The organism is Lacihabitans soyangensis (assembly GCF_024343775.1).
Lineage (GTDB): Bacteria > Bacteroidota > Bacteroidia > Cytophagales > Spirosomataceae > Leadbetterella > Leadbetterella soyangensis.
In genome coordinates, this window is the sequence record NZ_RJUF01000015.1 from 1 (window position 1) to 57,671 (window position 57,671).

The window sequence follows — 57,671 nt, forward strand, 5'->3', positions numbered from 1 at the left end:
ACCGTCCAGGTGCCCTCGCCTGCTACAGTTACGGTAGTTGCTGGTACGGTCGGGTTTGCAGGGTCTAACAAGGTCACCGTAGTGGGGTCTACCGTATCGCCACCTGTATCGTTGGTCGTTACAGGTGCTGACACAAACCCTGGCACTGGCGTGAAGGTCACCGCTCCTGTCGTCGGGTTCACCGTCCAGGTGCCCTCGCCTGCTACAGTTACGGTAGTTGCTGGTACGGTCGGGTTTGCAGGGTCTAACAAGGTCACCGTAGTGGGGTCTACCGTATCGCCACCTGTATCGTTGGTCGTTACATTCACCGTCACTGGCGTGCCTGCATAGTCGGCCGTGTCATTTTCTGCTATCGCTACGTAATCTACTTTTACTTTTGTTGTATCAGATAATCCTGTGCTAATTTCGGTAAGTTTATAATCGATAGGAGTTGGATCAAGTTTAAATGTTGATAATGGAGTGAAGCTAATTATTCCTGTACTAGGATTTAGACTCCAAGTACCCTCACCAGGTACGTTTAAAATTACGTCTATTCCAAGATTGAATGGATTCAAATCTATTATTACTTCACTTGCTAGGGGAACATTTCCATTTTGCAAAGTGTCATTCGAAATAATATTTTTTGAAACCGTAGCCCCTACTGAATTACCTATACTAGAATCTGGAATTGCCACTGGTGGATAAACTGGCAAAACACTTGCTGAAGAGTTATTATTCGCTAAGACTTGATCAAATTCTTTTCCAGAAATTTTAGAAAGGTTCAAATGATCACCTGAAGCGTTAACACTGGCAGTAATAGTAAGTGTTTCATTGCCCAGATTAGCCAATGACCCAATGCTCCATATACCTGTTACATTGTCGTACGAGCCAACAGATGCAGATGATGACACATATATATAACCACTTGGTAAGGTGTCTCCCACAATAACCTGAGACGCGTCAATGGTTCCTAAGTTCCTTGCAAGTAAGGTAAATTGAACATTTGAACCAACGGCGGCTATAGTAGGGTTAACCGTTTTTTCAATTGACAAATTTGGACACCCTTTTTTTACAAAAAAGTTTATTTCGTTAGAAACGTAGCCCCAGCCCCAAGTATTAATAGTTCTTACATTACCAAAATCATTACATTGATTATTATCAGCATCATTTCCGCTAACGCTTGGTGCAGGAATAATTTGAGCGGGGTTTCCACTTCCATTCCATGCGTGAGCAGGTGAAATAGTACCCAAAATAGAGTTATTAATACCACTACCACTAATATTGTTTGCATTATCAGCAGGGTTTAAAGTAGGATTACAAGTTGTACCAATATTTGTTAAACCTGAATCATTCCAATATAACCTTGTCGAAGTTGAGACCAAAGGAGCTACCGTTTCCACTATAATACCATTGGCATTTATTTCCGCATCATAAAGTGGAAGGTTAAACCTACCATTCATATAAATTAATTTCAAATTCAGATCTTGTCCATCTAGTAAAGCATTTCCTAAACCGTCATTTCCATCCCAAGGAACCGAATTTGCACCTTGTGGTAAATCCAAAAACTCTAACAATCTATCTGCAGTACCCACCTGAAATCCAGAGGTACCGTTTAAATCAAAAAATATTTTAACATCACCAGGTTGGTCAATAGTAAAATTTAAAAAATAAGGCCCACAACCTGATACAGCAGGGGTATTAAAATATGGTTGTAAAGGAATAGTCGCATATGGGTAAATTGTAGCATCTGGTTGATTCAAGAATATTTTATAACCATTAGATAAACTAGGGGCAGTGGCATCATTTCTTGAATTCCTATCAACAAACCAGTTACCAGCATTTACAACGCCATAGCTGTTCATAGCAACATTAAATGCAATTGGCCTAAAGCCAGTCCTGAGATCTATCTTTATCACTGACCTATCAGTAGTATAAGCATAAAAAGCCGCCTCTGAAGAAGCTGGACCTTCTGGAATCCATGTGGCCGGGGTAATACATACCAAGCCCCATTTATCACTGTGCACTCTTCCAGGGAATTTTGTATTTGCTGCTGTTGCTACCGTCAAGTCAAAATAGGCGGATTTTGCCCATGTTGCATTAGTTGGTGTAACCTGGCTTACCCCACCATCATTTGATCGATAAATCTCAATCCAATATTCACCGTTTTGGGCGGGAGTAAATGTTAATGGTGCATATCCACTTGGTGTCAACCCTCCAATATTTGGCCCAGCTACGGCCTTTGCATAAGTATCAATGTATCCATTACCTGAGGCAGACCATAAAGTAGGCCCCAAAACCACTGTTCCGTCTGGTCTGTGAATTCTATAATACATGTTGGTGGTATTGGTAAATCCATTGTAATCAGTCCAATTAAATCCAAAATAAAGTCTTTCATTGTTGAAATCCTTTATATTGAAGTACAACCTATTGTCCTCGGGAGCATTGAAATATGGGCCAGAGTTTATACTTGGCATATATGCAAGTGCTGTAATTGCAGTTGAAACGGGTGAAATTTCTTTGGTTCCTTCCGCAAAAACCTTTAGGGGTAATGCATAAAATAACACAATGAAAATTATGGCGAAATTTAAAAACAGCTTTTTCGAAATGAGATGTTTTTTTAAACTTGGGTTCTGCGTAAATACGTTAAGTGATTTACTTTGTAATTTTCGTATCATAATAAAGGAAAGCTTTTCTCCGAACTTTCCAAAACAGATACAAACACTATACCTGATAATCGTATTTTACATTAATCTTAGCAAGCGGATACATGCACTCAAATCTTTGTGAAAATTCACAATAAATCTTGGAATTTTTTAATTAATTCGAGAATTCAATATCTATACCATAAAACCATTTAATAAAAAACAAGCATCTTAATGGCCATTCTTTGGACTATGATTGTACTGTTATTAATACAGTTAATGGTGACACCTTTGAATAAGTTTAAGGATAATTAATTGGTTTTTAAATCAACTTAAAACAACTTTATGCCATTAAAAATGCAAACAAATGAAAAGAACTCTACTTATTATTACACTATTTTTATTTGGCTTAATTCAAAAAGGTTACGCTCAAAAGTATCACAGAATCAAAGCAAATATCAATCAAGAAAAGATTGATATACTCTACAAAAACGGTTTCGAAGCTGACCATTTCCATCTTGAAAATGGCGTTTTTACGGCCGAAGTTTCTGATGCAGATGTAGCCTTATTTAAAAAGCAAAACATCAAATTTCAATACTTGATCAAAGACCTTGAAAAGAATTTAGCCAAGGTTAATAAAGCCATTGACAAACAAAATGCAGGTAAAAACCTCCGTACGGCCGCTACTCCTGCCAATTTTACTCTAGGTTCTTATGGTGGCTTTTTCACCATGACGCAGCTCCATAATATTCTTGATCAAATGCGTGTGCTTTATCCTAATTTGGTAACAGCCAAAACCTCGATAGGTACTACGGTGGAAGGTAGACCCATATATATGTTAAAAATAAGCGACAATCCTGACATTGACGAACCAGAATCTGAGCTATTTTTAAATGCAGTTCACCACGCCCGCGAGCCCATGAGTTTGAGCCAATTAATCTATTTCATGTGGCATGTTTTAGAAAGTTATGGTACTGACCCAGAAATCACCACCTTACTGAACAGCACCGAAATGTACATTGTACCTATGGTGAACCCCGATGGATATCAGCAAAACTTAAACACGAATCCCAACGGGGGTGGAATGTGGCGTAAAAACCGTAAAAACAATGGTAATGGTACTTTTGGAGTAGATATTAACCGTAACTATGGCTTTCAGTGGGGTTACGACAATACTGGTTCTTCACCAACCACTAGCTCTGATACCTACAGAGGCCCGAGTGCCTTTTCTGAGCCAGAAACACAAGCAGTGAGAAATTTCTGTAATGCTCATGACTTCGTGGCATCGATGGATTTTCATTCTTTTGGCAACTATTGCATTTACCCATACGGCTATGCAACTACCAATAGCAACCCTGAGTTGCCACTTTTCCAACAAATGGGTGCCTATTTGACTGCTGAAAATGGCTTCGTATACGGCAATGCCGTTCAGACGGTAAATTACACGGCAAATGGTGCTGGCGACGACTGGAAATATGGAGAACAAACTACCAAGAACAAAATTTACAGCTTCACACCAGAAGTGGGAGCTTCTACAGACGGTTTTTACCCTGCACAAAGCAGAATTATTCCATTGTGCGAGTCAACCTTACAGATGAATCGTAAGATATTGAAGCTTTCGTCAAAATTTGCAGAATTAACAACCACAGCACCCACTAGTGTAACTTCACTCACAGGAAATATCCCATTCAGTGTTAAAAATTCAAGTCTACGAAATCCCAGTTACACGGTTAGTGTGAGTAGTACAAGCCCGTATGTATTGTCGTTACCAGGAACGCAATCCTTCAATAATATGACACTATTTCAGACCACATCAGGTCTTGCGGCCTTTACCTTATCACCAACCACACCTGTGGGTACTCCAATAAATTTTACCTTAACTTTAGACAACGGTCATTCTCCCGTTACGAAAACAGTAACCATCATTTATGATTGTTCAACACCTAGTAACCTCCAAAGCACAGCGGTAACCACAAGCTCGGCCACGGCCAGTTGGACTGCTGTTGCAGGAGCAACGGGTTATTATTTTTCATACAAAACCGCAGCCAGTAGTTCATGGTCGGCTGATTCCCTTGTATCCGTAACCAGCGTTGGACTATCGGGTCTGACACAAGGGACGGTTTACAACTGGCGAGTACGAACAGACGTTTGTAATACTTATGGTACTGCCACATTTACAACACAATTGCCATGTACAAATCCGGCGAGCGTATCAGTAAGTAATATAACCTCGAGTGGGGCAGCTATCAGTTGGACAGCTGTGGCAGGAGCCACTAACTATCAAGTACAATATAAACTGGCAACTAGCAGCACTTGGCTAACAGCCACCAATGCCAACACCACTACCAGCTATTCTTTGACTGGCTTGGCCGCGAATACGCTATACGACGTACAAGTACGAACCAACTGTACCTCAGGAAGTTCAATCTATACTTCAACTCAGTTTACAACTGCCGTACAAACTACCACGTACTGTGCTAGCATAGGAAACAACGTGAGTTTCTTCTGGGTGGATTATTTTAAACTCGGCACCATCACAAGAACATCTGGTGCTGATGCAGGATACTTCAACGGAACTGCCTCCGTGACGAACCTCACCCGAGGCACCGCAAATACGGTATCATTTTCACCAGGCTATACTAGCACCGTGTATAGGGTGTACTGGAGAGTATGGATTGACTACAACAAGGACGGTGACTTTGTGGATGCTGGAGAACAAATTGTAAGCCAATCTACCACCGGAGCGGGTATTTATAATGCCAACTTCACGGTGCCAGCAGCCGCCCTTACAGGCCAAACCCGCATCAGAGTTTCTATGAAATACAATGCATACAGTACTTCTTGTGAGACATTTACCTATGGCGAAGTAGAAGATTACACCGTAAATATTGTAACCGCCACGAGCAACAAACAAGAGTTGGCTGGAGCTAAGGTTTCATCTGAAATAAATAATGAAGAGGCCACTTTAACGGATTTACAGGCTAGGATTTACCCTAATCCAACGAGTTCAGAATTGTTCATAGATTTCAAAAATCAGTCATCCAAAAACATGCAAATATCAATAATGGATGCTAAAGGAGTTGAAAGATACAAGACCTTACTCACCGAAGACCATAATGCATACGGCATAGATGTGTCCAATTATGTACCAGCCGTGTATTTCTTGAAGTTAGAAAATGGCAAAAAAAGCAAAACACTGAAGTTCGTTAAAGAATAAACAGGAGAAACTCAAAAGTTTAAAAGCTTACAGATAAGATCACAATCTTTCTGTAAGCTTTTTTTAATGTCTCTATGGATGTTATGATAAATTTTAAACCAAACTATTTACTGAGCGTAGCATTCTTATCCACCTCGTCGAGTAATTGATTATAAATCTTGTATCGTTTTTCTTGAATTTTAGCAACAGCAATGAGTTCAGCTTTTTTATAACCACCCTGATAATACCGCTGAAACCATGGTAAAGTGGCTATGGCCGCATCCAGTGGGTTGTTGATAAAGGCAGAACGTAAGCCCAAGGCCAACAAACCAGTGGAAAGCAAGAATGAATTCAAGCCATTTTTGACATCACCAACATACAACTGACCCAGACCGGGCATAATCATGCTCAGAACTTTGGCCTTTTTAGGACTGATTTTACTAATTTTTTTGTTTTTTTCAAAAAGCTCATTGACCAAAGACGTATCTGCCACAATTTTCTTAAACATTTGCTCTGAAAGGTCATACTCTTGCTTTGCAAACCGCAAAATGGCCTCATTAAAGTCTTTGTCTGCTTGTTGTTTCGGGTCTGTGGTCTCATCCATACCCAAAAGTTCAACTTCGGCGTAGTCGTATTGCTGTAATATCAAAAAACACGAGATTTTCTTAAGAATGTAGGCATCCTTCAATACAGAATCCTGCGTGCTAAAGTAGGCCAAATCGAAATAGCTGGCCGATTCTTGATATTTCTTTAAACTAAAAAGACAGTCGGCTATTTTGGGGTAAACCTCCGGCCCATAAACCGATAGGGTGTCGAAAAACAATACCCGCTTATAAGCCTCCACGGCATTTTGATAGCTTTTTTGCTCGTAAAGGGTATTGGCAAACCTGAAAGTAGATTCTAAACCCTGGCCAAAACTCCCAAACGCATTAGTAATAAGTATTAAAAAGAGCACTCGCTTCATGCTGTAATGCGTTTATTTTTTTACGATTAAAGTCTTTGGTGGATTTTACGCCACCGTAAATATTGCCTAAATAAAAACCCAGGCCAATACCGCCATAAATCCAACCCCTGTGATTGTTAACACCGAATTTGTTGAAACTCCTGTAGGACTGAAAAGCCATACCTGCGGTGAAGAAGAGCGAAACGATACCATCTTTCCAATTCTTTGAATAAGCCTTTCCTGAGCCAGGAACCACAGCCGACATCAAAGCAGCCAAACCCGGACTTTTCTTATGAGTTTCTTTTTCTAGAATAGACTTGTAGCCCACACCCAGTTCATTATCTGTGCTTTTAATAAGTGCCAAAGTTGTTCTGGCCTCTTTAAAGTTATTATTGAATATATCGGAGGTTACATTCAGTAGCACTTTGTCGTCAGCCGAAAAGTTCTCGTTTTGATTCCAGAAATCCCTCGCAGCGGACCAAGATTGGTTTTGCATTTGAAGTTTGGCATATTCCAGAGCCGACGAAAACGGCACCTTCGAAGGATTATTATACAGAACGGGTAGTTTTGCTATACCCAAGGAAGTCTGATTTGACAATCGGTAGGCTCTTAAAAGGTTGGTTTTGAGGGTGTCGTTGTCTGGTGCAAAATAAACCAATCGCTCAAACTCCTTGCCTGCCAATTCAAACTGACCAGATTTCAACAAATAGTCGCCGTACTTTCTTGAATTTTCATAATTAAAAATATCCTGACCAAACGTAGCGAAACTAATAAAAAGCAGTACTAATATTCTCATGAATGTTATTTGATGGTTGAAACCACGGGTACGGTGGGTATTACTCTTGGGTCGTCTTTGAGAAGCATGTTGGTTTTGTCAAACTCATAATTTTGCGGTGAGAGGCCATTGCAACGGGTAAGTCTATCCATGGTCATAATGCCGCCTTTCACCATTCCAAACTTCTTAACGGCCAAGATGCCATACTCCGAACAGGATGGTGTAAACGTGCAAACGGTTAAGTCTTGCGATGAAAAAAAGGTTTTATAGAACAAAAACAAGCCCGAAAAAACCACTTGAACCTCGTTCTTGTTGTTCTTAGCTTCTACATATTCTTTCTTTATGTTGCCGTTGGGCAATACGTTTCTATACAGACTTACCTGGGCGTTTGCTTCATTTCTTAGCAGCAGCAGACTTAGTAAGAGGAATTTTATAACGATATATTTCATCTTCTGTGTTTTGGTCGATGGTAACATTTTTATAGGTAGTCAGCTGAATATTTTTCTCGCCTTTTTCACTAATACTCACCATAGTCACTTCGGTCGGAAACTCCACACCTTTGACATTAACGTATTTTTTGAAGTATTGTTGACTCACCACCACTCCTTTGGCATTGTAAAAGACCATGGCGTCGAGCCGTTTATTCACGGTTTGCATCCTTATGTTGCCAAATACCTTCTTGTATTGTTCTTCAGAAGCCACCCAAGTGGTTATAACCCCAGTAGGTGTTTTTTCCACCTTACCTATCTTGTAGATAGCCTTTTCATTGTTTTTTGGTCTTAAACCGTAGTCTGATAATTGTCCTGTAAGTGCAAGATGGAAAGCTGTAAACTCGGGAATCAAGAAAGTCCTGGTAGTGCCAGTAACGATATTTTTGTCGTTGATAGAAAACATGGTGGTGTCTTGCACAACCATGGTTTCCTTTTTAGGAAAAATAAGCTTGTAAACGATTTTCTTATAGATTTTATCGTAATATATTTTACCCATGGTGAGCCTGTAGCTCCCATTGGAGAGTTTGTCTTTTATAGAAACGTCGGCCCTGAACCGATAAAATTGTTGACCAAATGAGATACTTGGCAAAAGAAAAGTCAAAAACAAAAAGGTCCTAAAATTCAATCGTTTAGAAATTATGATATACAAAAATAGCCCAAGGTTTCTAAGTTTGGGCTATTTCTATAAAAAATATGCAGGTTTTTTATTTTAAGAAAATCAATAGGGTGAGGTTGCTGCTGCCGCAATTAAACTACCCACTATTGCTATTACGTAAACCCCCAGGCCTATGGCCGTAGCCGTTATGCAACCCTTCACGGTCTTATTTAGGGCAGCTTTATTGTTATCGGTAATCAGATAAACAATTAGAATTCCCCATATACCCAAACAGAAACCCCACCAAAATGCGGGAAAACCTGCAGGTTTCATGGGATCGTCATCTCCTATGTTTGATTTTGTTTCTGAATTGATGCCCAGATCTTTGAGTAGCTGTGGCTGCTCTTTGATAACACTGTCTACTGTAAAGTTAGGATTGGCCATTATAATTGACTCCAGTTGGTTTAACTTTTTAAACTCTGAAGTGAAGTCTTCGTTTTGTAAGGGCTCTTTGGCAAACGAACATACATATATACACACGCAGAAGAAGATAGTAAGGATTCTTGTCATGAATTATAATTTTATGGATGAGAAATACTTTCTAAGGTTTACTGCAAAAGTCATGCAAAAAAGATTTTCAGAGCGTTTTTTCTTCGAAATATAAATTACTGCACTGGAAAACCTCATTTTTGGGCATAAAAAAACCCACCGTTGGGTGGGTCCTTTTATAAATGCTTTTCTTGAATCTTAGAAAATGCTGATTGACACAACCAAAACATAGTAAATTACCCAAACACCAGCACCTACCAAACAACCTAGGAGGGCTTTCTTAGTTTGAGCACTATCTTTATCTGTCAATACATAAACCAATATCAAACCTATCCAGCTCAATACACATCCCCACCAGAAAGCAGGAATTCCGGCAGGAAGATCAGAAGAGGCTACAGCAGATGCTGTATCAGCTTCGATGTTGATATCGGTCAATAATTCAGAGTTTTGAGACTTCAAATTATCTAACGTAGTACCTTCATTATTTTGAACGAATTTCTCGATTTTATTCAATTGCTCAAACTCTGAATCGATAGTTTTTGCGTCAAAATTGATTGGCTCGGCTGCTGTGGCCACAGTAAAGCTCATTGCCAAAATGGTGATTAGGGAAAGGATTCTTTTCATGATTTAAAAAATTTAGATGTTTAACGTTTTACAATATTAAAGATTAAAAAAATATGAACTTTTAAATGCTCAATTTTTTTTTCACAAATGAATAAGAAATGAAGCTTAAATGGAATTATACCTTCAAAAATCAACTCAATTTTTTATTTAGAGGTATTTTCGATTATAAAATAGCCCAAAACTTTTAAAATTTAAAAGTAACTCCGGCACTCGAAAAAGGTGCTCCCAACTCCACCATCACACCCAGATTATTTTTCAGCTGATATCTCGCTCCCAAATAACCACCGTAGAATGGGCCTGCGTTTACACCATTGTATCCTGAGAAACCATTATCGTAACTTACCCCTCTAAAACCCACTGTAACACCCACGTAAGGATCAAGTTTATCAACAACCACATCAAATTCTTTGAGGATTTTATTGAAATGATAGGAGGCCCTACCCCCTACTGCAATAACATTTACACCCCAATTTGAACCAAAATAACCGTAGTTTCGTCGGGTAATACCGCCCACCAAACCCACACTGACATCATCAACCAAGCCCACTTCTACCGAACCCAATACACCTAGGCCACCGTAGCCAAGGCCTAAACCAAGGTTGGCCGTTTTAGTGCCTTTTTCAAATGACTGTGCTTGGCTTGAAAAACAAACTGAAGAAAGTAAGAAAAGTAAAATTCCTGTGATTTTGTACATATAAAATAATTGGTTTGATTTATTACGATGCAATTGTAACGATTGAAAACCGCATTTTCAATGCTTTTGGGCAGTTTTTTGAGAAACTTGAATCGTTAAAAAGCACTTACAAAATATTTCTAACGCAATTTGATGGCTCTTGAGTATAGAAAAGGCTATGAATTTAACAAGAACTACCATGAAAGACTTTTTCGAGAACAAAAAGAAAAAGGCCTTGTAATTGAATTACTCAGTAGGACTTAGAGGTGGAACAAAGATTGCCGGGCAAGTAGATAAAATAGTTGGAATTATCAATGCCTGAAACCTTGTCGGAATAAGTGGACTTTGTTGAACCTCAAAAAGAGGGGGGCCTGAAACGCCATTATGATTAAGGTTAATGGCATATCGAGAACGATACATAACGTTTGAACCCAGTCTAATCAGATTTTTAGCCGTGATTCTTCCTGTTGAACTAATCTGTTGATAAATGGGTGTATCAATGGTATTTTTTATTGTTATATCTGGCCAACAAAAACCATCAAACAAGAATTTGTACGTTTGACTTAAACAACCAGTGGCATCTTTTATAGTGTAAACAGGGCCTACCTCTGGAGTGCTGACAGGTACAGAGGCTCCTGAAAAAGGAGTGGCACTTGAAATTGTTGGGCCTGAAATCGTAAAATTCGTAATGCCTGACCACGTTGGCGAAGGTAAAATCTGCAAATCTGGAGTCTGAATTGGCAACTCATTTGGACTTATAAGTTTTGTAATTGGCGATGAAGTGCTTACATCCTTAAGGATTGTGAACTGATCTCCGACGTTACCTAACTCATTAATAAATTTAGCGTCGAGACGATTATTCTCAATTTCCAAAAGCATAGTACCTCCATTTGTGTAATCCTTAAAGGGCATTGCATGGTGTCCAGACAGACTACTAATTGTAGAACTAGATTGAACAGTAGAGGACGAACCAACAATGGCATAGACTATTCCATTAACTGAGGCAGTGTTTGATGATGTAGTAACATAAGGACATGAGTCAGAACTACCATCAAATTTCCCCGAAGAAGAATTTATATTATGCGTTGAGGCATTAAAGTTAGCATGTGGAAGAAATGTCGGTGAACCAAACAAATTCTTTAACTGCTTTGAACGCTCATATACGTGGCTATGACCGTTAAGAACTAAGTCAACCTTATGTGCTTCAAAAACAGGAACGAGATTGTTAGCTAAATCTAGCAATTCCTTTCGGGTATCTGAATCATAAGAACCTTTGGTATAAGGTGGATGGTGAAAAATAACAACTGTCCATTTGATTGAAGGATTGGCGTCATTGGCTGTTAAATCTGCCATAAGCCATGATTTTTGAGCACTCGCTAGCGTTTCGCTAAGTTTAACATTACCCTCTGAGCCGTAACTATCCAAACTAACAAAATGGATGTTTCCATAATTAAATGAATAATAACCCTTGGCATTAGACGGTACACCTCCCGACTGCCCTTTTTCTAGATTTTGAAAAATTTCGAAAAAAGAATAATTCCTAGAATTGGCGTCAACAATATCTGTTGAAGGACCTATGCCAGGATATATATTGGTGTAACTGTAAGGGATACTATTCCGAATAGAATTTTTCAGCCCACTCCCTCTAGACTCATAATAGTCGTGATTTCCAGGACAAGAAAAAATAGTGGCCTGTTTCATCATTTTTGAACCTTGAAAAGGATTGAAGAAATAATTTTGATATTCTGAATTCGTACCGTTCAGATAGGCATTATCTCCAAGTAGCATCCAAAAATCTAATTGAGGATTACCATTAGCCGTCATCCAATTATTGAAACCCGTCAATACAGAACTCTGAACCTCATTATAATTTGTGGCAGTTGGTGCATATGGCATTCCGGGATTTGGATAATCAACATCGCCGTTTTGACTGTAACCCGCATCTCCTGTTACCCATATTCTTGTTTTTTTAGATTTAACCTGAGCTGCGGTGATAGGGCCGGTAACAAAATAATTATTGGGTCCCACCTCCAAGCTTGTGAATGCCGGATTGTTAACCCCAATTTCATAGAAATATTTTGTGTTAGGAATAAGGCCAGTTATATTTATGATATGATCATTGGTGGATACTCCAGTCCAAACTGTTGCGGTTGAAGGCAAATCTGTTGATTTCCAAATTTTAACAACCCCAACAGCAGCCAGATTTGTTGTCCATCTTATTTGTTTGGTAATTTCTGAAGGTCTACTATTGGCTGTTGTACCATCATTGGCTAACTGCAAATAAGGCCCACGGGTGATGGCTGGGGTAAGTGGGCCTACCACACCAGTTAACTCTATGTCAAAAAAAGAATCAGAAGAAGAGGTAGTATAGGCAGGCAAAGTTGTGGTTGAATTTGCTCCTTGATGTATTTCTACCGTAATAGTGATCGTATTAATAGTTGGATGTAAAGGAAAACTACCGTTCGGTATATTATGACTTATTGAACTTGAAGGCCACCAGAAATTAGTTTCGTTGATGTTCGGATTTATTACGGGAGTGGAATTAGTTATCACTCCGCTTGGCAGATTTACCCTGTAGACCTCCGCTCCATTAAAATAAACCACGGCTCCGTCGTCTGCTTTTAGTTTCAAATTAAATGAACTGTAGTCTGCCAAATTATGCCCTCCATTGGCGATGTCAACAACAATAGACTTTCTGTAATAGGTAACCAGTGGTTTTTGAGTGGCATCACTTCCATAGGGAATTTGAGCTGTAGATGAAAAAGGAACTGTAGCCGCATAAGAACTACTTCCAGCTTTATAACCTAGCGGCAAAATATTTGATGGGCTATTATCCCAACCAGCCGGAACAAAGGTATTGTATAGTGGTGACGTCCAATTTACGATTCCTGCAGAAGTACCGGTGTTATAATCGTCAGGACCGGTATAAACTACATTGCTGAAATACTTCCAACCTATGGAACCAAAATTCAGGGGCATTTGAGCCATCAATAATTTCGTAGAAACCAATAAGAGTACTGCCAGAAATTTTAATGATTTCATAGTTTGATAATTAAGATTGTTTCTTCAAATAGAAATTTAAATATTTAAGAGCTAAAAAAAAATGACCCTTGACAGGTCTTCTCACAAAATATCAATATCTGACAACATTTTGGACCATTGAAAATTTCAGTTTTGGTTTAAAATTCCCATAATAGAATCATACTTTAAGCGATTGTTTTCAACAGTCGCCTTAGTTACATTTTGCAAGCATTTTTGAGCAGCTTTCTTGTCTCCCATTAGTGCCAAGCAATACGTCTTGTTGAGATAAGTCAACTGGTACATATTGTCAAAAGACAGCACATAATCATAAAGTTCCAAAGCTTTTTCGTACCGTTTATCCAACATATACATGGTGGCCAAGTCCAAAATATTGGTATGCTTTCTTGGAGCTATAGATCGCAGTTTTTCATAAGTTTCTATGCCAGCTGCATTTTGGCCACTTTCAAACTGTATCAACCCTAGCTGTGAAAGCAAAATTGGGTGATCGGGCATGATAGTCAGTTGATTCTTAAAGTGTTTTACCAGGCTCTTGTAATGCTCTTGTCTTAGGTTGGCCATTGAAGGCTCAGCCATCAGAGTGCTTCGAATCAAACCGTTTTTCAAGAGCATATCGTATTTACCTATGGTTGTGTTTTCTAGGAGCTCATCGTATTGATTAATAAGAAATACGTTGTCAGTTTGAAGTTTAATATTGTTCCATGTTTTGTAATTGTCAAAAGTTTTGAACACTAACTGATAGCCTAACAAAGAAAATAACAACACCATACCAATCCCAAATATTTTTTGGGCTTTCGAAATTATAAAAGTCTTACTTTCCGAATTTTGAGATATAAAAATAAGTAATGTAAAAAGTATTAACTGAGAAATAAGGCCTTCGAAATTAGTAAAGTGAAAACCCACATAAGCCACAATCACTGCCAAAATCATCCCTTTTTGAAGATGGCCTATATTTGATTTTTTCCGAAACAACACCAACAATGTTGCGAATATGAGAGCTAAATAGCTTAATAAACCCAACAGACCTGTGTCAACCAATTTGTCTAGTAAGAAATTATGAGAGCGGTCGTACCAATCATCGGAATTATGAAATGCGTTTTGATAATGTTCCGTAAAAAAGTAAACAAAGTGTTCTTTCCCCCAGCCCAAAAATGGTTTTTCGTGCCAAAAAAGTGCAATGGTTTTCCATATATAAACGCGTATAAAAGTACTGTTGTCATTTATAGAGAAATTTGTAATCCTGGCAAAACCACTTTTTAAACCTATGAGTTTAATGAATACCAATACACCCACAACCACTACCACAGTATAAGTCAAGCCTAAAGCTTTCCTACTGTGTTTAAAAACATTCCAAAAATATAACGCAGAGACAAATAGGCTCGCAAACAAGGCCACAAAGGCTCCCCTCGAGCCTGTACTTATGATACCAAGTCCGAAAAGCAACAAACCCAAGCCACAAATAGATGAAATAACAACTTTGTTCTTACCATCGCCTATAATTATGGAAATGAAATAACTCCAAAGCAAAATAAAATGAAAAATCAAGTAAAATGCCAGAGTTAGCGGATTAGCAAATGTTCCCTGTGCCCGTGTGAAATCTTTACCGGCATATTGAAAAAAGGCCACTATAGAAACTATACAAGCCACAATAACCGACACAAAACCAATACTTTGCCAAGTACTGTTTTCAATTTTCTTCTGAGAAAACATTAAATAAAAAACGACGAAGAACATAAAAGCCACGACTCCATCCATTCGCTCAAAGGTGGAGTAAAAACTCAGCGTTGGGCTAACCGAAACAAGACCAGAAACAGCGACTAAGAGCAAATTAAGCAACAGTGCTACCCCAATAAAGTTGATTTTGAAATCTAAAAATTGGGATTTAAGAACATCGAATCCCTTGACAACCCCAAAGACCACTATCATAAACCAAAAGGCTAGGACTTTGGGAGTATGGTAGCCAAAATCATACTTTTTGAAAAAAAACAGTGGTATCAAGCTTAGCAAAACAAAAAAAACAAGAGAGCTTTTTTTCATAAATCAATATTTATTTGTGTCCTTGAGGGTGGGAAGCATAAATCTTATAACAATATCGTCTTTGTAAAAATGGAAACCAACAAAAAAATTGGTTTCCATTTTTTATTAAAAACAGCCGCCAGTATTCGCCAAAAACAATGTTCCAGTATCAGCTAAGAAACCAGGTTGTAGTTCAATTACTCGAGCAGTGTAGCTGGATTTGGCCGTGCCGGTAATCTTATTCGTGGCTGTAACTTTTCCTGAAATATTTGCCGAGGCTATTTTAGTGAACACCCCCGTACTCACGTCATCAGTAGGGCTCCCCAGCGTATGTGTAAGTAAACATGGGCCTATTGTTAATGCATAACTCATCTCTCCAGTAGATGTGCAGGGGCCATTGGAACACCTAAAACTATAGACTTTATCTACCGACGGCGTTACGGTTCGAGGATTTGTGGTACTTAGGTTTTCCCATACCACAGTTTGAGTGCCGCATCCTGTGGCCGTCAGTACAACTGGCGAACCCGTCGATGGTGAAAATGTTGGCGAAGCTGTAAGGCTTGTCGGTTGATTAATTATTATTGGGTATATAGTAATAGAACTAGAAACTGGTGATGATACACCATTGCCCATACACGAAACAGTGTACGTGGAAGGTATCGTGGGCGAAACATTTATTGAACCATTAGTTGATGCAAACGCAATGGTACTTCCACCTAAAAACCAAACCGTTTGACTTCCAGCTGGACAACCACTTCCCGTAAGCGTTGGTCCACTTGGTGCATTACCTATACATGAGGAAGTAGAGGACGTAGATAAAATAGGAGCCGAAACTACTGTTGCTGTGGGCATCAATATTGTGATAGGTCCTCCAATGTCTGTCTGGTTATTTATGATGTTCAATACATCTGCATTTGCAAAAGTTAAAACTATTGGATTTGCCGAGCCATCTACTTTAAATGTCCGGCCATTTATAGCACTAGATTTTGCTACAGGTACTACAAAAAAGTATTTAGAACTCCCTGCAGATATGGACTCGTAAAAATAAGAACTGGCTCCATAAAATTGAAAATTCAAATTACTGCTAGTTCCACTGGTATGATTACTGGTTATAAGTGTAGCAGTATTAAGATCATTTACACTATTTTTATACAATAGATACTCCCCGTCAGAGGCAGTTGCAGTCCCTGAAGTCTGAACCTTAATGTTTCTGATTGTTGATGGAAATATTGGAGATTCTACTTTGAAGGTGTAAACTGATTGGAGAGCAGACCCATAGGAGGTTGTATTCGCTGGTGTTGTCAAAGAACTAATTATTACATTATTGGCTGTAATAGTTTGAAAATCTGCCACATCACCCAATACCTGAGTAAGGATAGGAATTTCAGCAAAAGCTATAGAGGTAGGATTGCTGGCCGCATTTATTTTAATGGTATGGCCATTAACAGCTGCATTTTTAACTTCCACGGTAAGTGTAATATATACATCTCCACTGATTGTGGGTAAACCTGTAAAACTCACAAGTTCTCCATTTCCTGATAAATTAGAAGTTGATTTTATACCGTTCGTAAAAAAAAAGTAATCTCTAAAATCATTGTAAATAGTCGGAGTGAAAGACCAAAAATAACTGGAACTAGTACTATTAGAAACTCGCATATGTATTTGTCCAAAATCCCCATTTACATAAGTTCCTGAGGTGGTAAAGGTTAAGGCACTCAATTTAACGGGCCCATTTGCTGAGCTTATTTTGGCTTGATATATAATATTATGAGGGGCTACCATTCCCGAAAGGCCTTGTGGAAGATTACCTGCCGGTACCGGCAATGCTGTGTAAGTTACGTTAGAACTTGATATGACCATAGTGCCGGCCAAATTGGATTGTGAATTAGTAACTACGGTACTCGGCATGGAGTAAGTAACTGCAACAGGATTAAGAGCTCCATTGATTTTTATGGTATTTCCTATAATGGCTGTATTTTTTACATTGGCTATAATATACAGATAGGTAGGACTACCCGACAATACTGTAGATAAGCCGGTAAAATTTACAACTTCTGTGGCCCCTGTTGAGGTAGCTGATGTACCTAATAATGCTGTGGAATAGGTGCTTGCATCACCGGAATATAATGAAAAATTGGTTATATCTCCTGATGCATACGTTCCTGAAGTGGTTACAGAAAGAGCAGTAATTACGGCAGTGGTTGATGAAGGGTCAATTTTCATTTTATAAATTACAGCCGCACCGCTTCTATATATATTTATTGGTGGTACAGATTCTGTGGTATGGGTCACGGTTGGTGAACCAACTGTATGTACATCCGAAAGGTCAGTTTGGCTATTTGTAACTGTTGGTACCAAAGGGATAGTATTTGTATAATTTAACATCGTCAACGACAAGGGACCAGATAATCCATTTATTTTAAAGGTTTTCCCGACCGAAGTACCCGGTTTTACTTTCAACTTTATAAAATAATATTTACTTGTGCCGTTAGGAATGTTTGACAGAATAATGAAACTGCTTGATAGTGTAATTTGACCACTTGTTAGGCCAACATTCAAAAAATTAACTTTTACTGCGGTAGCCAAAGAATTGGTGGTGTTTTCATATAACTCGACGGATTCAATATCCGATGGTAGTAATGTTCCTGAAAATGGGATGGTCATTGTTGAAATTCTTTGTGATCCACCATTTGAGGTCACTTTTAGTACGTGCACCAAGTTATTTAGTCCGGCATATAATATGCCGGATGGAGCGGCCTCGGTGCTCAAAGTAATAGCCCTAGTGCCGACAGTTTGAACACCTGTTAAATTAGATTGCAAATTCGTAGAAATTGCACCAGCCGTGGAAAACGTAACAATTGCTGGATCCACCGCTCCGTTTACAAAAATAGTTCTTCCTGCTACTGCCCCAGGTTTGAGATTAGCAATCAAAGTTATTTCCATGGAATTAACAGTTGGTGCAATAGTATAGCAACTTGATGGAGACGGTAATGTAAAAGTAATAGTCTCTCCAGCTGAAGGGGTTGCAGGAGTAACTGAAGAAATGAAGCAGGTACTAAACCCAGTTCCGGTAATTGAAAGAGAAAATGATTGTACATCAGATGATGTATATGTACCAGATGTGGTAAAACTAATATTTTGGAAGTTTAAGTTTCCTGTATTATGCAACAATTTAAACTTGTAAACCGCTACTTGCTCTCCTGGAAAAATTGTAGAAGCAGGCATAGGTAGTGACTCCAATGTAACAGTTTGACTAAAAGAAATGGAGAAAATCAAACAAAGGCAGCTAACTAAAAGGGATATTTTTTTCATAATGTTTAATAAATTTATTCTGCTATTTTTTTTAGTATAAAATTTTAAGTTATTCGACTTTATCAAAGAATGTTAATAATTGAAAAAAAATAAATCTTATGTTTTCCAGAATAATAATCTCTATCTAAATCTTCCAACCAACACCTTAAAATACCATTGATGATCATTGATTAAATTATTAGTTTGGGTTTAAGAGGCATCAACAGGTATTTCCAATTCAGCTATTTTTAAATTAAATAGAAATTCAAAAGGTAAATTTTGAATTTAAAACTCCGAAATAAATTTGTTCCGCCGTGGCACCATTGAAATAGGGAGTTGATAAATGGATTCTTTAAATATTAAAATAGATATTAAAACTCCATGCTCCCAAAAATACATTTACCATCAGCCGGTCCAAAAAGTTAATTCCTGCCTCTTATCGTTTCAAAAAACATCTTCCCTCTTCTTCTTGAGGGAATAATTACTTCCCCATTTATCAAATAGATTTGGTTGTTTTTAATACATTCTATGCAATCGAGGTTTATGATGGTGGATTTAGTAACTCTATAGAAGTTTGGGAAAGGCTGAAGTTGTTCTTGGATTCTTTTGAGCGTGGTGGCCACGGTTTCCTTTCGTCTGCCGTTTTGAAAAACCACAGTGGTGTAGTTTACATCGCCTTTGAGGCTGATTACATCACGAGGATTGACCGTTTTTCTTCCTCCTATTGGTATTTGTGTTTCCATAATAATTTATATACATTTTGACAATGCAAAACACTCATAATTATTTACTCCAAACCATACGCAATCAACTGGAATTTAAATCTTATTAAACGGTCGGTAAAACCGTTTAATAACGGTATAATTTACCCTAAAGACCCAATTTTACGAAAGAAAACAAAACTAAGTAGCTAATAATCAATTATTTACAAAAGAGTACTTTTTTCAAACTATTTGGTTTTATCAAAATTGTGAATAGCTTTACAACCGTTAAATAAAATTTATTACACAAAACCTATAAAAAATGAAGAAGACCATTTTGATTACAAGTGTTTTTTGGTTGTCAATTCTAGGATTCATGTATTTCTATCTTACCAAAAATTGCAAATTGGAAGATAAGACCTCATGCAACAAGTTTTGCTACGATTACAGTAAAGAAAGATTCAATGAACTCACCTTGGGTGCGGCAGACACTTTAGCCAATGAATTTAAAAATTCCATTTCAGTAGGAGGAGTTCTAGATTCAAACGCAACCCGTTCAGTATGGTTTAGTTTAGAAAGAATGAAAAAACTTATTTATCAAGTTGAAAGATCTGCCTGCTCCTTGAACTGCACAGAAACACAAGCACAAAATTTGGGATTAAGATTTTATTTTGGCAAATACCCTACTGGCCCTGTTAATAGTGGTTCCTATTTTACTTTTTTGAACACCGTACCTCAGCAAATGGGTAAAACTACACTATTTATTATCCCTACTTACTTTGATGGTACTACAAGTGCGAATACAGACTTTGACCCAATATGGGCAAGTAATCCTAGCAATAAGTCCTGCAAGCCTAAAACTTTAAATACATTAAGAGACCAAAGACTTATATCGCCTATTTCTAGGTTAACAGCAGTTGCCGCTGATGATCCAAATGGTATGCAGAATAAAGGGTCATTATGCCCACCAGTAAATTGCCCTGGTTCATCGTTTTAAGACCAATGAGATATTTATTAGTTTACAAAAACTTTATGATGTTTGTGGAGATTGTAGTCTTTTTGTTTGCCTTTTGGCATTTCAAAAAGATTACACTCCACTATTTACGAGCGTTTATTATTTTTACCGGTATCATTCTAATACTTGATTTAGTGGGTCGTTTTCCGATACCTCGCCAAATTATTAATATTATCTACATCATAGTTGGGTTATTAGAATTCTGTGGATTATTTTTTGTATTTTATTTGTTTGACATGTCCAATAAATGGTTTTCAATTATTAGTTCTTTAACTTTGTTAATTTTCTTTGTCATTGAACCTCTTTGGGGAGCTAAAACAATAGAAATTAATTTCAAGTCCATGACAAATTCCGTTGGATGTCTTTTTTTGCTAATATTGACATTCATATACTTTTTTAAATTGACTAAAAGTGCCAATTTTCTCAAATTTTACGAGGAACCTATGTTTTGGATTGCTAGTGGTTGCTTGGTTTACTATCTAGGAACTTTTCCTTATTGGGGACTTTACAATGTTATGTTAAATCAATATTTTGATATTTTAGTAATCTATACTTGGATAACCACTACTTTGGCGATAGGAGCAAATATTCTTTACTTTGTTTCATTTAGAAAAGCTATTAACCTTATGAAATATGAATAGGGAAGGAATAATTATTTTCATCATAATTTCCAATCTGGTATTCTTGGTGTTTATAATTGGTTTGGTTGTGTTTGTTTTCCAATATAGAAAAAGAAAACTTGAGCATCTCCAAAAAACACTAGAAATGGAAATAAAACATGAAAACCAACTTTATTCTGAACGAATAGCGATACAGTTACAAACCATGCAAGAGATAGGCCGAGAAATTCATGATAACGTTGGTCAAAAACTTACATTGGCTTCCATTTATTCTAATCAAGTAACCCAATCAAATCCTTTCGAAAATGATAGGCTAGCCGAAGTGACAAAACTAATAGACCAGTCATTATTAGATTTGAGAAAACTATCTAAGTCTCTAGTTAACAATGATTTCAAAGAAAAAAGTCTACAAGAACTGTTGGAAGACGAAGCTCATTTGATTAATCTTAGTGGTACAATGAAGTTGAAGATTATTTGTGCCACAAAATCTATCAAGTTGGATTTTAAACTAAAGCAAGGAATTTTTAGAATATTGCAGGAATTTATACAAAATAGCCTTAAACATTCGGGAGGAAAACTTATAACCATTCAAATAAATGAAAGCAAATCTAGCCTTGAAATTTTTTCATGGGACGATGGAAAGGGATTTGACTTAGATAAAATATCGGAAGGAATAGGATTAAGTAATATTAAAAGAAGAGCGAAAGAATTAAATGCGTCACTGGAATATAGCTCTGAAATAGGAATTGGCACAAAATTGAATATTATTCTAGAATTATGAAACATCAAGTCGCTATAGTAGATGACCACTTGCTTATAGCCAAAGCCATAGGCTCTATTATCAATAACTTTAGTGGTTTTGAGACCATTTATGAAGTAGAAAATGGGAAGGTTTTAATAGAAAAACTTAAAAACAATTCTAATAAGCCCGAACTAATACTTATGGATATCTCAATGCCCGAAATGAATGGCTTTGAAACCACAGAATGGCTAACTGAGCAACATCCTGAAATTACAGTTATGGCTCTTTCCGTGCAAGATGATGAAGATTCCTTAATAAAAATGATAAAAGCGGGAGCGAAAGGCTATTTACATAAAAATGTACATCCAGCAGAATTAGAACTCGCCTTAAAAACGATTATTGACAGAGGAATGTATTTCCCAAATTGGGCAACAAGCAAAGTCTTTGCTAACATTTCTAAAAAAGATACTACGAACTCAATTGCAGAAATAAAAATAAACGACAGAGAGATGGAATTTCTCAAGCATACTTGTAGTGAGCTGACATATAAAGAGATTGCCGACATCATGTGTTGTAGTCCTCGTACGGTAGAAGGCTACAGGGATTCCCTTTTTGAAAAACTAATGATAAAAACAAGAGTAGGACTTGCTATGTATGCTATAAAATCGGGAATAGTAAAACTATAAAAAAGCCCCAGAACGATTACATTCTGAGGCCCATATAGTAGTAGACTTAAATTTCTATCAAATCTTCGCCAAAATAGCATTGAAAGTAGCACTCGGACGCATGGCGGCTGAGGCTTTTTCGAAATCCGGCTTGTAGTATCCGCCTGTGTCCTGTGGTTTGCCTTGAGAGCCAATCAATTCTGCATCAATTTTGGCTTCGTTGGCTGTCAATTCAGCGGCAATTGGCGTAAAGATAGCTTTCAATTCGGCGTCTTTGTCCTGAGCGGCCAAAGCTTGTGCCCAATACAAAGCCAAGTAAAAATGACTGCCCCTGTTATCTATTTGTCCTACTTTACGAGCAGGAGATTTGTCGTTATCTAAGAATTTGCCTGTTGCTTCGTCCAAAGTATCTGCCAAAACCTGTGCCTTCGGATTTCCAAAGGTGTTAGAAAGATGCTCATAAGAAGGTGCCAAAGCCAAGAACTCACCGAGTGAATCCCAACGCAGGTAACCTTCTTCCAAGAACTGTTGCACGTGCTTTGGAGCCGAACCACCCGCTCCCGTTTCAAACAAGCCACCTCCATTCATCAGTGGTACTATTGAAAGCATTTTGGCAGAGGTACCCACTTCCAAAATTGGGAAAAGGTCGGTGTTGTAGTCACGCAATACGTTTCCAGTTACCGAAATGGTATCTAAACCTTGTACGATTCTTTCTAACGAAAACTGAGTAGCTTCCATCGGAGTCATGATTCTGATGTCCAATCCAGCAGTATCGTGGTTAAGAAGGTATTTGTTTACTTTTGCTATGATTTGAGCATCGTGTGCACGGTTTTTATCGAGCCAGAAAATGGCCGGTGTACCTGTGGCTTTTGCTCTGTTTACTGCTAGCTTCACCCAATCCTGAATCGGCAAGTCTTTGGTTTGGCACATACGGAAAATATCTCCAGCCTCCACAGCTTGCTCCATCAATACTACACCCGATTCGTCAGTTACTACAACTTTACCAGCAGCACTCATCTGGAATGTCTTGTCGTGCGAGCCATACTCTTCGGCGGCTTGAGCCATCAAACCTACGTTTGACACACTTCCCATAGTTACGGGATTCAAGGCACCGTTTTTCTTACAAAAATCTATCACAACTTGGTAAATACCAGAGTAACAACGATCTGGAATCACATATTTAGTATCTTTTCCTTTGCCGTCCGGACCCCACATTTGACCAGAAGTACGTATAGCGGCAGGCATTGAGGCATCAATAATTACATCAGATGGAACATGCAAATTGGTAATACCCTTATCAGAATTTACCATCGCCAATGCAGGGTTTTTAGCATAAACAGCGTCTATATCTGCCAAAATTTCTGCTTTCTTTGCGGCATCTAGGCTCTCCAGTTTGATAAGCAAATCCCCCACTCCATTGTTTGGGTTTACATTCAATTGGTCGAAAACCGCTGCGTGTTTTTCGAAAACGTCTTTAAAATAAACAGAAACAGCTGCACCAAAAAGAATTGGGTCAGAAACCTTCATCATGGTGGCTTTCAAGTGTATTGAAAACAACAAATCTTTCTCTTTCGCATCAGCCACCTCTTTGGCTAAAAAAGACTTGAGCTTGCTCAAACTCATAACCGATGAGTCGATGATTTCGCCATCTTTGAGAGCAGTTTTTTCTTTCAATATTTTTTCGCTGCCATCGGCACCAACAAAAGTTATTTTCACAGAAGTAGCTTTTTCTACTACCACCGATTTTTCGCTTCCGTAGAAATCTCCCTCAGACATGGTGGCCACGTGCGACTTAGAGTCAGCACTCCATGCTCCCATGCTGTGTGGGTGTTTACGGGCATATTCCTTAACCGCTTTCGGAGCTCTTCGGTCAGAGTTACCCTCACGTAAAACTGGGTTTACAGCACTACCTTTTATTTTATCGTATTTAGCTTTTGCAACTTTTTCTTCATCAGTAACAGGCTCCTCAGGATAAGAAGGAATTTTATATCCTTTTTCTTGAAGTTCCGAAATGGCTGCAGTCAACTGAGGCATTGAGGCACTCACATTCGGCAGTTTTATGATGTTTGCATCTGGTGCAGTAGCCAAAGCACCCAAATACGCCAAGTCATCTGAAACTTTTTGCTCATCGGTAAGGTATTCAGAAAACACCGCTAAAATTCTTCCAGAGAGAGATATATCGCGGGTTTCGATTACTACATTGGCGGGTTTTGAAAATGCCTCCACTATTGGTAAAAACGAGTACGTGGCCAAGGCTGGTGCTTCGTCTGTAATAGTGTAAATTATCTTTGCTACTTGTGTCATAATAAGAAAAGGAGATTTTGAAGACTAATTTTAACCTTAAAACATGGTCAGGTTCTATAAAAATTTGATAAACGCAAAGTTAATAATTCTCTTGAAAATTTTATGATATACTTTGAAAATGATGTATTAAATTTCGAAGAATTTAAAAATAGTGGTCATTTGTTTGCCACGGGCTAAAAGATTAATCTGACATGAAAAAAATAGTATCCATTCCGTTTTTCTTATTTATGTTCGTTTTGATAGAAAATGGATTTTGTCAAGATTTTGAGTCTGAACTCGCTGCACACCGAGAAAAATACAAAACCGAAACAAAGGGTAGATTTCCTGATCAAGTACAGGATTTCTATGAGGCAAAAGCCAAATTTAGAATTGCCGCCACCTACAAGAAACCACGAAAATCAAAAACTATTTCGGTACCGACATCTGGGGTAAAAATCAAAGATTACACTGAGTATGCCCTAGTTACCTTCGAAGTTGATGGCCAGAAACATAAAATAATGACTTACCGACAGTCACCCGTTTTACCCCTTTACAAAAATCTGGTATTTGTACCATTTAAAGACCCCACAGCACCCAATGAGACCTACGGTGGCGGAAGATACATGGACATGGACGTCAACGATTTCAAGGACGGAAAAGTGATAATGGACTTCAACAAAGCCTACAATCCATATTGTGCATTTTCGGATGGCTGGAATTGTCCCATTCCCCCTAAGGAAAACCACCTAAAAGTCAGAATAGAAGCAGGTGAAAAAGTACCGTTGACGGGACATTGAGTTTGTTAATTTGGTATTGATGAATGAATGATATAATACTTGAATGACAGAATATTTGAATGATTGAATTCCTAATTGATGCAATATTCAAATTCTCGTAGATTAGATTTCATATTTGCCTTGACTTATTCAAAAAATTTCTTTTTAGGCATCCTACCTGACCTATGTGCCTATGTGTTTATAAAATTAAAATCCCCTAAATTGCGTACAAATTCGAAATAATGCCCGAAATCAAAGAAACCATATCATTAAAACCCTACAATACCTTCGGATTAGAAGCCAAGGCCAAGTATTTTGCAATTTTCGAGTCAGTTGAAGATTTGAAAGATATTCTGCAAGATCAAAGATTTAAAAAAGAAAAGAAACTCCTTCTTGGGGGCGGCAGCAATATTTTGTTAATGAACGATTTCGATGGTTTGGTTTTAAAAAACGAAATAAAAGGAATAGAAATCACTTCAGAAAATTCAGAAAAAGCCATTCTAAAGGCCGGTGGTGGCGAGAATTGGCATTCTTTTGTATTGGATACCATCGAACGAAATCTTTCTGGTATTGAAAACTTATCCTTAATTCCCGGAACTGTGGGTGCAGCACCTATGCAAAACATTGGTGCTTATGGCGTAGAAATCAAAGATGTGTTTGTAGAATTGGAGGCATTAAATCTGGAAACTTTTGAGATAGAAAGATTTGACAAAGCAAAATGCAATTTTGGCTACAGAGAGAGTTATTTCAAGCATGAAGGCAAAGGCAAGTATGTTATTCTCAATGTAAGTTTTGAGCTCTCGAAAATCCCCAATTTCAATGTTTCATACGGTGCTATTCAAGACACTTTGAACGAAATGGGCGTAAAAGAACTCTCCACCAAAGCGATCAGCGATGCCGTAATTGCCATCCGAAAAAGCAAACTACCTGATCCAGCAGAAATCGGTAATTCAGGAAGTTTTTTCAAAAATCCAGAAATCGAAAAAAGCCTTTATGATGAAGTAAAACAGCAATATCCAAGTATTCCGTCCTATCCAATTGACGAAAACACCGTAAAAGTACCCGCAGGCTGGCTGATAGAACAAGCCGGTTGGAAAGGAAAACGTATTGGGGATATCGGTGTACATGCCAAACAAGCCTTGGTATTGGTTAACTATGGCGGCGGTAAGGGCCAGGAAATTGCCAATTTAGCGTACGATATTCAAGCTTCGGTTTTAGAAAAATTTGGAATTACTATAAACCCTGAGGTGAATTTTATTTCATAAAAAAATGGTTTTAGTCCGAATAATAACTATTTTTGAACGAATAAACCTTATAAAACTATGCAAATAAGCCACGTAATTTCTGATGTCATTTTGGCTGCAATCGGTATTTATGTATTTTTTGTTTATCTCTCAAAACTCAATCTCACCAGCACAGTTCTTTGGGAATCATTCGTTTTATCAGTTACCGCGGCTGCCATTTTTGGTGCCATTACTTTCGCTGGTTACCCTGACGCCAATCCAATATCATTATTCTTCCAAAAATTGGCCACCATCACTGGTGGAGTTGGACTCGTAGGGGCTACTTTTGCCTTGGTTTCGGGCAGCGATTTATCTAAAATAGCCTGTTATACCTTGTTAACCATAGGATTTTTCCTTTTCGCACTTTCAGAGGGTTTTGGTTTAACCAAAATTGGAGCTTATACACCAATTGTCGCCATGAGTTTAGTTGTAATTTTGGCCATATTGGGCTTTACCAAAGGAAAAACCATGGTTTCTGTTTGGCTATTAATCGGAGTTGCATTTTTTGCCTTAGGAACTTTCCGAACACAAATATTTGGCAAAGGTGACCTCACCATTGATATTTTCCATTACCTCACTGCGGGCGGAATCTTAAGTTTGGGTATGGCGAATAGGAAAAAAACTGCTTGACATTACCAAAATCATTTCTACCTTTGCACCCGAAATCTCATAAAAGGGGTGCCTGAAAACAACGGGCTGAGATCATACCCATTGAACCTGATGCGGTTAGTACCGACGAAGGGATTTGAGCCGAAACTTTGCTAATAATACCGGTTAAAAAGCATCGTTGCTCAGAAATTTCAATAGTGAAATTAAGTTTAACAAGGCCATTAGGCCCGAAGACAGTATTTTGCTCCTTTTTCTGCTTCGTAATAATTTTAAAAAAAATTGTTATGAAACAATTAACCATTCTATCTTTCATCGGACTCTTGGTCCATTTTTCAAGCACTATGCTTTTTGCCCAAAAAGGCAAAGACTCTACTGATGCTCAAACACTTAACGAAGTAGTGGTAAACGCCACCAGAGCAAGAGAAAACTCAGGGATGTCGTTTAGTAATGTTTCTCAAAAAGATATCAAGAAACAAAACCTTGGGCAAGACTTGCCTTTTTTGCTGAACCAAATGCCATCAGTGGTGGTAAGTTCCGACGCCGGTGCAGGTGTAGGTTACACTGGAATACGCATTAGAGGTACTGACCCGACCCGTATCAATGTTACGCTCAATGGCATACCTTATAACGACTCCGAGTCGCAAGGTGTGTATTGGGTAAATATGCCAGACTTTGCATCGTCGGTGCAAAGTATTCAAATCCAGCGTGGCGTAGGTACATCTACCAACGGTGTGGGTGCGTTTGGAGGTAGTATAAATGTAAACACCCTCCAACTCAACCGCGAAGCTTTCGGTGAGGTAAATGTGTCGGCAGGTTCGTTTAATACGCTGAAGACCAACTTTTTGGCCTCTACAGGCTTATTAAATGAGAAGTTTGTTTTTGACGCCAGGCTTTCCAGAATAGTTTCTGATGGATTTGTGGATAGAGCCTCCTCGAATCTTCAATCCTATTATCTCTCTGGGGGATATTATCTTAAAAATTCATTCATTAGATTCAATGCCTTCTCTGGGCACGAAAAAACCTACCAAGCTTGGAACGGAATACCAGAAGCTCTTGCAAAAGGCGATTCAAAAGGAATAGACGATTTTGTGGCAAGAAATTTCTACGAAGAAAACTTCAAGCAACAGATGCTCGCAAGTGGTAGAAGATTTAATTTTTACAATTACGAAAACGAGGTCGACGACTATAAGCAGGACAATTACCAACTCATTTCATCATGGAAACTGAATGAAAAATGGAGGTTTAACCCTACCCTTCACTACACCAAAGGGAAAGGTTTCTACGAGCAGTTCAAGTATGGCGAAAACCTGGAGGATTATAACATCAAACCAGTAACAATAGGCGAAATGGTAATCACGGAAACAGACCTCATCAGGAGAAGATGGCTTGACAATGATTTCTTCGGAGGAGTTTGGTCGCTAGATTATGAAGGTTCTGGAAAATTAAAAGGAAACATTGGCGGTGGCTGGAACCAGTACCTTGGCGATCATTTTGGAGAGGTTATTTGGTCTAAATTTGCCTCTGAGAGCAACATCAGGCATCGTTTTTACGAAAACGAAAGTGTGAAAACGGATTTTAACATATATGGAAAATTGTATTATGCACTTTCGAGCAAATTAGATTCTTACCTTGATTTACAATACAGAACTGTAAACTTCGAAACCAAAGGCTCTTTGGATCCATATCAAATGTTTAATTCCTCCAACAAATATGCCTTCTTCAATCCCAAACTTGGATTAAATTATACCTTTAATCCCTCTGCCTCAGCTTACTTTAGCTATGCCAAAGGCAGTAAAGAACCTAGTCGCCAAGACTTTGTTGACAACCCAGGAAATCTGCCTAAAGCCGAACATTTGAATGATTTTGAAGGTGGAATAAAACTCAACAGAGGCAATTGGACAGGTGAAATTGGATTGTATAATATGTCCTACAGAGATCAGCTGGTACTAACCGGAAAAGTAAACCTTACAGGTGAGGCCATCAGAACCAATGTAGAGAAAAGCTTTAGAAGAGGTGTGGAATTGCAAATTTCCGGAAAAATATCGGAAAAATTTACGCTGGCCGCCAATGCTACATTTAGTCAAAACAAAATCCAAGATTTTACAGAAGTAGTACCAAGCTACGATGGCACTCCTGATGAAGTAAATAACCTTACCGACACAGATATTTCATTTTCACCAAATGTGATAATGGGTGGTAGCCTAAACTTTCACCCCTGCAAAACATTAGAAATTAGTCTTTTACCCAAATATGTCGGTAGTCAATACCTAGACAATACTTCCTCTGATAATAAAAAACTAGATGCGTTTTTTGTGAATGATCTTCGTATCGGCTTTACTCCAAAAACCAAGGCATTTAAGGATTTGAATTTCAGCTTATTAATCAACAATATATTTAACCATGAGTATGAGTCCAATGGCTACACCTACAGTTATTTATATGAAGGCAAGATTACCGAAAACTTTGTATTCCCACAAGCAGGAGTCAACTTCCTCGCAGGGCTGAGACTTAGGTTCTAATTTTCTTTATAGCCACAATACAAATCACCCTCACTTTGGTTACTAAAGTGGGGGTATTTTAGGTTAATGATTTTCTGAGTATAATGAATGAATAGCGAAATCCGCTTGAAAAAGCTGTTAATATGACTCTGGCTCGGCTGACTGCCTGTTGCAGCCTTTTGAAAGTATAATTTGTTAGTGAAAACTTACTCTACAGGTCCGACTTTCGTCAGACCATTCTAACAAAAAAAGAAATAAACGTTAAACCTTTTCCAATCCATCAAATCCTAGGAGCTCAATACTATCAGGTTCAATGTTCGTAATTAACTTATCAATTTTTGTATAGGGGCAAATTTGGTAAGCTTCCACCACTCCTATTTTTTCTTCAACTACGCAACAAATCGTACTTTTCGATGACGCCATCATTTGTTGCTTAAGAATCGATTCTTCATAATTTCTGAGTGTTAGTCCCTTGTCTACGTCCAATCCATTTACACCCATAAAGTAAATATCTGCATTGAATCTTTTGAGTTGATTACTCACTTCAGGCCCCATGGCTATTTGATATCTTTTGTAATATCTACCACCGAGCAGTATAACCTCTACGTTGGAGTGTTCATTGAGAGCCATTGCCAGTGGTGGTGAGTTGGTTATTACTGTTAACGTGAGATTTTTTGGTATTTGTTCAGCCAAAAAGAAATTAGTTGTGCCCCCGTCAAGAATAACGATTTGATTATCTTTTAAAAAAGAAATGGCTTTTTTTATCACGATTTCTAAATCTCCACCTTTTTTTACTCCTTTTCTTTGACCTGACAGGATATTGAGGTAACTATTGGAAACAACTCCACCATGGACTTTTTTCAAAAGTCCTTTATCCTCCAGCTCAATAACATCACGGCGAACGCTATCATAAGAAACTGTGAGCATGCTACTTAAATCGCCCAAGTTGATTTTCTTGGCCGTTTTCAAATGATCCAATATGAGTTGTTGTCTTTCTTCTTTAAGCATCTTTGGACTTCTTTAATCTGATAATAATGAACCGATTGAGGTAAAAGTAGTACTTTTTGAAAATACTTGCAAATATTTGCAAAATATTGCACATAAAGTTTGTATAAATAAAAAAACTTTGCATAAATTTGCATTACTCAAGTAAGAAAGATATTTAATAGAACCTATGATGAATCAAAATGACCTCGGCCCTGCTGAGGTCTTTTTTGTTTTTGGGCATAAAAAAAACGTCCAATAAATTGGACGTTTTCAAAAATATCAAATCACAACTAAATCAATATCCCGGATTCTGCTGCGTTGCTAAAGTTGGATTTCTGGCTAACTCATCTGCAGGAATCGGCCACAAAAATTTATAATCAGCATATGGTACGGTTGGTATGTTTCTCACCAATGTAGGATTAGTCACAAAATTATAAGTTGCAAATGTTGCATTCCCGAATGCCATCTTGGAAGGAATTCCATTGGTTGTAAAGTCTGCATCCAAAGCCAAGCGATGAATATCAGCCCATCTACGACCTTCGGCCATAAACTCAATTCGTCTTTCATTTAAGATGGCTCCTATCAAATCTTTACCTGCCGCAAAATCAGCCGCAGCATAAGTACCTGTAGCAATTGCTCTACCTCTAACTGCATTTAAAAGGCTAATGGCTCTCGCTGAAACTCCACCAATTCTTGCCTCAGCTTCTGCAAGGTTAAGTAATACTTCGGCATATCTCAATATTGGAGCATTATCAGAACGGTTGGTATAGTCGGTATACTTTGTAGTATAGTAACTTCTTCCATTATTTACCATTAAATTTCTACGAGCATCTTCAGCTTTAAAAGCAGGATGATTAAAAATTATTGGGCTGACTACAATCAAACCTCTTCCACCCAGTGCCGGATTTCCAGCCATAGCAGCCAATGCACCGTTCACGCTACCATTGTCTTGAGCATTGTTTTCAATAGAGAACAATGCCTCCTCTGAATAAGTGTTCTTGAAAGGACCATCAGCCGTAGCTGTTAATTTGTAAGCACCTATCGGACTAGTAAATGGTGCGGCAGTAGAAACAATTTTATTTGCCTCTGTTACCACTCCGCTCCAATCCTGCATGTGCAGCTTCACTCTAGTTTTCAATCCAATAGCAGCACCTTTAGAAGCTCTTACTATTTTAAGATTACCCGTTCTCAGTGCTGGAAGATTGGTTTCGGCGAAGTCCAAGTCTTTCAAAATGAAGGCATAAACCTCTGCTACAGTATTCCTTCCTGTAGATACAGCCTTTTCAACTGTTGCTGGTGAGTTCACAGCGAAATCACGAATAGGAACACCAGCTGAAGCACCTTTATTGTCAGCGTATGGTCTTGCAAAATTTAAAAGCAATTCATGATTTGCCAATGCTCTTAAAAATTTCGCTTCACCTTCATAGGCCAAAGCTGCTTCGTTAGTTATCAATCCATCTTTTGCTGCCTTTTGGACACCCTCAATAGTAATATTGGTTTGATTGATAAGAGCAAATAAAGTATTCCACATCCACACGTTGTTGGCCGTAGTTGGCGTATAAGTTGCCTCATTGGTGATGGCAAAAAATAAGGCCTGATTCACCATGTCTTCTCCACGCATGTCACCTTGCTGAATAGATGCCGCACCAAATGGATATCCACGAACGGCACCACCTGCATAGCTACCTGACTGAGCTGCGTTGTACATACCTATAACAGCCAACTCAGCTCTTTTTGCTGATGTAAATGCCGACGCTTCTGAAAACGAATCGGCTGGCTGTAAATCGGTTAGGTCTTGGCAAGAAGTAGTTGCTAAAACGCAAAGTCCAGCTGCCAAACCAAATTTCAATATATTATTTTTTAATTTCATGATTTCTAAAATTTGAAGTTTTACAGTCCAAGATTAATTCCTATTGACGTAGTTTTGATAATTGGGTTGGCATTTGCATCCACTCCAAAGTCACTGTTACCCGTGTTTGTGCTAATTTCAGGATCCAAACCACTGTATTTTGTAAATATCAATGGGTTTTGGATTTGAGCATACACTCTTAGGCTTCTGATACCCGCCTTTTCTATTTTGGTAAGTAAGCTTGCAGGCAATCTGTAACCCAAAATTATATTTTGGATTCTGAAGAAATCACCTTTCTCCAAAAATCTTGTAGATGCTGCACCTGTAGTATTGATGGCAGCTTCACGACCGGTCCATACCCTTGGAATTTCAGTAACTTGTCCAGCTGTTGTCCATCTGTCCATGATAATCTGTCCGTTGTTTTGGAAGCCCATATTTAGTAAGGTTTCTTGTTTCGTAACATTCATTACCATATTTCCGCCTTGGAATCTTGAGAAAATTTCGAAATCAAATCCTTTGAAACGGAAGTTGTTTGACCATCCACCTAACCAAAGTGGATTAGAGTTACCAAGTATAATTCTATCTGTGGTCGCACTCAAGGTAGAAGCTTTAGAAACATCACTTGGTTCGGCTGGATTAAATTCTCTGTAGTTGTTACCAGCAATATTGTACTGAACAATGGTTGAAGTTAAGTTACCTTTTCCGTCACCTTTGTACCACATAGGGTTACCATTTGCTGGGTTTACGCCAGCAGAAGTATATCCAAAGAACGAACCAATAGAATATCCAACTCTGTTGATGTGATAAGTACCAATGATGTCTTCGTTGTTGTTTAGAGCGGTGATTTCGTTATTAATTTTCGAAAAATTAACATTCATATCCCACTCAAACGCACCTTTTTTCAAGACAGAAGCATCAATGGAAAGCTCGATTCCTTTGTTCACCATTGCACCTACGTTTTTGTTGATACCGTTTCCGGGTACACCTAAAGAGTTGGCTGTTGGAGCAAATAATACGAGGTCAGATACTTTGTTGGTAAAATAATCAGCACCAATTTTAATTCTGTTGTTAAGTACACCTAAATCAATACCGAAGTTAGTTTTAGTACTTTTCTCCCATTTCAAGTCAGGGTTACCCGTGTTGTCAAATGCAATACCAGTTTGAGAAGCATACTGGGCCGCTCCGAAAGTTCCTAAATAAGGGAAAAATCCGATGTTAGTATTTCCAACAACTGCATAGGACGCTTTCACTCTGAAGTCTGAAATGTATTCAGCCAATTTACTATCTTTCCAGAATCCTTCTTCCGAAATACGATATGCTACTGATCCACCAGGGAATGTGCCTCTGCGGTTAGCCAATGGCAGAGAAGACAAACCGTCGTTCCTTGCAGTTAAACTTAAATAATACTTGCTAGCATAGTTATAGTTTACTCTACCAAAATAAGAGTCGAATGCGTCTTGTATAAATCCACCACCTGACAATTGTGTACCGAAGCTTCCACTAATTAGGTTGTTTTCTTGGAAAAATATTTCGGAGAATCCTTGACCTTGTGCATCGAAGAATCTCGAAGTTCTTTTTTGGTACTCCAAACCAGCTACTACATTGACTGAATGTTTGCCAAAGGCTTTGTTGTAGCTAGCAGTATTTTGCCAGTTCCAAAGTTGAACAGGACGGAATCTGTGGAAAATGGTACCATTGGCACCCCTTCCGTCTCCATGACGTGAATCTAAACTTTGGAAATCATCTTGAGTCAAAAGGTCAGTTGCAATCTGAGACCTTAATTTTAGGCCTTCAATAATGGTGATTTCGCCATATGCATTTCCTATCAAACGATTGTTGTTTGTAACAAACTTGTTATTTGCCAACACAAAGGCGATATTAGTGAAGTTATTGTCAACCGCACGCAAGTTGGCCCCTCTTCCCAAAGCAGCACCGTCTGGTGTTACATTGTATCCTTCAAACAGAGTATTTGTTTCATCAAAAGGAGAAACGTTTGGAAGTAATCTCGCAGCACCGATAACGTTTCCAGAAAGTGCATTGGAACCAGTGTTCAAGTTTGTAAATTGACTATTTGTATAGCTTAAGTTAGTCCCTAATGTCAACCACTTATTTACGGTATGGTCTAGATTAGCTCTAAAATTGTAACGCTTCATGTTATTACTAACAATAGAGCCTTCGTTATTCAGCATACCCAACGAAAAGAAATAGTTGGTTTTGTCATTTGCTCCATTTAGAGACAAATTGTGACTTTGAACCATTCCTTTTCTAAAAATAACATCTTGCCAGTCTGTGTCTGTACCTTTTCCGTCAGCTACAGCCTGAATAGGCTGACCTGCATTGGTATATTTCTCATTGGCTATTGTAATAAAATCAGCTGCATTTAACAAATCCAACTTGCTAACGGCCTGATTCTGACCAAAATTTACGTCATAATTAACCGCCATTTTTCCTTTATTACCCTTACCTTTTTTGGTGGTGATCAAAATCACACCATTCGCAGCTCTCGAACCAAATATTGCAGTAGCAGCACCATCTTTTAAGACCTCAAACGACTCAATATCATTTGGATTGATGTCAGAAAGTGGGTCAGATGGACCAACACCACCATAAGGGTTTGTAGCTACAGGTACGTTATCAATAACGATAAGTGGACCTGCACCTGATGATATAGAGTTGGTACCTCTAATTCTGATTCTTGGAGCCTGACCCAATAAACCGTTTGGTACCGAAACTTGGACACCAGCAGCTCTACCACCCAATTGGTTAGCGAAGTTCGGAGTAATTAATCCAGAAATTTTGTCCCCTTTGATTGAAGTCAAGGAGCCCGTGGTGTTTGCTCTTTTCTCAGTGCCGTAACCAATAACTACCAACTGCTCAAGCTGTTGATCATCATTGCTCAATGTTACATTGATAATAGACTTGTTACCCACAGAAATCTCCGATGGAGTCATTCCGATAAAGGTAAAAACCAAAGTTTCGTTGGATGCGGCCTCGATTGAGAAAGCTCCATTTGCATCTGTTTGTGTACCTCTGGTGGTACTTTTTACTTGCACAGTTACACCTGGCAAAGCTGAGCCATCTTCTGCGGAAGTGACTTTACCTGTTATTTTTCTTGATTGAGCGAATGACTCGCTAAAACCCATGAAAAACAACAGCCCCAAAATAAGAAGCAGAGTTTTCTTCATAATTGAATTGTTATTAGTTTGTTAAATTTTCAAAAACCCTGCAAAGTAAAAGTCCAAAAATTAACTAAACAAACGAATCTAAAATTTCGGGCAAGTCTGTAGACGAAATGTTTACTATTTTCGAAATTCTAATTTTTTTCTAACTTTTTTCTAATGACATTTTAATACAAAATGCAATCCTGATAGTAGAAAGTGAATCCTTTCAGCAGAATATTTTATGGGTTTTAGGACAAGTATTTCCATAAAATTCCAAAAATCTAGAATTTAACACCAAGAAACTTTGGCAAAAAAAGAATTAACATTAGTCTGAAAATACAAAACTTAGAGAAATCAAATTTTCAAACAACAAGCAAAAATTAAGCTTTACCGAGATTCTGTAGGGTATGTTCAGAAAAGGTTTCAGAAAATAAAACGGGAGCTCAAAAGGCAGAATATTTGGAGTTGTTTTTCCAAATGAAGTAATCTTGAATAATAGAAAAAATTGCATTGAAATTTCGAAAAATAATCTTGCCAAATTTAAGTTGTGCTGAAATAAAAAATGCAGAGACTTTACATAGCCTCTGCATTTTTATTGGAAATAACGAATTAATAACCGGCGTTCTGTACCAAGCTTTTATTCAAATCTATTTCTCTTTGCGGTAATGGAAGAACCGTTTTCTGTCCACCAAATACAGCCAAAGCAGCTTGAGGCCCTGTTGTGCGAAGTGGCAGTCCACGTCTTTGAAGGTCCATTTTACGGTGACCTTCAAAACATAACTCTTTTCTTCTCTCCTCCAAAATTGCCGATACAAACTCCTCTTTAGTTGTAAATGTAGTGCTTGTCCAAGCTGGTAAACCTGCACGAGAACGAATTCCATTTACAAGTTTCAATGATTCTTCGTTGATACCATTCAACTCTGCCAATGCCTCGGCACGAGTTAAATAAACCTCTGATGTACGAAGCAGAGGAGCCAAATCTGTGTTATTTGCAGCATCCTGAAATTTCAAGGTCATTCTTTTTCTCTGACCATCAGCTGCTGTCACCATTGTGCTTAAGTCTACATATCTCTTATCCGTTTCTTCTTTTTTGAAAGAAGTTTCAAGACTCGCAGTCATGGCACAGTCTCCTCTACCACCGTTGGCAGCAGGTCTGTGGTAAGATGCCCATCCACCAGAACCCGTACGACCATTGTCAGTTGCACTATTGATGATAGCAAAAATATGTTCAGCAGTAGGAGTAGCTCCGTAAAAAGAGTAGTTTGTGGCCAATGCGTAAGAGGCAGGCGTTCCAACTATTTGATTGGCAAAATCTGCAGCTAGCTGATATTCACCTTTGTATAGGTGAAGTCTAGACAAAAATCCTGCAGCCGCTCCTTTTGTCGCTCTACCCCTTGAGGCAGGGGTAGTAACTGCTGGCAAATCTGTAAGAGCTTCGTTCAAATCTTTCCTAATTTGCTCGTAAGTGGCTGCTACTGTTGCCCTTGCAGGAAATGTAATTTCCCCTGTAAAGCTAGTTAACAACAAAGGCACTCCGGGTGTTGCACCACTTTGAACGGAATAAGGCTGAGCGAACATGTGCAAAAGATTGAAATGTGTGATAGCTCTCAAAAACTTAGCTTCAGCCACCAATCGCTTAGATATCTCTGGCGTTAGCTTCGGATCTTTTATGTTCGGTACATTTTCAATCACAGAGTTTGCTGCATTTATTACTCTGTAGTGAACTTGCCAGTAGGCCTGTAAAGTTGCATTTGGCGAAGTAGTGACATAGGCATTTATATCCTGCAAAGTAGGAAACGAACCAACAAAGTCAGTGTTGTCTGCTTGAAAGTCATAAATGATCTGAGGCCCTGATCCAAAAACATCCAATAACTGGGTTTGTGAATAAACGCCACGTAGAGTGGCCTCGGCATTGGCCGCACTTGAAAAAGCTTGAGAACCTGCCAGTGATTGTTCAGGCAATAACTCTAGTCTATCTGAACAGCTAAGGTTAGCAAGAACCAAAAAGGCTAATATCGAAATTTTTATATTTTTCATATCTTCTATTCGGTAATAATTGATGATTTTAGAATCCTAAATTTAATCCAAAAGTAACTGTACGAGCCTGAGGCAATGCAAAGAATGACTCTCCCAAGATCTGGTTGTTAGGTCCGTTAGCCGAAACCTCAGGATCTGGACCTCTAAAATTTTTATCTTTTAGCAACCAAAGATTTTGACCCAAAGCATACAATCTCACGCTTCTGAAGGCTTTTGCTTTCTCCACCAATTTGGCCGGAATAGTATACCCTAAACTTGCATTACGAAGTCTCAAGAATGAACCGTTCTGCAACTGCAAAGTCGACAATTGATTGAACAAAGGTGCCGTTGTACTAGCCAAACTTGGAGCAAAAGCCACATCACCTGCTTGTTTCCAATAATCTAACAATGTTGTAGATTTGTTGAATCCTGCTGCAGGGTTCATATTTTCGGTGAATCTTAAACCGTCAATCAAAACTTTGTTACCATAAGTGTAACTAAACTGAGCAGAGAAGTCAATACCTTTATATGCTACATTGGTGTTAAATCCTCCTGTCCATTTTGGTATAGCCGATCCTGTGAACACTCTGTTGTTTGCACTATAGGTAGTGGTTGGAGTGCCATCTTTACTTGCCCACTCATAATTTCCAGTGGCAGGATTCACACCCAAACCTTTTACCAAGAAAAATTCATTTAAAGTTCTACCCACCACTGCTCTTTGGGCTCCAGAACCAGCCACAAATCTGTTGCCATCGGCATCTACTGAGGCGTCAGGAAGTTCTAATACCTCATTTTTCAGATAAGCTGAATTAAGACCGAAACTCCATGTTAAATCACCTTTGTTAATGATATTGACATTCAAATCAACCTCGACTCCTTTGTTTTGCATTTTACCGATGTTTCTTGAGGCACTAGCAAAACCAGTGGTGAAAGGAAAAGGAACATCTAACAAAATACCAGACGTAATTTTATCAAAGTAGTTTACTGACAATGTAAACATGTTTTTGTAAAAGGTAGTGTTGATTCCCAAATCCAATTGAGCCGTTTCTTCCCAAGTCAAACTTCTGTTTGGAACTTGCGTAGGTCTAAGCCCAGGTGAACCGGCGTAATCAGACAATACACCACCGCCATAGAGATCAAGAGAAGAGAAATTACCGATACGATCGTTACCAGCAGTTCCATAACTCGCCGTTAGTTTCAGGAAGTTTATGAATTTCTGGTTTTTCAAGAATTTCTCCTCTGAAACTACCCAGCCTCCGCTCACTGCATAGAACAAGGCATAACGATTGTCAGCTCCAAACCTTGAAGACCCATCTCTTCTAACCGATGCCTCAAAAAGGTATTTGTTGTCAAAACCATAGTTAAATCTACCAAACTGCGACTCCAACGCCCATTCAGAGCGTTCTTCAACTGTAGATGTTGGAGTTGCGGCAGACACTACGTTAGGAAGTCCGTCTGATGCAAATCCTGTACCGGCCACCAAAATCCTATCAAAAAGAGCTGTTTCATAGCTATATCCTGCCAAAGCAGAAATTGTACTCTTTCCGAAACCTGTATTGTATTTGAGTGTATTGGTGCTTAGCCATTTGCTATCATACTGAAAATCTCTAGAAGCTGAACCCGTTGGAGTGAACAAATCAACCTGACGTTGTTTTGAATCTCCCGAGTTGTAGTCCATACCAAAGTCAGTCCTGAAAGTTAAATTCTTGATAATTTTGAAGTCAGCATAAATATTACCAGTAGTTCTTTTAGACACGAAACGGTTGGTATTGAGAGCCTCTATACCAAGTACGTTCTGCACAAATCCAGTGTTTACAAAATTACCAGCTGCATCACGTGGAAGAACATAAGGAAGCATTAGGTAAGAAGAGGTAAGAGGAGCAAAAGTGCTGTTCTCCGCACCAATTCTGTCCATATCTACGTTCGAAAGCGAGAGGTTGGTACCCAATGTAAGATATTTAGTTGCTTTATGCTCAAGATTCAAACGACCAGCCAATCTTCTTAAATCATTTCCGATAGTGAAGCCAGATTCTGTGGCATACGTACCACCTATAAAGAATGTTGTATTTTGACTTCCACCTCTTGCCGATAAACTTACATTATTGGTTCTACCTTGTTGCACCACGTTGGTTGGCCAGTCAAAGTAGTCCGTTGGATTAGTAACCGCAGCTAAATTCCTAGCTTTTCTATAATCAGCTGAGTAAGTATTAAACTGCTCAGTATTCATCATCGGAATCAAGTTAGTAGCATTTGAGAATCCGGTGTAGGTATCAAGATTAATTTCAGTCTTACGATCCGAAGTCCCCTTTTTCGTATTGATTAGAATTACACCGTTGGCACCACGAGAACCATAGATAGATACAGCGGCTGCATCTTTCAGTACTGACATTGACTCTATATCTTGTGGGTTTATATTCAAAAGTGGATTTAAACCCACTGGAGCTCCTTGACCAGCAGAAAGGGTTCCATCGTTAAGAGGCACACCATCAACTACAAACAAAGGCTGCCCACCACCCGTAATAGAAGCCGCTCCTCTGATTCTGATAACAGGGTTAGCACCCAACAAACCCGAAGAACCTACCATTTGAACACCGGCAGCTTGTCCCTGCAAAAGATCCTGAGGAGCAAGCACTGGTCTGTTGGCAATTGATTTTGAACCAATAGTCGAAATGGTTTGCGTACTCATTTTTTTAGACTGTTGGCCATAACCGACTACGACTATTTCGTTCAGAAATTTGTCACTGCTGGCCATATTTACGTTAATGACCGTTTGATTTCCAACCGTAACCTCTACGGGTTGTAAACCAATAAAACTGAAGGATAAAATTTCTTTAGGACCGGCTTCGATAGAAAAGGCCCCGTTAACATCGGTTTGTGTACCTCTGTTTGTACTTTTTATTTGTACAGTTACACCTGGCAGGGCACTTCCATCTTCTGTGGAAGTAACTTTACCGGTAACCTTCATTAGTTGGCCATAAGAAGTTTGCAGACCAACTAAAAAGACCAGCCCCATTAATAATCGGAGAGTTTTCATCATGATGATTTTAGATTTTTGTTTGTTAAAAAAATGTTTAAATAACTCTTCCTGCTAAAACTCAAAAAACCGAAAGATTGTTTTGGTTTTTTACAGAAACGCGTTGATATCATTCTATAAACATACGAAAAACCAAAGACTTTGTATTAAAAAATATTATTTAAAGGTTTACTTTTTATATTGCGAGAGAATAAAAACTTTATGACAAACAAAACTTCTAATCAATTACTGAAGCTTCTTGGAGTAGGTTTTGGAATAGCCGTGACCATTGGAGGCACCATAGGAACAGGCATTTTGCGAAAACCAGGGGCGATAGCCGCACAGATAGGCGACCCCATTATTATTATGTTCATATGGATTGCGGTAAGTATTTATGCATTTTTGGGAGTTTTGTGTGCCATTGAGCTCGGTGTTTCTCTTCCTCAAGCAGGATCTTGGTATGTGTACGCCCGACGAGCATTTGGAAATTATTTTGGATTCATTACGGGTTTAACAAGCTGGCTTGGGACTGTGGCAGCATTGGGCTTTGGAGCTTACACCATGAGCGAGTATATTATTTTACTATTGCCAAATCTAGAAAACTATATACAAATCATAGCCATCATCATTTTGGTTGTTCTAACCTCCTTCCACTTTTTAGGTACTTGGGCAGGCGGAAAATCGCAAGAAATCCTTTCGTTTTTGAAAGCTGTAGGTTTGATAATTTTTGTGATACTTTGTTTTGTTTATGGCAAAAACGTAGACTACACACTACTGAAAGCCACTGCAGAGAAAGTCCAGAAACCGGCACTACTTTTTGGAATAATAGCGGCTTTACAATCTATTTTTTACACTTTTGATGGTTGGCACACCGCCTCCTATTTTTCTGAGGAAAACGCTGACCCTGCCAAAAGCCTCCCTAAATCGATGATTTTAGGAGTTCTGATGGTCATTGTTATTTATTTACTCGTGAATGCCGCCATACTGTATGTCATACCGATGGATTTATTGGCCAATTCAAAACTTGCAGCCGCAGATGCTGTTTTATTAATATTTGGAGAAAATTCGGCCAAGATTGTCACTTTTTTCTTGATGCTTTCCATACTTGGCATGCTCAATGCCCAAACCATGTTTGCCCCTAGAGTCATATTTTCTATGAGCCGAGATGGACTATTTCATAAAGCAGTTCAAAAAGTTAATAAAGCCGGTACACCTTCGGTAGCTATGCCCTTGACCAGTATTGGTTCTATTTTACTCATCATATCGGGGAAAGAAATCTGTGGGGTTTTATCGGATATTGCCACGTTTTTCTTCGTTATGAGCTACGCAGCAGGTTTTGCTTCACTGATTAAGCTTCGAAAAACCGAACCCCATTTGGCAAGACCATTTAAAGTTCCGGGCTTTCCATTTGTGCCCTATTTTTTATTGGTATGTTCCATTTTGTTTTTAGTGGGTGCGGTTTTACAAGATTTAAAAAGTAGCCAATTTGCCCTTATATTCCTTGTTTTCAGTTACCCTTTGTACAAATTACAGGTTTGGACTACCAAAATTTAAATATTTTTGGCCGTCTTTTAACAAAATAAGCCATAGCTTTGTTTTTTGATTATTAGTTTGAATCTAAAATAACGATTAATGCCTTTTAAATCCTATCTAGAAGCCTTAAACAAAGAGTTCGAAAATCATAAATACGGAGAAAACCCTGCAGAATTATACGAGCCCATATCGTATATCATGTCCTTAGGTGGCAAAAGACTTAGACCTTTATTGACGCTCATGTCTGCCAATTTATGGCTATATAACTGGCAAAAAGTCCTAAAGCCAGCCATGGCGGTTGAAGTTTTTCATAATTTCACGCTAATGCACGATGACATCATGGACCAAGCTCCACTCCGCAGAGGACAGCAAACAGTACATGAAAAATGGAATACCAACACGGCCATACTTTCGGGGGACGTGATGCTCGTTGCAGCATATGAGCTCTTGGGATTTGCCGAAGATAGACATTTCAAATTAGTGGTGAAGAGATTCAATAAAACTGCCGCTGAAGTATGCGAAGGTCAACAATTGGACATGGTTTTTGCGACCAAAGCCGATGTTAAAAAAGAGGATTACATAGAAATGATCCGCCTAAAGACTTCTGTTCTATTGGGTTTTGCTATGGAATTGGGTGGTATTTTGGCGGATGCCGATGAGGACTCAGTAAGATTGTTGAATGAGATTGGTGTAAATCTCGGTCTAGGTTTCCAACTGAACGACGATATCTTGGATGTCTATGCCGACCCAGAGAAATTTGGAAAACAAGTGGGTGGAGACATCATAGAAAATAAAAAAACATGGTTGCTCCTAGATGCCATAGAAAAAGCAAAGGGAACTGAGGACGGTAAAAAACTAGAGGCTTGGTTGAAAAAGAAAAAATTTGACGCTACCGAAAAAGTAGAAGCCATTAGGGGAATTTACGATAAATTCGAAATAAGAGCAGAGGCGGAAGCCGAAGCGAAGAAATATTTTGAGAAAGCTGCGGAAGCCTTAAATAAATTAGCGGTAAGCGAAGACAAAAAAGTACTAATAAGATCTTTTGCTGAACAATTAGAAAAACGAGAAAACTAAGCGTATGAGTTTAAGTATAATAATCATATTGATCACGGTGATCATCAGTTTCATGGCTTTTAGAGATAAAGGACTGATGAACAAACTCATCCATAACCCATACTCCGTAAGTCACCGCAAAGAATACTACCGCATACTTACTTGCGGCTTTATTCATGCAGACTACATGCACCTGCTGCTAAACATGTACGCTTTGTACCTTTTCGGAGGAGCTGTGGAGAGTTATTTCGAATATCTATTTGGAGGAAATGCGAAGCTCTATTTCATGTTGTTATACTTACTGGGCATCATAGTTTCCAACATTCCTGATGTTATAAAATACAAAAACATGGCGTTCTATAACTCTCTTGGTGCGTCTGGCGGAGTAAGTTCTATTGTTTTTGCGAGCATAATTTTGTCGCCTATGACCAAACTAATGATGTTTCCGATTCCTATTCCGATGCCCGCCTACATTTTTGCATTGATTTATGTGGCATATTCGGTATACATGGATAGACGCCAAGGTGATAATGTCAACCACATGGCACATCTTTGGGGAGGTCTTTGGGGGGTGGTGTTTATGATGGTTGTTTATCCTGATTCCATCAAAGGCTTCTTCAATCAAATTCTCGGTTCATTCTGAAAAATATATTTGACATATTTGTTCAGCCGTACCCACAAAGGGAGCGAACCAACACCCAAGCCCTTATTCATTCTCTTGGCGAAGGTGTATTTCTCTATCTCTTCTTTGTTCTTTTTGAGCCATTCGATATTTCGGAATGGAATGACCCAAACAAATACTTCAAACTCCTAGGTTTCTCATTCGTAACTTCAGCTTCTACTTATTTTCATCGGCAAATACTGCCAAGTATTTTCCCAAAATTTCATGAAGAAAAAAATTGGGTAATTTGGAAGGAAATAGTAGGTGTGTTATTCCTGCTACTTATAATAACCACCGGAAATGTAGCCTACGGCTCGGCTATTTTTAAGTGGGGATTTACACTGAGCAATTGGTTAACATTCTTTAGTTGGGTAGTTGGTATTGGCATATTCCCGACAGTTTTTTGGGTACTCTCTGATTATATTTATCAACTCAAAAAATACTCTCAACCTATTGTCATTCAAGAAATTAAAGATAACCAAGCAGATGAAAAACTTAAACTAATAGCCGAAAACGAGAAGGATTATATTGAGTTAAAAAACAAAGATTTATTGTACATAGAATCGGCAGACAATTACTCCACCATATATTTTCTTAAGGCCGAAAAAACCGAGAAACTGCTCCTCAGAAGCAGCCTCACAAGACTGGAATCACAAATAGAAGATAAAAACATTGTTCGAACGCACCGTTCGTTCATTGCCAATCTCGACCACGTGATAAAAGTCAGTGGAAACGCCCAAGGATACAAACTGCATTTGAATCATACCGATATGTTGGTACCCGTAGCTCGAAAGTTTTCTTTTCTGATAGAAAAACTAAGGTAAGTTCAGACATTCGACTACCTACTAATCAGAACAATTAGCATACTTTCTTCACTTAAAGACTCAAAATCAAGCATGTTTATTTCAGCAAAACTTGCACTATCTCTTGGGTGAAGTAACATTCCGTTTACCTCAAAAGACCCATTTATAACAAAAAAATAAGCGTTGAATGAATCTTCATCTGTCAAGAAGCTTTCTTTCTTACAACCAAATTTACCCATGTAAACTTCAGCGTAGTTTAAAGTATCCAATCCTATTCTTACCAGATTATTGCGGTTATCGTCAAGGTTAAATTCTCCTAAAACAACCTCTGAGTTTCCAATGAAAATATCTTTGGATAAGTTTAACTGAATAAAATTGACATGGTCAGTATCATATGGATTTCTTATTTCGTAAACCTCATTAGCTGCGATAATTTTTATGGAATACTTCGAAGGTTCGAGAAAAACGGCCTCATTATTCTCAAATATTTCCAAAAAACCTACCAAAGGAATGATCACAATTACCGAATCTTTATCCACTTGTAGTTTTAAGCTACAATTGGGAGCTATAGTGATATCGCTTATTTGATTCAAAAATCCTAAAACGCCCTTTTCGGAAGAGGTATCTCCAACCGAAAGCTCCGAGCTCAGAACTCTAAATTGATTAGTTTCGGAAACCGTACGGTTACTCGCCCAATGCAGATGTTTATGACTCATATTTCAGAGAATTTATCATTAGATTGGGTAACAACTTCACCATAATGGTATCTATTTTTTGAGCTAATCTCGTTTCTGGCAATCCCAACAATAGATTTTCGCCAATGGATTCAAGATACAAAAGTGGTTTAGAGACGAAGTCGAGCTGAATGACAAAATTCTCCTTGTGGTTAAAATCGGCCGACAATATTCTAAAATCGTAATGGACAAAAGGGACCGTTCTATTGCCCAAGGTATCTGTGACGTCTGGAAATAGATTATTGAGCCTTTGAATATGACCAATACAGCCCAAACTCGTCAAGTAATGGAGTTTTACTGCCTCGGGTTTAGCCAAAACAAGATTCTGAAATAATGGAAACTGAAGATCTGCATCATAATATTGAGATTTCATCCTATACTCTAAAAACGTTTCGTTCCACACCTCTTTGTCCCAATTATTGATGGCGTTTTTATCAATTATCTTCTTGTATTGTAGCGTTATTTCCTTCATTATTTGTTTTCGAGTAATTGGCGAGAGGCAGAAATGTAATCCCGTCTCAATCAAAGGTTCGAATCTTTTTTTTTGAAAAGAATTAAAAATCAGACACTTTACTGATTTAACTATTTTTCAATAGCTTATGCACTCACCACCACGTTGTGCGTAAGTACGTATCCTTCAGTAACGCTTCCAGTAAATGTTCCTAATTCATTGGCAAATCCATCTCCAAAAACATTGTCACTTGTATTTGTGGTATCCTGTTTTCCGTGACTTATGTAATCAGCAGCAGTGGTGTATACGGTATCACAAATTGTTTTATCAAACGCGATTTGAGTTACCAAAAGTGATTTACCACTGGCGTTGTACACATGTACGTGTATGTGTGGTGCCCTTCCTGAGTACCAACCAGGAAATATCGTAGTAAAAGTTACCAAACCATTGGCATCAGTAGTTTGTCTGCCACGTAGCCAGTGAACCGAGGTCCAGTTGGTAGCTTGCATACCCGTGCCGCCATATTCCGAATATTCCCCCTTGGCGTCACAATGCCAAATATCTACAATTGTATTTGCCAAAGCTGCACAACTGTTGTTTTTGTTCTTGATATTTATTTTTACCGTTAGTTTCACACCAGGCCTGTCACCTCTAATGTCGGTTTTTATTAAAGATGCGGGGTCTTTAATAGGAAATGGCCCAGCAGTTTCGGCGTTGGTAACGGTACAATTGCTGGCTGAACTGCCGTTACTGCTACCAGTAGTTGATGTACTTCCTGTGGTGGTGTCGGTGCTTAAATCCGTCTTTTCGCAAGCAGAAACAATTGGCAAGGCTGCCAATAAACCAAGACTAGTGAGTCCTCTTTTTAAAAATTCTTTACGTTCCATTCTGTTAGAGTTTAATTAACCAAGCCGAATGCCTAGATACAAAACTTTACGCAAATTGTGGCTAATATGTTGTCTTCTGCATCAAAGAAAGTACATTCTATTGTAAAATTTACCTTGTCAAACATCCCAAAACGTACTCAAATATCCCAATACTTTGTTTTTCGTCCCTAGCATTTGACCGTTGGCCCATAATTTTTGCAGAATTAAATAGGCAGAATACTTTTGGATATCAAACAAAAACAAAATGACTAAGACAATCTTTCAATCGGCCATATTTTTACATGTAATAGCTGGCGTAGTTTCACTGGCCTCCGGCTTAGTGGCTATGTCCTATGGTAAAAAAGGGGGCAAAGTTCATAATATTTCAGGTCGAATATTTTACTGGGCCATGTTCTTTATCTTCATAACTACCGTACTTTTCTTTGTTATTTATCCCGAAAAATTAAAATACCAATTTTTCTTAACCATCGGAATTGTCAGTTTCTACCCCAATTGGTCTGGTAAACGAATGCTTAGCATGAAAAAGGGCCTTATACCTACATGGTACGACAAATTTGGAGGTTTTGCTATTGGTTTCTCAGGTATTATTATGATTGCATACGGGATTTATGGATTCCAAAATCCAACAACCTTTGGTGGACTTCAGTACCTTTTTCTGGTGTTTGGTATGGTGAGTATGATAAATTCATACGGAGATCTGAAATACTACCTAAACTTCAAAACAGCACCCAAAATGCATTGGTTTTTTGCTCATGGAGGTAAGATGATGGGTGCCTATTCGGCAGCAATCACAGCATTTTGTGTGAATATTGTTCCCAGATACTTGCCAGAGAATTTTCCTTCTTATGGTTATTTGATTACTTGGATAGCTCCCGGAGTTATAGTTGGGGTGGTTGCAAACGTTATCCTGAAGAGATATAAGGTCAAATTTAAAATCGCTGAATAATTATTGCATTATTTTTGTAAATAATATAAACATTATCAGAAAGAATTTTTACTTTTGTATGAAAATACATTTCTATGAAAGTCAAAATATTGGTACTGGTCGCAATTCTGGCACAAAGCTGTATTCGTTCAAGACCTTTTATGGTGAATACTTACAAAGACCAGAGTTACACAAATTTGAGTAACTTAACATTTACGCTTGTTAAGGATGAAAAAAGTAGCCCGGAAATTTGGAATAGCATAGAAAGCACGCTTCATAAAAAGGGTTACTTTCGGGACAACAAAAACTTTGATTTGGCGGTATTTTATAAAGTCTACAACGAAAAGACCAAACTAACAGATGTCGATTTTGTAAGTAGTGGAAATGTCCTCTCAAAAAAATATACCGCTGGCAAAAGCTTGATGGTACAAATAATGGATGCTGAAACCAAGGAAGTTTTTTATAGAGGAACTTGCAGTGGCTTACCAAATTCTTTATCCAGCAATCAGCTGAAATCCGCTGTTCAACAAGCACTTAGAAACCTAGACGAAGCTTCCAGCGGACAGCTTTCGTTTAAGAGAAATTAAGATTATACTTTTTGTATTGACAACATGTATTAGCTCTTCAGTTCCTGGTAAAAACTCCATGTATCTTTTCTATGCTCACGAATTAAAGACAAAAATCCAACTGTAAATACTTCGTGAAACTTTCTGACTCCTTCTTGCAACTTTGTGCAATAGCTACTAAGAAAGGAAAATGCAAGTAAAGCTTGTATCCAGAACTAGATTATTCAACCAAAGAAATCCACTCTTTAATAATTTGCTGGAAAACGCTTTTTTTCTCCAGAAATTCGGCTTCGCTGTGAAACTTTATCATCCTCCTGCCATCTGGATAATCTCCTTCTAATAGATTTTCGACGTTTGTAAGTTTCGCACCAGTGGGTAAAATGAGCAAAATATGGTCTTTTTGACGGGTATTGAAGACCAGCATATCTCGTTTGTATTCTTTAGGATCAAATGGTTTTATGTCACCTTTATAAAAATAGGCTGGAACATTCCATTTTATGAATTCATCTATTTGATGGTCAGATTCAAGAATAGCCTCTCGAATCAATTTACTTAGGGCGGCATATTCGGGTTTCATTTCTGAAATAGACTTCAACACGGCCTCCGAATCGTTTTTGTACACATTTTTTGCCATTTTGATAGAATTTTATTCGAGATTATTTCACAATTTCAACAACTGGCGGAGCCCATTCGCCCGAAACCACCATTTCTCCTGGGGAAAAGACCTTAAAAATAAGTTCAAAATTTTCGGAGGGGATAGGAACCCAGTTGGTTTCCAAACCCTTTGGTACCTCTGCCTGAAAATACAAAGTCAGTGACCCGTCTTTATTATATTTCAAGCCCTTGTTTTTATTGCCAATTCCATATTTACCTTTTGCATTTTCAAAAACCTGCTTATTGCTTTGCAGCACATTTATAGTCCAGAAAGCCTTAGTTTGTGGCAGTGAAGCCTTTTTTATGGTCATTTTATATTTCTGCGTGCCCGTAAGTTTATCCTTGTTGATATCTATTTGGGTTTTATATTTCATGATTTCCTCAGGAGCAGTTTGATTGAACCCATTATATGCTGAAGCAGCATTCTTGGTGTATTTTGTTCCCCATTTTCCCTCACCCACATTGTATGACCACCCATTTTTGTTATAATCTTCTTGACGCGGTGCCTCTAGTTTCAGTAATTCAATGGCATCCGCAAAACCTTGTTTGATACCTTTTTGCTTCTTGTTACTTACCTTGGCGTCTTCAAAATCTTTCCCAGGAAATATCCCCAAATCTTCAAAATCAGCCACATATTTCTTCTGATTTTCGGGAATTGCATTTTCCTTGAGCATTAAAGACAGTAATGTAAAATAAGATTTCCAGTCCATCAGCAAGGCCTGCTCCGTTGAGCTTCCAGAGGTTTTGAGTTTTGGAAAAACATGACGATCCTTCCAATTTTTGAAGTTCTCCTTTTTGTCATATTCCGATATTTTGATGCTTTCGAGTATTTTTCTGGCATCTGTTTTATCCATTTTATCCAAAATAGAAACCTGGCCTTCCACCCAGGCAAGATTAGTAGGTGATTTTATGACCTTTTTCAATCCTTTGGGCAAAGACCCTTTCCACTCGGGTCCAACCAGTAAAATACTTTTTTCTTTGTTAAGATTTTTCAAAGAGCTAAAAACCTCAATGGTGTTACTGAATGCATCTGTAAAAGTAAGAGAGTAATATTTTAATGTACTTACAGGCAAGGTAAAAAGCAAGGCACTTTGATTTAAATCTAAGTATGCTTTGGAACACATGATGTTCTCATTGTTAAGCAACTTTTCGCCAGAATTGGACTCCAAAATGGCAAAGTTATTAAATTTTGCCCCTGAAGGACTTTGGGTAAATTCGTCAACTGAAAGAGCAAGTGTAACAAGTGGAAACCCCCAAACATAAGCGTTGTAGGCAGACTTATAGGCCTCCAGCTCGTTTTTGTTGGTTATTTGCGAAGAACTCGAAAATGTGATTAAAAGAAAAAAGAATACCAAAGAAAAAATCCTAAACATCTGATAAGGGGTACTTGTAAGTTACAAATATACATATCATGGCTCATAAAAATATAAGGACTCAACAAGCTAGGGCTGATTTCCCTAAAACAAGGCTGACAAAAGAAATAAAGTCTGTTATTTTTCTGTACTATTTTAAGAAAAATTATAGTATTTTCGCACATCGACATCAAAAAACTAAATGGAAGTTATTGTAGACTATTTCAGGACTATCCCTTCACTTCATAGATCTTTATTATTGGTCGGAGGTATCGCTTTTTTCTGGATTATGGAATCAGCCGTTCCACTTTTTCAGTTTAAATACAAAAAGGTAAAACATGCCTCAGTTAATATTTTCTTTACTATCACAACCATATTAGTCAATTTTCCACTAGCGTTTATTTTAGTTAAAAGCTCAGATTGGGCAATTGCCAACAATTTCGGTATCATCAATTGGCTGCCAGACATGCCACTTTGGTTGTATGCTATTCTGGGACTGATGATTTTGGATTTGATAGGTGCGTACTTTATTCATTGGCTGGAACACCAAGTCAAATGGATGTGGATGTTTCACTTAATTCACCACAGTGACCTACATGTGGACACCACCACAGCCAACCGTCATCATCCCGGAGAAAGTGTATTTCGTTTTGTCTTTACAACTATTGCGGTAGTCATCACTGGTGCTCCAATGTGGATGGTTTTTCTGTACCAGTCTCTTTCAGTGGTTCTTTCCCAGTTTAACCACGCCAATATCTCTCTTCCTCGTTGGTTAGACAAGGCCATTAGTTATTTAATTGTAAGCCCAGACATGCACCATGTGCATCACCATTACACACAACCATACACCGACAGTAATTACGGAAATATATTTTCTATTTGGGACAGACTGTTTGGAACTTATAACTTTATTGAAAGAAAAGACCTCATTTATGGCATAGACACCTACATGGACCCTGTAGAAAATGAACATATACCGCCGCTCCTAAAGATTCCGTTTGAAAGCTATAGGCCGCCGGTAAACAGTTGACATCAAAAACTAGCGAATCAATTGCTCCAAATAAGCATATAGCTTTATTTTGAGCCTAAAATTGTTGAGGACAGAAGAGTGGGCTAATTCGAATATCTCGTTAAATAAAGTTTCAAAATGCTCATTTCTCGGATAAACTCTTGAGTCCGCAACTTTGGTGAAATTATCGGCGTTTGCTTCTCCAGTCAGAATCTTGTTATCCAACCATCGTTGAGAGAAAGAAAACCAAAGCCCTCTGAATTTCTCCGACTTTCGCACCTGCAATTCTTGCGATTCCAAGGCGTTGCCCGTGCTACAATTTACATTGACACTTTGAGCATTGGCAAACTCCAAAACTCTGATATAATACATTGGATTAGCAGAAACATTCTGTGTTAAAAGCATCTCTTCTCGGGAGCTCAATTCTAAAATACAGACGTCTAGACCCAACTCCAGGTTATATTTTCTGTAAAAAGAAGAGTCTTTTGTAAAATAGTAATATTCCTTTTCTTCAAATCCAAGGTCGTTCACTAGGCTACTTTTTCCTACTGAAAAATCATCAATCGTAAAGTATACAGTTTTCATTTTAGTCTTTAAGGATATACCTAACAAATGGGCTGGGCAAAATTAAAAGTTAAAAAGATACTAAAAAGGCCTCAAATAGTCTGCCAAACAGGCGTTTTGCCAAATAAAATATTATGACGGCAAAGCCTTAAAAAGGTTACAATTATTTTAGTTCTATCCTATTAAGATCGCTAAACAGTTAGAAATCGAAATGAATTTAATAATTTACTCCGTTCTGTTTAAGAACCTGGATGGCCTCTGGTTTTCCTTTCCGAGCAGCCTTTATGTACCAATCTTTTGCTGCATTGATTTGTCCACGGTTGGCATAATTTATACCTATGTTATAGTCATAATCACCGGTACTGTCATAAACTGTCGCTCTTTGCCAGTATTGAACCGCCTCATCATGTCGGCCCAGATCACTAAAAGTAACACCTATGTTGCGGTAAGCTGGCAAATAACTAGGTTGCTTTCTAATCAAATCGTCCAAAAGTTTTAGTTCCGTTTGTGTATCTCCCTGAAGTTTGTGCGAATAGGATATATTGAGGTAAGCATCCCAATTGTCGGGATCTTTATTTATAATCTCGGCAAAAACTTTATTTGACTCGTCAAATCTCTTGAGATTCATCAATGTCTGAGCATAAGTATTGAGATAGTCCAGATTTTCAGGACTTTCTTTAACCGCTTTTTCTGCAAATGGCAGGGCTTTGGCAAATTCATTAAGTCTCAGATAGGCCATAGCCGTCAACCACTCCGTCCGTGGTGATTTTGGCAGAAACAATTGAGCTTTTTCTAAATAAATCAAAGCATTCTGGTAATCCCCCTCATCGATATACATAGAACCTATCGTTCGGCAAACATCGGCGTTCTTGAAACCATTATTATCAGCACGCATCAGATATTGTTTTGCCATTGGAAACTCCTTTTGAGACAAATGATACCAGCCAATATTGCTGAGTACCATAGCATCTTCAGGATAAAATTTCTCTGCTGGTTTGAAAAGCGTATAACCGTTTTTCCAATGACTAGTTTGAAAAAATGTCATTATGGACCAAACAAGCACCAATCCGAAAGAAAGTACTTTGCCAAACTCGCCTTTCAAGTTCCCGAGCCAAAAGGCTATCAAAAATAAAGGACCTACTGAAGACAAATAATAATATCTATCAGCCACAATGGCACTACCAACGGGTAAAATCTGAATTACGGTTGAAACTGAAATAGAAAAGAATGCTACCGCCCACCAGATCTTTTTGTTTTTACGACCTAGCCAATACATTACTCCTAAAAAAGCCACAAGACCAATGACTGCAAAATTGTAAATGGCAGGGATACTACCCCCAATTTTGGTAGGATAAGGGTAAAATGGGAGTAAATTAAGAGGCAGAATTGTTTTAAACCAGTAAAATAAAAACGAGTAACAGACAATCCTAAATCGTTCAGAAGCTGTAAAAGCGGCATTTATAACCGACGAAGCATCTGCACCTGCTTCTTTTTGAGCTGTGGTAGCAATGTAAGCAAAAAATAAGGTAATGGCGAAATAAGGTATTTTATCTGTCAAACTTTTAACCGAAAACTTCTTACCAGCCATCCACCAGTCGGTTATTATGAGTAAGGCTGGTAGCACCACTGCCATACCTTTTGAAAGACAACTAGCCAAAAAGAAAAGTAAAGAAATGGCATACTGTAATTTGTTGGCGGTTTTGGTATAGTTGAGATAATAAATAAAAGACAGAAACAAGAAAAAAGTATAAAGTACGTCTTTGCGTTCTGCAGCCCAAGCTACAGACTCTACGTGCATGGGGTGCATGGCAAAAAATAACGCCAAAATGAGAGCAACAAAACTTTTAACTTCAAGTTTTTTGGCCAAAACATACAGCAAATAACTGTTTACACTATGCAATAACAAGTTATTGAGATGTGAAAGCCATGGCTTGTCTCCCACCAAGGCATATTCCAAGGCCAAACTAAGCATCGTTAGCGGGTGATAGTTACCCACATGAAAATCCTTCAATAGTTTACCCAAATCAAAAGTCTTAACGGCTTCATTCAGAACAATATAGGGGTCATCGTCCCACACAAATCCGTTCTGCCAAATCATGCTGTAGGATATAAAAACCAAAGCCAATATTCCTCCAAAAACCATCCATGGATTGTATATTTTCTCGATTTCAGGCGTTTCGATGTTAATTTTTTCGATTTTCTGTTTTGGGTTTTGCTTGGCCATAAACCTGTTTTAGATTATAAAGGGTTCAAAAATTGATTTTTTGTAACAAAATACTGAAATTTACGTTTTGAAGGGGTTTTAAAAAATCAATCAAAAATAATTTAAAGTTTTAAACTTATCAAAATTTATAAAATTTGACAATCCCTTATTTAAAATATCACCTCATGCGAATCCTAGTTTTTCTAATATTGATATGTACCGCTGCAATGGGTCAATCGGCTGTTGATGAGCCTCAAGACCAAAAAATAGAGGCCAAAGAACTCAAGGCAGAGCAGTCTTTTACAGAAGGAATGAAACTATATCTCATAGAGGATTTTGAGAAAGCCTACGCCGAATTTCGAAAAGGAATACAAGCCTATGGTGAAAATGCAAGTATTCTCTTTATGCTTTCAAAGACCGAAATGGCCCTGAATAGAATCCCTGCTGCTCTTATCTCGGCAAAAAAAGCCTCCGATCTTGATAAGGAGAATTTTTTCTATTTACAACATTTGGGCAATCTTCAGTTCAAACAAAACCAGTATAAAGAAGCCACAAATACCATAAAAAAAGCATTAAAACTTAAACCAAATTTTGTAGAAGGGTATCTTAACTTGGTGGACATTTACCTAATTGAAGGCAAAGAATCAGAGGCTTTAAAAACCTTGGCCGATATGGAGGAGTCCATGGGTTCATCGGAGCAGATAACCCAAGCCAAACAGACCATTTTGCTCAAACAAAACAAAGTGGATGCGGCCTTGAAGGAGGGCAAAAAAATGGTCAAAACTGACCCACAATATGTACTACAGCAATCTTCAATCTTGATTTCGAACAGCCGGTTCTCAGAAGCCGCCCAAATGCTTAAAAACGCTATTGATGAGAACCCCAACTTCATGGAAGCATACGGTCTTTTGGCCGAAACCTATGCTAAGCAAAACAATAAACAAGGTACTAAAGATGTTTTGAACAGTATTTTGGCTCAAAACTCACTGCCCTACTCACTTAAAGCGAATGCTCTTGGCTCGTATTTTAGTAGCTTAAAAAACAATACCCAGACGGAAGACATCACAGATGCTCTAAACTTTTGTGACCAAATAATAGCCAAACATCCTGAAGAGGCCCGCACTTATGTTTACAAAGCCGATCTCTTGGTAAAATCTAATCAAATTCTTGCTGCGAGAGACGCTTACCTGAACGCCATAAAATATGACAAGGGGATTTTTGAGGCATGGCTTGCCATAGTAGAGTTAGACGTAAAACTAGCCAAATATGATGATCTGTTGAAACACTCCGAAAAAGCCACGGAATACTATCCCAACCACTCTTATTTTTGGTATCATTTGGGTTTTGCACAAATACAAACAAAGAACTACAGCGATGCACTGATTTCTTTAGAAGAAGCCCAAGCTCTTAATACCAACAACAAAGAACTTAGACATCACATAAACGCCAGCATGGCCGAGATTTATCATCAAAACGGAAAATTGGACAAAGCAAAGGAGCTTTTTGAGCAAGTTTTGGCCGAAAATCCGAATAATGAACAGGCTTTGAACAATTATAGTTACCTTTTGGCCACTAGTAAAAAAGACCTTGATAAAGCAGTGGTTCTGTCCGAAAGATTAATTAAATCATATCCCAATCAGGCGGCCAATTATGATACCTTTGCCTGGGTTTTATTCCAAAGGGGCGAGTATAATAAAGCCAACGAGGCCATTGAATTGGCAATAGCAAAAGACAAAAATGGCAGTGAAAGTATATTTGAACACAAAGGTGATATATTGTTTAAACTGGGCCAAACAGAAAACGCCGTATCAGCTTGGAAAAAAGCCTTAGAACTGAATAAATCCAATAAAAAACTTGAGAACAAAATAAAAGAAAGAACCATTATTGAATAAAATGAAAGTACTCCAAAAACTCTTCTATTTGGGTTTTGTAATTGTTTCAGTTTCGTCTTGTAGAAGCCACAAGATGAAAAAAAACAGTATTGTTTTAGGAACAACTTCCACAGACTCGGTGGCTGTCGTTAAGGATACTGTTTCGAAAACAGAGGTTGCTAAAGAAGAGAAAGTATATTTCGAATCCAAGGAAATAGACTTTGAGAAACTAAAGATAAAGTCAAAAATAAGTATTAAAACTGCTAAATTAGACCAAACCATACCCGCCACTATTCATGTTAAAAAAGATAGTGTGATTTGGATTTCAATAGCTTTAGGTCTGGAAGCGGCTCGTGTGAGTATTAATCCCGACAGTATCTTTTTATTGGATAGGCTGAATAGGAAATACTACAAGGTGAGTTTTAACGAACTCAGCACTGCTTTTGACTTCGATATCAATTTTAATATGGTCCAGTCACTATTGGTAGGTAATCTTCCTGTCAAAAAAGATAGCTCCGATATTTTCAAAAAACTTAACGATTTTAACAGTATTCTACAGTCAAGAAATAATATAGATATAGAAAACCGTTTTGATTTGGTACAAAACAAGCTTTTTTTTATTGATGCCAAAGACAAAAAAACAGATACCAAGCTCAATATCAACTACAAAAGTTTTGTAAGCGAAGACAATAAACTTGTGCCTACAATAATTTCTTTGTTAATTTTGGGTAAAAATGAGGCCAAAATTGAATTTGAACACTCTAAATTCGACTTTTTAGACCGAAACATTCGTTTTCCTTTTAATATTCCGAAAGGTTATTCTTTAGAAAAAATTCCTAATTTTTAAGATTAGGTAGTACTATGAAAAAATATTTCCTCCTAATTTTTACAATTTGTATAACCCTTGTCACTTTTGCCCAAAAACAAAAGAGTAGAGCCACGCTTGAGGCAGAAAAAAAACGAAATCTTCAGAAAATTGCCCAAGTAAAAAAAATCTTGAGCGAAACCCAAAAAGAGAAAGAAAGTACCATTGGTCAAATAAAAGCCATCAATCAACAGATAGAAAACCAACAAAATAAGATTGAATTGGCCAAGGAAGACATAGAGTTGATAAAAGTAGAAATGGCCGAAATAGAGAAAGCCCAAGCAGACCTTTTCAAACAACTAAAATCGCTTCAGACGGAGTATTCCGAAACCATTTACCGAGAATCAAAAAACAGCAACAAACTCACCAAAATGGGTTTTTTATTCTCTTCAAGCTCTGTAAGTGAGCTTTTTATGCGTTATAAATATTTGGAGCAATACACCGAAAATCGTAAGCATCAGCTTTTACAAATCAAAAAAATAGGCGAAATGCTCAAACAACGCCAAAGG

The 57,671-nt window shown here is 38.1% G+C and carries 43 protein-coding genes, 1 pseudogene and 1 riboswitch (1 of these 45 running past the window's edge); of the genes and pseudogenes, 19 read left to right on the plus strand and 25 right to left on the minus strand.

Going from position 1 to position 57,671, the window contains the following annotated elements; genetic code table 11:
- Positions 1-2,654 (minus strand): annotated as a pseudogene (locus EGI31_RS07280) (hypothetical protein); the annotation flags it as partial.
- Positions 2,655-2,988: 334 nt separating this feature from the next.
- Between EGI31_RS07280 and EGI31_RS07285 the strand changes: the two are divergent.
- Complete coding sequence (locus EGI31_RS07285; RefSeq protein ID WP_255036537.1) at positions 2,989-5,838, plus strand: M14 family zinc carboxypeptidase; 2,850 nt, start codon at positions 2,989-2,991, stop codon at positions 5,836-5,838.
- A gap of 103 nt (positions 5,839-5,941) precedes the next feature.
- Here EGI31_RS07285 and EGI31_RS07290 read toward each other — a convergent pair whose 3' ends face one another.
- The 11 genes from EGI31_RS07290 to EGI31_RS07340 all read right to left on the minus strand — a co-directional run bounded on the left by EGI31_RS07290 (position 5,942) and on the right by EGI31_RS07340 (position 19,556).
- Positions 5,942-6,781 (minus strand): tetratricopeptide repeat protein, encoded by an 840-nt coding sequence (locus tag EGI31_RS07290; RefSeq protein WP_255036538.1) that lies wholly within the window; start codon positions 6,779-6,781, stop codon positions 5,942-5,944.
- Positions 6,747-7,556, minus strand: coding sequence for a tetratricopeptide repeat protein (locus EGI31_RS07295; RefSeq protein ID WP_255036539.1), 810 nt, complete (start codon positions 7,554-7,556; stop codon positions 6,747-6,749). Before EGI31_RS07295 ends, EGI31_RS07290 begins: the two co-directional genes overlap by 35 nt.
- 5 nt (positions 7,557-7,561) lie before the next feature.
- Positions 7,562-7,984, minus strand: coding sequence for a membrane protein insertion efficiency factor YidD (gene yidD / locus EGI31_RS07300; protein ID WP_255036540.1), 423 nt, complete (start codon positions 7,982-7,984; stop codon positions 7,562-7,564).
- Positions 7,929-8,651: a DUF4292 domain-containing protein gene (locus EGI31_RS07305; protein ID WP_255036541.1), complete on the minus strand. Its 723-nt coding sequence runs from the start codon at positions 8,649-8,651 to the stop codon at positions 7,929-7,931. Before EGI31_RS07305 ends, yidD begins: the two co-directional genes overlap by 56 nt.
- A 93-nt stretch (positions 8,652-8,744) precedes the next feature.
- Positions 8,745-9,191, minus strand: coding sequence for a hypothetical protein (locus EGI31_RS07310; RefSeq protein WP_255036542.1), 447 nt, complete (start codon positions 9,189-9,191; stop codon positions 8,745-8,747).
- A 177-nt stretch (positions 9,192-9,368) separates the two neighbouring features.
- On the minus strand, positions 9,369-9,794 hold the full coding sequence (locus EGI31_RS07315) for a hypothetical protein (RefSeq protein WP_255036543.1): 426 nt from the start codon (positions 9,792-9,794) through the stop codon (positions 9,369-9,371).
- Positions 9,795-9,978: 184 nt separating this feature from the next.
- Entirely contained in the window at positions 9,979-10,488 is a 510-nt protein-coding gene (locus EGI31_RS07320) for a hypothetical protein (protein ID WP_255036544.1), read from the minus strand.
- Positions 10,489-10,713: 225 nt separating this feature from the next.
- Positions 10,714-13,509: a metallophosphoesterase family protein gene (locus EGI31_RS07325; protein ID WP_255036545.1), complete on the minus strand. Its 2,796-nt coding sequence runs from the start codon at positions 13,507-13,509 to the stop codon at positions 10,714-10,716.
- Between the two features lie 126 nt (positions 13,510-13,635).
- On the minus strand, positions 13,636-15,543 hold the full coding sequence (locus EGI31_RS07330; protein ID WP_255036546.1) for an O-antigen ligase family protein: 1,908 nt from the start codon (positions 15,541-15,543) through the stop codon (positions 13,636-13,638).
- A 105-nt stretch (positions 15,544-15,648) separates the two neighbouring features.
- Positions 15,649-18,834, minus strand: a complete 3,186-nt coding sequence (locus EGI31_RS07335; protein ID WP_255036547.1) for a 3-coathanger stack domain-containing protein — start codon at positions 18,832-18,834, stop codon at positions 15,649-15,651.
- A 401-nt stretch (positions 18,835-19,235) separates the two neighbouring features.
- Positions 19,236-19,556 carry a LytTR family DNA-binding domain-containing protein gene (locus EGI31_RS07340; RefSeq protein WP_255036548.1) on the minus strand — a complete coding sequence of 107 codons (321 nt, stop codon included), beginning with the start codon at positions 19,554-19,556 and terminating at the stop codon, positions 19,236-19,238.
- Positions 19,557-19,836: 280 nt separating this feature from the next.
- Between EGI31_RS07340 and EGI31_RS07345 the strand changes: the two genes are divergently transcribed.
- The 4 genes from EGI31_RS07345 to EGI31_RS07360 all read left to right on the plus strand — a co-directional run bounded on the left by EGI31_RS07345 (position 19,837) and on the right by EGI31_RS07360 (position 22,577).
- Positions 19,837-20,511: a hypothetical protein gene (locus tag EGI31_RS07345; RefSeq protein WP_255036549.1), complete on the plus strand. Its 675-nt coding sequence runs from the start codon at positions 19,837-19,839 to the stop codon at positions 20,509-20,511.
- A gap of 461 nt (positions 20,512-20,972) precedes the next feature.
- Positions 20,973-21,170, plus strand: coding sequence for a hypothetical protein (locus EGI31_RS07350; protein ID WP_255036550.1), 198 nt, complete (start codon positions 20,973-20,975; stop codon positions 21,168-21,170).
- A gap of 124 nt (positions 21,171-21,294) precedes the next feature.
- Positions 21,295-21,930, plus strand: a complete 636-nt coding sequence (locus tag EGI31_RS07355) for a sensor histidine kinase (RefSeq protein WP_255036551.1) — start codon at positions 21,295-21,297, stop codon at positions 21,928-21,930.
- Positions 21,927-22,577 (plus strand): response regulator transcription factor, encoded by a 651-nt coding sequence (locus EGI31_RS07360; protein ID WP_255036552.1) that lies wholly within the window; start codon positions 21,927-21,929, stop codon positions 22,575-22,577. Before EGI31_RS07355 ends, EGI31_RS07360 begins: the two co-directional genes overlap by 4 nt.
- Before the next feature lie 57 nt (positions 22,578-22,634).
- Here the strand turns inward: EGI31_RS07360 and EGI31_RS07365 are convergent, their stop codons facing one another.
- The gene (locus tag EGI31_RS07365) at positions 22,635-24,860 is read right to left on the minus strand and encodes an NADP-dependent isocitrate dehydrogenase (RefSeq protein ID WP_255036553.1); all 2,226 of its coding nucleotides are present in this window, start codon (positions 24,858-24,860) and stop codon (positions 22,635-22,637) included.
- A 191-nt stretch (positions 24,861-25,051) separates the two neighbouring features.
- Between EGI31_RS07365 and EGI31_RS07370 the strand changes: the two genes are divergently transcribed.
- The 4 genes from EGI31_RS07370 to EGI31_RS07385 all read left to right on the plus strand — a co-directional run bounded on the left by EGI31_RS07370 (position 25,052) and on the right by EGI31_RS07385 (position 30,026).
- The gene (locus EGI31_RS07370) at positions 25,052-25,636 is read left to right on the plus strand and encodes a DUF1684 domain-containing protein (RefSeq protein WP_255036554.1); all 585 of its coding nucleotides are present in this window, start codon (positions 25,052-25,054) and stop codon (positions 25,634-25,636) included.
- A 221-nt stretch (positions 25,637-25,857) separates the two neighbouring features.
- Positions 25,858-26,880 (plus strand): UDP-N-acetylmuramate dehydrogenase, encoded by a 1,023-nt coding sequence (gene murB / locus EGI31_RS07375; protein WP_255036556.1) that lies wholly within the window; start codon positions 25,858-25,860, stop codon positions 26,878-26,880.
- 57 nt (positions 26,881-26,937) lie between these two features.
- Entirely contained in the window at positions 26,938-27,528 is a 591-nt protein-coding gene (locus EGI31_RS07380) for a hypothetical protein (RefSeq protein WP_255036557.1), read from the plus strand.
- Positions 27,529-27,562: 34 nt separating this feature from the next.
- Positions 27,563-27,659, plus strand: a riboswitch (TPP riboswitch).
- A gap of 132 nt (positions 27,660-27,791) precedes the next feature.
- Positions 27,792-30,026, plus strand: a complete 2,235-nt coding sequence (locus tag EGI31_RS07385; RefSeq protein WP_255036558.1) for a TonB-dependent receptor — start codon at positions 27,792-27,794, stop codon at positions 30,024-30,026.
- A gap of 240 nt (positions 30,027-30,266) precedes the next feature.
- Here the strand turns inward: EGI31_RS07385 and EGI31_RS07390 are convergent, their stop codons facing one another.
- From EGI31_RS07390 to EGI31_RS07410, 5 genes are all read right to left on the minus strand, one after another.
- The gene (locus EGI31_RS07390) at positions 30,267-31,013 is read right to left on the minus strand and encodes a DeoR/GlpR family DNA-binding transcription regulator (protein WP_255036559.1); all 747 of its coding nucleotides are present in this window, start codon (positions 31,011-31,013) and stop codon (positions 30,267-30,269) included.
- A 274-nt stretch (positions 31,014-31,287) separates the two neighbouring features.
- Positions 31,288-32,862 (minus strand): RagB/SusD family nutrient uptake outer membrane protein, encoded by a 1,575-nt coding sequence (locus tag EGI31_RS07395; RefSeq protein ID WP_255036560.1) that lies wholly within the window; start codon positions 32,860-32,862, stop codon positions 31,288-31,290.
- A gap of 20 nt (positions 32,863-32,882) precedes the next feature.
- On the minus strand, positions 32,883-36,026 hold the full coding sequence (locus tag EGI31_RS07400) for a SusC/RagA family TonB-linked outer membrane protein (RefSeq protein WP_255036561.1): 3,144 nt from the start codon (positions 36,024-36,026) through the stop codon (positions 32,883-32,885).
- Positions 36,027-36,611: 585 nt separating this feature from the next.
- The gene (locus tag EGI31_RS07405) at positions 36,612-38,039 is read right to left on the minus strand and encodes a RagB/SusD family nutrient uptake outer membrane protein (RefSeq protein ID WP_255036562.1); all 1,428 of its coding nucleotides are present in this window, start codon (positions 38,037-38,039) and stop codon (positions 36,612-36,614) included.
- Between the two features lie 28 nt (positions 38,040-38,067).
- Entirely contained in the window at positions 38,068-41,055 is a 2,988-nt protein-coding gene (locus tag EGI31_RS07410; protein WP_255036563.1) for a SusC/RagA family TonB-linked outer membrane protein, read from the minus strand.
- A gap of 198 nt (positions 41,056-41,253) precedes the next feature.
- Between EGI31_RS07410 and EGI31_RS07415 the strand changes: the two genes are divergently transcribed.
- The 4 genes from EGI31_RS07415 to EGI31_RS07430 all read left to right on the plus strand — a co-directional run bounded on the left by EGI31_RS07415 (position 41,254) and on the right by EGI31_RS07430 (position 45,102).
- Positions 41,254-42,585: an APC family permease gene (locus EGI31_RS07415; protein WP_255036564.1), complete on the plus strand. Its 1,332-nt coding sequence runs from the start codon at positions 41,254-41,256 to the stop codon at positions 42,583-42,585.
- A gap of 78 nt (positions 42,586-42,663) precedes the next feature.
- On the plus strand, positions 42,664-43,638 hold the full coding sequence (locus EGI31_RS07420) for a polyprenyl synthetase family protein (protein WP_255036565.1): 975 nt from the start codon (positions 42,664-42,666) through the stop codon (positions 43,636-43,638).
- A gap of 4 nt (positions 43,639-43,642) precedes the next feature.
- Positions 43,643-44,260, plus strand: a complete 618-nt coding sequence (locus EGI31_RS07425) for a rhomboid family intramembrane serine protease (RefSeq protein ID WP_255036566.1) — start codon at positions 43,643-43,645, stop codon at positions 44,258-44,260.
- A 284-nt stretch (positions 44,261-44,544) separates the two neighbouring features.
- The gene (locus EGI31_RS07430; RefSeq protein ID WP_255036567.1) at positions 44,545-45,102 is read left to right on the plus strand and encodes a LytTR family DNA-binding domain-containing protein; all 558 of its coding nucleotides are present in this window, start codon (positions 44,545-44,547) and stop codon (positions 45,100-45,102) included.
- Positions 45,103-45,116: 14 nt separating this feature from the next.
- On the opposite strand, the gene EGI31_RS07435 is transcribed toward EGI31_RS07430, so the two are convergent.
- From EGI31_RS07435 to EGI31_RS07445, 3 genes are all read right to left on the minus strand, one after another.
- A complete protein-coding gene (locus tag EGI31_RS07435; RefSeq protein ID WP_255036569.1) occupies positions 45,117-45,797 on the minus strand; it encodes a pirin family protein in 681 nt (226 codons plus the stop codon).
- Positions 45,787-46,287 (minus strand): hypothetical protein, encoded by a 501-nt coding sequence (locus EGI31_RS07440; protein ID WP_255036570.1) that lies wholly within the window; start codon positions 46,285-46,287, stop codon positions 45,787-45,789. The genes EGI31_RS07435 and EGI31_RS07440 overlap by 11 nt, the downstream gene beginning before the upstream one ends.
- A 125-nt stretch (positions 46,288-46,412) precedes the next feature.
- A complete protein-coding gene (locus EGI31_RS07445) occupies positions 46,413-47,153 on the minus strand; it encodes a dioxygenase family protein (RefSeq protein WP_255036571.1) in 741 nt (246 codons plus the stop codon).
- Between the two features lie 244 nt (positions 47,154-47,397).
- Here EGI31_RS07445 and EGI31_RS07450 point away from each other — a divergent pair, with 244 nt between their 5' ends.
- A complete protein-coding gene (locus tag EGI31_RS07450; RefSeq protein ID WP_255036572.1) occupies positions 47,398-48,099 on the plus strand; it encodes a hypothetical protein in 702 nt (233 codons plus the stop codon).
- Between the two features lie 74 nt (positions 48,100-48,173).
- On the plus strand, positions 48,174-48,665 hold the full coding sequence (locus EGI31_RS07455) for a DUF4136 domain-containing protein (protein ID WP_255036574.1): 492 nt from the start codon (positions 48,174-48,176) through the stop codon (positions 48,663-48,665).
- Between the two features lie 199 nt (positions 48,666-48,864).
- Here EGI31_RS07455 and EGI31_RS07460 read toward each other — a convergent pair whose 3' ends face one another.
- The gene (locus EGI31_RS07460; RefSeq protein ID WP_255036575.1) at positions 48,865-49,278 is read right to left on the minus strand and encodes a DUF1801 domain-containing protein; all 414 of its coding nucleotides are present in this window, start codon (positions 49,276-49,278) and stop codon (positions 48,865-48,867) included.
- A gap of 22 nt (positions 49,279-49,300) precedes the next feature.
- On the minus strand, positions 49,301-50,671 hold the full coding sequence (locus tag EGI31_RS07465; RefSeq protein WP_255036576.1) for a DUF1214 domain-containing protein: 1,371 nt from the start codon (positions 50,669-50,671) through the stop codon (positions 49,301-49,303).
- A gap of 181 nt (positions 50,672-50,852) precedes the next feature.
- Here EGI31_RS07465 and EGI31_RS07470 point away from each other — a divergent pair, with 181 nt between their 5' ends.
- On the plus strand, positions 50,853-51,680 hold the full coding sequence (locus tag EGI31_RS07470; protein WP_255036577.1) for a sterol desaturase family protein: 828 nt from the start codon (positions 50,853-50,855) through the stop codon (positions 51,678-51,680).
- 9 nt (positions 51,681-51,689) lie between these two features.
- Here the strand turns inward: EGI31_RS07470 and EGI31_RS07475 are convergent, their stop codons facing one another.
- Both EGI31_RS07475 and EGI31_RS07480 read right to left on the minus strand, forming a co-directional pair.
- Positions 51,690-52,244: a hypothetical protein gene (locus EGI31_RS07475; protein ID WP_255036578.1), complete on the minus strand. Its 555-nt coding sequence runs from the start codon at positions 52,242-52,244 to the stop codon at positions 51,690-51,692.
- Between the two features lie 196 nt (positions 52,245-52,440).
- On the minus strand, positions 52,441-54,447 hold the full coding sequence (locus tag EGI31_RS07480; protein ID WP_255036579.1) for a tetratricopeptide repeat protein: 2,007 nt from the start codon (positions 54,445-54,447) through the stop codon (positions 52,441-52,443).
- Between the two features lie 164 nt (positions 54,448-54,611).
- Between EGI31_RS07480 and EGI31_RS07485 the strand changes: the two genes are divergently transcribed.
- The 3 genes in view from EGI31_RS07485 to EGI31_RS07495 are tightly spaced (at most 14 nt apart) and all read left to right on the plus strand, a layout consistent with a single transcriptional unit that may run on beyond the window.
- Entirely contained in the window at positions 54,612-56,318 is a 1,707-nt protein-coding gene (locus EGI31_RS07485) for a tetratricopeptide repeat protein (protein ID WP_255036580.1), read from the plus strand.
- Position 56,319: 1 nt separating this feature from the next.
- Positions 56,320-57,144 carry a lipoprotein insertase outer membrane protein LolB1 gene (gene lolB1, locus EGI31_RS07490; protein WP_255036581.1) on the plus strand — a complete coding sequence of 275 codons (825 nt, stop codon included), beginning with the start codon at positions 56,320-56,322 and terminating at the stop codon, positions 57,142-57,144.
- Positions 57,145-57,158: 14 nt separating this feature from the next.
- Positions 57,159-57,671, plus strand: the 5' portion of a protein-coding gene (locus tag EGI31_RS07495) for a murein hydrolase activator EnvC family protein (RefSeq protein WP_255036582.1). It continues 786 nt past the right edge of the window; 513 of the gene's 1,299 nt are visible here — the first part of the coding sequence; the start codon lies at positions 57,159-57,161; its stop codon lies off the right edge, out of view.

What these genes read in the sequence shown, in the direction of transcription:
- EGI31_RS07455 (WP_255036574.1), top strand. Translation starts at nt 48,174, where the DNA reads ATGAAAGTCAAAATATTGGTACTGGTCGCAATTCTGGCACAAAGCTGT.
- lolB1 (WP_255036581.1), top strand. Translation starts at nt 56,320, where the DNA reads ATGAAAGTACTCCAAAAACTCTTCTATTTGGGTTTTGTAATTGTTTCA.
- EGI31_RS07290 (WP_255036538.1), bottom strand. Translation starts at nt 6,781, where the DNA reads ATGAAGCGAGTGCTCTTTTTAATACTTATTACTAATGCGTTTGGGAGT.
- EGI31_RS07470 (WP_255036577.1), top strand. Translation starts at nt 50,853, where the DNA reads ATGGAAGTTATTGTAGACTATTTCAGGACTATCCCTTCACTTCATAGA.
- EGI31_RS07285 (WP_255036537.1), top strand. Translation starts at nt 2,989, where the DNA reads ATGAAAAGAACTCTACTTATTATTACACTATTTTTATTTGGCTTAATT.
- EGI31_RS07465 (WP_255036576.1), bottom strand. Translation starts at nt 50,671, where the DNA reads ATGTTTAGGATTTTTTCTTTGGTATTCTTTTTTCTTTTAATCACATTT.
- EGI31_RS07310 (WP_255036542.1), bottom strand. Translation starts at nt 9,191, where the DNA reads ATGACAAGAATCCTTACTATCTTCTTCTGCGTGTGTATATATGTATGT.
- EGI31_RS07460 (WP_255036575.1), bottom strand. Translation starts at nt 49,278, where the DNA reads ATGGCAAAAAATGTGTACAAAAACGATTCGGAGGCCGTGTTGAAGTCT.
- EGI31_RS07330 (WP_255036546.1), bottom strand. Translation starts at nt 15,543, where the DNA reads ATGAAAAAAAGCTCTCTTGTTTTTTTTGTTTTGCTAAGCTTGATACCA.
- EGI31_RS07475 (WP_255036578.1), bottom strand. Translation starts at nt 52,244, where the DNA reads ATGAAAACTGTATACTTTACGATTGATGATTTTTCAGTAGGAAAAAGT.
- EGI31_RS07425 (WP_255036566.1), top strand. Translation starts at nt 43,643, where the DNA reads ATGAGTTTAAGTATAATAATCATATTGATCACGGTGATCATCAGTTTC.
- EGI31_RS07370 (WP_255036554.1), top strand. Translation starts at nt 25,052, where the DNA reads ATGAAAAAAATAGTATCCATTCCGTTTTTCTTATTTATGTTCGTTTTG.
- EGI31_RS07325 (WP_255036545.1), bottom strand. Translation starts at nt 13,509, where the DNA reads ATGAAATCATTAAAATTTCTGGCAGTACTCTTATTGGTTTCTACGAAA.
- EGI31_RS07355 (WP_255036551.1), top strand. Translation starts at nt 21,295, where the DNA reads ATGGAAATAAAACATGAAAACCAACTTTATTCTGAACGAATAGCGATA.
- EGI31_RS07435 (WP_255036569.1), bottom strand. Translation starts at nt 45,797, where the DNA reads ATGAGTCATAAACATCTGCATTGGGCGAGTAACCGTACGGTTTCCGAA.
- EGI31_RS07350 (WP_255036550.1), top strand. Translation starts at nt 20,973, where the DNA reads ATGTTTTGGATTGCTAGTGGTTGCTTGGTTTACTATCTAGGAACTTTT.
- EGI31_RS07315 (WP_255036543.1), bottom strand. Translation starts at nt 9,794, where the DNA reads ATGAAAAGAATCCTTTCCCTAATCACCATTTTGGCAATGAGCTTTACT.
- EGI31_RS07400 (WP_255036561.1), bottom strand. Translation starts at nt 36,026, where the DNA reads ATGAAGAAAACTCTGCTTCTTATTTTGGGGCTGTTGTTTTTCATGGGT.
- EGI31_RS07345 (WP_255036549.1), top strand. Translation starts at nt 19,837, where the DNA reads ATGAAGAAGACCATTTTGATTACAAGTGTTTTTTGGTTGTCAATTCTA.
- EGI31_RS07410 (WP_255036563.1), bottom strand. Translation starts at nt 41,055, where the DNA reads ATGATGAAAACTCTCCGATTATTAATGGGGCTGGTCTTTTTAGTTGGT.
- EGI31_RS07485 (WP_255036580.1), top strand. Translation starts at nt 54,612, where the DNA reads ATGCGAATCCTAGTTTTTCTAATATTGATATGTACCGCTGCAATGGGT.
- EGI31_RS07360 (WP_255036552.1), top strand. Translation starts at nt 21,927, where the DNA reads ATGAAACATCAAGTCGCTATAGTAGATGACCACTTGCTTATAGCCAAA.
- EGI31_RS07320 (WP_255036544.1), bottom strand. Translation starts at nt 10,488, where the DNA reads ATGTACAAAATCACAGGAATTTTACTTTTCTTACTTTCTTCAGTTTGT.
- EGI31_RS07395 (WP_255036560.1), bottom strand. Translation starts at nt 32,862, where the DNA reads ATGAAATTAAAAAATAATATATTGAAATTTGGTTTGGCAGCTGGACTT.
- EGI31_RS07340 (WP_255036548.1), bottom strand. Translation starts at nt 19,556, where the DNA reads ATGGAAACACAAATACCAATAGGAGGAAGAAAAACGGTCAATCCTCGT.
- EGI31_RS07440 (WP_255036570.1), bottom strand. Translation starts at nt 46,287, where the DNA reads ATGAAGGAAATAACGCTACAATACAAGAAGATAATTGATAAAAACGCC.
- EGI31_RS07385 (WP_255036558.1), top strand. Translation starts at nt 27,792, where the DNA reads ATGAAACAATTAACCATTCTATCTTTCATCGGACTCTTGGTCCATTTT.
- EGI31_RS07390 (WP_255036559.1), bottom strand. Translation starts at nt 31,013, where the DNA reads ATGCTTAAAGAAGAAAGACAACAACTCATATTGGATCATTTGAAAACG.
- EGI31_RS07445 (WP_255036571.1), bottom strand. Translation starts at nt 47,153, where the DNA reads ATGGAACGTAAAGAATTTTTAAAAAGAGGACTCACTAGTCTTGGTTTA.
- EGI31_RS07295 (WP_255036539.1), bottom strand. Translation starts at nt 7,556, where the DNA reads ATGAGAATATTAGTACTGCTTTTTATTAGTTTCGCTACGTTTGGTCAG.
- EGI31_RS07380 (WP_255036557.1), top strand. Translation starts at nt 26,938, where the DNA reads ATGCAAATAAGCCACGTAATTTCTGATGTCATTTTGGCTGCAATCGGT.
- EGI31_RS07415 (WP_255036564.1), top strand. Translation starts at nt 41,254, where the DNA reads ATGACAAACAAAACTTCTAATCAATTACTGAAGCTTCTTGGAGTAGGT.
- EGI31_RS07420 (WP_255036565.1), top strand. Translation starts at nt 42,664, where the DNA reads ATGCCTTTTAAATCCTATCTAGAAGCCTTAAACAAAGAGTTCGAAAAT.
- EGI31_RS07335 (WP_255036547.1), bottom strand. Translation starts at nt 18,834, where the DNA reads ATGAAAAAAATATCCCTTTTAGTTAGCTGCCTTTGTTTGATTTTCTCC.
- EGI31_RS07405 (WP_255036562.1), bottom strand. Translation starts at nt 38,039, where the DNA reads ATGAAAAATATAAAAATTTCGATATTAGCCTTTTTGGTTCTTGCTAAC.
- EGI31_RS07480 (WP_255036579.1), bottom strand. Translation starts at nt 54,447, where the DNA reads ATGGCCAAGCAAAACCCAAAACAGAAAATCGAAAAAATTAACATCGAA.
- yidD (WP_255036540.1), bottom strand. Translation starts at nt 7,984, where the DNA reads ATGAAATATATCGTTATAAAATTCCTCTTACTAAGTCTGCTGCTGCTA.
- EGI31_RS07450 (WP_255036572.1), top strand. Translation starts at nt 47,398, where the DNA reads ATGACTAAGACAATCTTTCAATCGGCCATATTTTTACATGTAATAGCT.
- murB (WP_255036556.1), top strand. Translation starts at nt 25,858, where the DNA reads ATGCCCGAAATCAAAGAAACCATATCATTAAAACCCTACAATACCTTC.
- EGI31_RS07365 (WP_255036553.1), bottom strand. Translation starts at nt 24,860, where the DNA reads ATGACACAAGTAGCAAAGATAATTTACACTATTACAGACGAAGCACCA.